This is a genomic window from Bacteroidota bacterium, from assembly GCA_016718825.1.
Lineage (GTDB): Bacteria > Bacteroidota > Bacteroidia > J057 > JADKCL01 > JADKCL01.
On record JADKCL010000037.1, the window covers coordinates 1 to 57,671 of the forward strand.

General features: G+C 49.6%; 52 protein-coding genes and 2 pseudogenes (1 of these 54 running past the window's edge). 21 read left to right on the forward strand and 33 right to left on the reverse strand.

Features of this window, described 5'->3' with window-relative positions; translation table 11 throughout:
- Positions 1 to 19: 19 nt before the first annotated feature.
- The 6 genes and pseudogenes from IPN95_25300 to IPN95_25325 form a co-directional block, all read right to left on the reverse strand.
- Positions 20 to 553, reverse strand: a complete 534-nt coding sequence (locus tag IPN95_25300) for a hypothetical protein (GenBank protein ID MBK9452677.1) — start codon at positions 551 to 553, stop codon at positions 20 to 22.
- A gap of 146 nt (positions 554 to 699) precedes the next feature.
- Positions 700 to 1,810: pseudogene (locus tag IPN95_25305) on the reverse strand (NADH-quinone oxidoreductase subunit D).
- Positions 1,811 to 1,932: 122 nt separating this feature from the next.
- Complete coding sequence (locus IPN95_25310; GenBank protein ID MBK9452678.1) at positions 1,933 to 2,448, reverse strand: NADH-quinone oxidoreductase subunit C; 516 nt, start codon at positions 2,446 to 2,448, stop codon at positions 1,933 to 1,935.
- A 567-nt stretch (positions 2,449 to 3,015) separates the two neighbouring features.
- Entirely contained in the window at positions 3,016 to 3,663 is a 648-nt protein-coding gene (locus IPN95_25315) for a hypothetical protein (GenBank protein ID MBK9452679.1), read from the reverse strand.
- A 48-nt stretch (positions 3,664 to 3,711) separates the two neighbouring features.
- A complete protein-coding gene (locus IPN95_25320) occupies positions 3,712 to 5,313 on the reverse strand; it encodes a family 16 glycosylhydrolase (GenBank protein MBK9452680.1) in 1,602 nt (533 codons plus the stop codon).
- 1 nt (position 5,314) lies between these two features.
- The gene (locus IPN95_25325; GenBank protein MBK9452681.1) at positions 5,315 to 6,805 is read right to left on the reverse strand and encodes a hypothetical protein; all 1,491 of its coding nucleotides are present in this window, start codon (positions 6,803 to 6,805) and stop codon (positions 5,315 to 5,317) included.
- 115 nt (positions 6,806 to 6,920) lie between these two features.
- Here IPN95_25325 and IPN95_25330 point away from each other — a divergent pair, with 115 nt between their 5' ends.
- Positions 6,921 to 7,532, forward strand: a complete 612-nt coding sequence (locus IPN95_25330) for a T9SS type A sorting domain-containing protein (GenBank protein ID MBK9452682.1) — start codon at positions 6,921 to 6,923, stop codon at positions 7,530 to 7,532.
- Between the two features lie 21 nt (positions 7,533 to 7,553).
- On the opposite strand, the gene nuoB is transcribed toward IPN95_25330, so the two are convergent.
- On the reverse strand, positions 7,554 to 8,057 hold the full coding sequence (gene nuoB / locus IPN95_25335; GenBank protein MBK9452683.1) for an NADH-quinone oxidoreductase subunit NuoB: 504 nt from the start codon (positions 8,055 to 8,057) through the stop codon (positions 7,554 to 7,556).
- 181 nt (positions 8,058 to 8,238) lie between these two features.
- On the opposite strand from nuoB, the gene IPN95_25340 reads away from it, so the two are divergent.
- Together IPN95_25340 and IPN95_25345 are read left to right on the forward strand one after the other, a co-directional pair.
- Entirely contained in the window at positions 8,239 to 8,979 is a 741-nt protein-coding gene (locus IPN95_25340; GenBank protein ID MBK9452684.1) for a hypothetical protein, read from the forward strand.
- A gap of 62 nt (positions 8,980 to 9,041) precedes the next feature.
- Entirely contained in the window at positions 9,042 to 9,842 is an 801-nt protein-coding gene (locus IPN95_25345; GenBank protein ID MBK9452685.1) for a hypothetical protein, read from the forward strand.
- A gap of 59 nt (positions 9,843 to 9,901) precedes the next feature.
- Here IPN95_25345 and IPN95_25350 read toward each other — a convergent pair whose 3' ends face one another.
- Positions 9,902 to 10,381, reverse strand: coding sequence for an NADH-quinone oxidoreductase subunit A (locus IPN95_25350; GenBank protein MBK9452686.1), 480 nt, complete (start codon positions 10,379 to 10,381; stop codon positions 9,902 to 9,904).
- Between the two features lie 69 nt (positions 10,382 to 10,450).
- Between IPN95_25350 and IPN95_25355 the strand changes: the two genes are divergently transcribed.
- A complete protein-coding gene (locus tag IPN95_25355) occupies positions 10,451 to 11,839 on the forward strand; it encodes a hypothetical protein (protein MBK9452687.1) in 1,389 nt (462 codons plus the stop codon).
- Between the two features lie 333 nt (positions 11,840 to 12,172).
- Here the strand turns inward: IPN95_25355 and IPN95_25360 are convergent, their stop codons facing one another.
- Entirely contained in the window at positions 12,173 to 13,138 is a 966-nt protein-coding gene (locus tag IPN95_25360) for an SGNH/GDSL hydrolase family protein (protein ID MBK9452688.1), read from the reverse strand.
- 119 nt (positions 13,139 to 13,257) lie between these two features.
- Here IPN95_25360 and IPN95_25365 point away from each other — a divergent pair, with 119 nt between their 5' ends.
- Positions 13,258 to 14,241: a tryptophan 2,3-dioxygenase gene (locus IPN95_25365; GenBank protein MBK9452689.1), complete on the forward strand. Its 984-nt coding sequence runs from the start codon at positions 13,258 to 13,260 to the stop codon at positions 14,239 to 14,241.
- Positions 14,242 to 14,331: 90 nt separating this feature from the next.
- Positions 14,332 to 14,952, forward strand: a complete 621-nt coding sequence (locus tag IPN95_25370; GenBank protein ID MBK9452690.1) for a DUF4294 domain-containing protein — start codon at positions 14,332 to 14,334, stop codon at positions 14,950 to 14,952.
- An 89-nt stretch (positions 14,953 to 15,041) separates the two neighbouring features.
- Here the strand turns inward: IPN95_25370 and IPN95_25375 are convergent, their stop codons facing one another.
- Together IPN95_25375 and IPN95_25380 are read right to left on the reverse strand one after the other, a co-directional pair.
- The gene (locus IPN95_25375; GenBank protein ID MBK9452691.1) at positions 15,042 to 15,752 is read right to left on the reverse strand and encodes a hypothetical protein; all 711 of its coding nucleotides are present in this window, start codon (positions 15,750 to 15,752) and stop codon (positions 15,042 to 15,044) included.
- A 3-nt stretch (positions 15,753 to 15,755) separates the two neighbouring features.
- Positions 15,756 to 16,496 carry a hypothetical protein gene (locus tag IPN95_25380; GenBank protein ID MBK9452692.1) on the reverse strand — a complete coding sequence of 247 codons (741 nt, stop codon included), beginning with the start codon at positions 16,494 to 16,496 and terminating at the stop codon, positions 15,756 to 15,758.
- Positions 16,497 to 16,696: 200 nt separating this feature from the next.
- Between IPN95_25380 and IPN95_25385 the strand changes: the two genes are divergently transcribed.
- Positions 16,697 to 17,902 (forward strand): aspartyl/asparaginyl beta-hydroxylase domain-containing protein, encoded by a 1,206-nt coding sequence (locus tag IPN95_25385; protein MBK9452693.1) that lies wholly within the window; start codon positions 16,697 to 16,699, stop codon positions 17,900 to 17,902.
- Positions 17,903 to 18,005: 103 nt separating this feature from the next.
- On the opposite strand, the gene IPN95_25390 is transcribed toward IPN95_25385, so the two are convergent.
- From IPN95_25390 to IPN95_25400, 3 genes are all read right to left on the reverse strand, one after another.
- On the reverse strand, positions 18,006 to 18,290 hold the full coding sequence (locus tag IPN95_25390; protein MBK9452694.1) for a hypothetical protein: 285 nt from the start codon (positions 18,288 to 18,290) through the stop codon (positions 18,006 to 18,008).
- A 64-nt stretch (positions 18,291 to 18,354) separates the two neighbouring features.
- Positions 18,355 to 19,470 (reverse strand): tRNA 2-thiouridine(34) synthase MnmA, encoded by a 1,116-nt coding sequence (mnmA, locus tag IPN95_25395; GenBank protein ID MBK9452695.1) that lies wholly within the window; start codon positions 19,468 to 19,470, stop codon positions 18,355 to 18,357.
- Between the two features lie 120 nt (positions 19,471 to 19,590).
- Positions 19,591 to 20,499, reverse strand: a complete 909-nt coding sequence (locus IPN95_25400; protein MBK9452696.1) for a helix-turn-helix transcriptional regulator — start codon at positions 20,497 to 20,499, stop codon at positions 19,591 to 19,593.
- A gap of 276 nt (positions 20,500 to 20,775) precedes the next feature.
- On the opposite strand from IPN95_25400, the gene IPN95_25405 reads away from it, so the two are divergent.
- The 3 genes from IPN95_25405 to IPN95_25415 all read left to right on the forward strand — a co-directional run bounded on the left by IPN95_25405 (position 20,776) and on the right by IPN95_25415 (position 27,149).
- Entirely contained in the window at positions 20,776 to 24,360 is a 3,585-nt protein-coding gene (locus tag IPN95_25405; protein MBK9452697.1) for a PKD domain-containing protein, read from the forward strand.
- 445 nt (positions 24,361 to 24,805) lie between these two features.
- Positions 24,806 to 25,945, forward strand: coding sequence for a hypothetical protein (locus tag IPN95_25410; protein ID MBK9452698.1), 1,140 nt, complete (start codon positions 24,806 to 24,808; stop codon positions 25,943 to 25,945).
- A 364-nt stretch (positions 25,946 to 26,309) separates the two neighbouring features.
- Positions 26,310 to 27,149: a T9SS type A sorting domain-containing protein gene (locus IPN95_25415; GenBank protein MBK9452699.1), complete on the forward strand. Its 840-nt coding sequence runs from the start codon at positions 26,310 to 26,312 to the stop codon at positions 27,147 to 27,149.
- A 280-nt stretch (positions 27,150 to 27,429) separates the two neighbouring features.
- On the opposite strand, the gene IPN95_25420 is transcribed toward IPN95_25415, so the two are convergent.
- Both IPN95_25420 and IPN95_25425 read right to left on the reverse strand, forming a co-directional pair.
- Positions 27,430 to 27,876 carry a hypothetical protein gene (locus IPN95_25420; GenBank protein MBK9452700.1) on the reverse strand — a complete coding sequence of 149 codons (447 nt, stop codon included), beginning with the start codon at positions 27,874 to 27,876 and terminating at the stop codon, positions 27,430 to 27,432.
- On the reverse strand, positions 27,869 to 28,627 hold the full coding sequence (locus tag IPN95_25425; protein ID MBK9452701.1) for a hypothetical protein: 759 nt from the start codon (positions 28,625 to 28,627) through the stop codon (positions 27,869 to 27,871). Before IPN95_25425 ends, IPN95_25420 begins: the two co-directional genes overlap by 8 nt.
- 27 nt (positions 28,628 to 28,654) lie before the next feature.
- On the opposite strand from IPN95_25425, the gene IPN95_25430 reads away from it, so the two are divergent.
- The gene (locus IPN95_25430) at positions 28,655 to 28,879 is read left to right on the forward strand and encodes a hypothetical protein (GenBank protein MBK9452702.1); all 225 of its coding nucleotides are present in this window, start codon (positions 28,655 to 28,657) and stop codon (positions 28,877 to 28,879) included.
- Positions 28,880 to 29,144: 265 nt separating this feature from the next.
- Here IPN95_25430 and IPN95_25435 read toward each other — a convergent pair whose 3' ends face one another.
- The 4 genes from IPN95_25435 to IPN95_25450 form a co-directional block, all read right to left on the reverse strand.
- On the reverse strand, positions 29,145 to 29,972 hold the full coding sequence (locus IPN95_25435) for a queuosine precursor transporter (GenBank protein ID MBK9452703.1): 828 nt from the start codon (positions 29,970 to 29,972) through the stop codon (positions 29,145 to 29,147).
- Positions 29,965 to 30,888 carry a ribonuclease Z gene (locus IPN95_25440; protein MBK9452704.1) on the reverse strand — a complete coding sequence of 308 codons (924 nt, stop codon included), beginning with the start codon at positions 30,886 to 30,888 and terminating at the stop codon, positions 29,965 to 29,967. The genes IPN95_25435 and IPN95_25440 overlap by 8 nt, the downstream gene beginning before the upstream one ends.
- Positions 30,889 to 31,083: 195 nt before the next feature.
- Positions 31,084 to 31,485, reverse strand: coding sequence for an STAS domain-containing protein (locus IPN95_25445; GenBank protein MBK9452705.1), 402 nt, complete (start codon positions 31,483 to 31,485; stop codon positions 31,084 to 31,086).
- A gap of 202 nt (positions 31,486 to 31,687) precedes the next feature.
- A complete protein-coding gene (locus tag IPN95_25450) occupies positions 31,688 to 32,656 on the reverse strand; it encodes a phosphoribosylaminoimidazolesuccinocarboxamide synthase (GenBank protein ID MBK9452706.1) in 969 nt (322 codons plus the stop codon).
- A 268-nt stretch (positions 32,657 to 32,924) separates the two neighbouring features.
- Between IPN95_25450 and IPN95_25455 the strand changes: the two genes are divergently transcribed.
- On the forward strand, positions 32,925 to 33,479 hold the full coding sequence (locus IPN95_25455) for an ester cyclase (protein MBK9452707.1): 555 nt from the start codon (positions 32,925 to 32,927) through the stop codon (positions 33,477 to 33,479).
- Positions 33,480 to 33,517: 38 nt separating this feature from the next.
- Here the strand turns inward: IPN95_25455 and IPN95_25460 are convergent, their stop codons facing one another.
- The 6 genes from IPN95_25460 to IPN95_25485 form a co-directional block, all read right to left on the reverse strand.
- Positions 33,518 to 34,279: an RluA family pseudouridine synthase gene (locus tag IPN95_25460; protein ID MBK9452708.1), complete on the reverse strand. Its 762-nt coding sequence runs from the start codon at positions 34,277 to 34,279 to the stop codon at positions 33,518 to 33,520.
- Positions 34,255 to 34,986, reverse strand: a complete 732-nt coding sequence (locus IPN95_25465; GenBank protein ID MBK9452709.1) for a M48 family metallopeptidase — start codon at positions 34,984 to 34,986, stop codon at positions 34,255 to 34,257. Before IPN95_25465 ends, IPN95_25460 begins: the two co-directional genes overlap by 25 nt.
- On the reverse strand, positions 34,983 to 35,975 hold the full coding sequence (locus tag IPN95_25470) for an ATP-binding protein (protein MBK9452710.1): 993 nt from the start codon (positions 35,973 to 35,975) through the stop codon (positions 34,983 to 34,985). Before IPN95_25470 ends, IPN95_25465 begins: the two co-directional genes overlap by 4 nt.
- On the reverse strand, positions 35,947 to 36,642 hold the full coding sequence (locus tag IPN95_25475) for a response regulator transcription factor (GenBank protein MBK9452711.1): 696 nt from the start codon (positions 36,640 to 36,642) through the stop codon (positions 35,947 to 35,949). Before IPN95_25475 ends, IPN95_25470 begins: the two co-directional genes overlap by 29 nt.
- Before the next feature lie 23 nt (positions 36,643 to 36,665).
- On the reverse strand, positions 36,666 to 37,310 hold the full coding sequence (locus IPN95_25480) for a TlpA family protein disulfide reductase (GenBank protein MBK9452712.1): 645 nt from the start codon (positions 37,308 to 37,310) through the stop codon (positions 36,666 to 36,668).
- 958 nt (positions 37,311 to 38,268) lie between these two features.
- Positions 38,269 to 38,616, reverse strand: coding sequence for a 4Fe-4S dicluster domain-containing protein (locus tag IPN95_25485; protein ID MBK9452713.1), 348 nt, complete (start codon positions 38,614 to 38,616; stop codon positions 38,269 to 38,271).
- A gap of 206 nt (positions 38,617 to 38,822) precedes the next feature.
- On the opposite strand from IPN95_25485, the gene IPN95_25490 reads away from it, so the two are divergent.
- The 4 genes from IPN95_25490 (at position 38,823) to IPN95_25505 (ending at position 44,653) form a co-directional block, all read left to right on the forward strand.
- The gene (locus IPN95_25490; GenBank protein MBK9452714.1) at positions 38,823 to 39,800 is read left to right on the forward strand and encodes a hypothetical protein; all 978 of its coding nucleotides are present in this window, start codon (positions 38,823 to 38,825) and stop codon (positions 39,798 to 39,800) included.
- A gap of 766 nt (positions 39,801 to 40,566) precedes the next feature.
- A complete protein-coding gene (locus IPN95_25495) occupies positions 40,567 to 40,983 on the forward strand; it encodes a hypothetical protein (GenBank protein MBK9452715.1) in 417 nt (138 codons plus the stop codon).
- An 18-nt stretch (positions 40,984 to 41,001) separates the two neighbouring features.
- Positions 41,002 to 43,470: a T9SS type A sorting domain-containing protein gene (locus IPN95_25500; GenBank protein MBK9452716.1), complete on the forward strand. Its 2,469-nt coding sequence runs from the start codon at positions 41,002 to 41,004 to the stop codon at positions 43,468 to 43,470.
- A gap of 148 nt (positions 43,471 to 43,618) precedes the next feature.
- Positions 43,619 to 44,653, forward strand: a complete 1,035-nt coding sequence (locus IPN95_25505) for a L,D-transpeptidase (protein MBK9452717.1) — start codon at positions 43,619 to 43,621, stop codon at positions 44,651 to 44,653.
- Positions 44,654 to 44,677: 24 nt separating this feature from the next.
- On the opposite strand, the gene IPN95_25510 is transcribed toward IPN95_25505, so the two are convergent.
- From IPN95_25510 to IPN95_25525, 4 genes and pseudogenes are all read right to left on the reverse strand, one after another.
- Complete coding sequence (locus IPN95_25510) at positions 44,678 to 45,520, reverse strand: carbohydrate-binding family 9-like protein (protein MBK9452718.1); 843 nt, start codon at positions 45,518 to 45,520, stop codon at positions 44,678 to 44,680.
- Positions 45,517 to 46,564, reverse strand: a pseudogene (locus IPN95_25515) (UDP-glucose--hexose-1-phosphate uridylyltransferase). The gene IPN95_25510 and the pseudogene IPN95_25515 overlap by 4 nt, the downstream one beginning before the upstream one ends.
- Complete coding sequence (locus tag IPN95_25520) at positions 46,561 to 47,310, reverse strand: hypothetical protein (protein ID MBK9452719.1); 750 nt, start codon at positions 47,308 to 47,310, stop codon at positions 46,561 to 46,563. The pseudogene IPN95_25515 and the gene IPN95_25520 overlap by 4 nt, the downstream one beginning before the upstream one ends.
- Positions 47,303 to 47,695, reverse strand: a complete 393-nt coding sequence (locus IPN95_25525) for a hypothetical protein (protein ID MBK9452720.1) — start codon at positions 47,693 to 47,695, stop codon at positions 47,303 to 47,305. Before IPN95_25525 ends, IPN95_25520 begins: the two co-directional genes overlap by 8 nt.
- A 102-nt stretch (positions 47,696 to 47,797) precedes the next feature.
- Here IPN95_25525 and IPN95_25530 point away from each other — a divergent pair, with 102 nt between their 5' ends.
- The 3 genes from IPN95_25530 (at position 47,798) to IPN95_25540 (ending at position 50,389) form a co-directional block, all read left to right on the forward strand.
- Positions 47,798 to 48,343, forward strand: coding sequence for a 2OG-Fe(II) oxygenase (locus IPN95_25530; protein ID MBK9452721.1), 546 nt, complete (start codon positions 47,798 to 47,800; stop codon positions 48,341 to 48,343).
- Between the two features lie 8 nt (positions 48,344 to 48,351).
- The gene (locus IPN95_25535; protein ID MBK9452722.1) at positions 48,352 to 49,338 is read left to right on the forward strand and encodes a pyrroloquinoline quinone biosynthesis protein PqqB; all 987 of its coding nucleotides are present in this window, start codon (positions 48,352 to 48,354) and stop codon (positions 49,336 to 49,338) included.
- A gap of 118 nt (positions 49,339 to 49,456) precedes the next feature.
- Positions 49,457 to 50,389, forward strand: coding sequence for an NAD-dependent epimerase/dehydratase family protein (locus tag IPN95_25540; GenBank protein MBK9452723.1), 933 nt, complete (start codon positions 49,457 to 49,459; stop codon positions 50,387 to 50,389).
- A 470-nt stretch (positions 50,390 to 50,859) separates the two neighbouring features.
- On the opposite strand, the gene IPN95_25545 is transcribed toward IPN95_25540, so the two are convergent.
- Positions 50,860 to 51,660, reverse strand: a complete 801-nt coding sequence (locus IPN95_25545) for a hypothetical protein (GenBank protein ID MBK9452724.1) — start codon at positions 51,658 to 51,660, stop codon at positions 50,860 to 50,862.
- 1,415 nt (positions 51,661 to 53,075) lie between these two features.
- Here IPN95_25545 and IPN95_25550 point away from each other — a divergent pair.
- Together IPN95_25550 and IPN95_25555 are read left to right on the forward strand one after the other, a co-directional pair.
- Positions 53,076 to 53,504: a hypothetical protein gene (locus IPN95_25550; GenBank protein ID MBK9452725.1), complete on the forward strand. Its 429-nt coding sequence runs from the start codon at positions 53,076 to 53,078 to the stop codon at positions 53,502 to 53,504.
- Positions 53,505 to 53,597: 93 nt separating this feature from the next.
- On the forward strand, positions 53,598 to 54,659 hold the full coding sequence (locus tag IPN95_25555) for an IS5 family transposase (GenBank protein ID MBK9452726.1): 1,062 nt from the start codon (positions 53,598 to 53,600) through the stop codon (positions 54,657 to 54,659).
- An 813-nt stretch (positions 54,660 to 55,472) separates the two neighbouring features.
- Here the strand turns inward: IPN95_25555 and IPN95_25560 are convergent.
- Complete coding sequence (locus tag IPN95_25560) at positions 55,473 to 56,423, reverse strand: hypothetical protein (GenBank protein ID MBK9452727.1); 951 nt, start codon at positions 56,421 to 56,423, stop codon at positions 55,473 to 55,475.
- A gap of 28 nt (positions 56,424 to 56,451) precedes the next feature.
- Positions 56,452 to 57,671, reverse strand: partial view of an RHS repeat-associated core domain-containing protein gene (locus tag IPN95_25565; GenBank protein MBK9452728.1) — the 3' portion only. Its footprint extends 199 nt past the window's final position; the window shows 1,220 of its 1,419 coding nt (coding positions 200–1,419); its start codon lies off the right edge, out of view — the gene reads right to left on this strand; its stop codon occupies positions 56,452 to 56,454.

Consider the following 57,671-nt stretch of genomic DNA (forward strand, 5'->3'; position numbering starts at 1 on the left):
CACGGTCGTGGAATTCAGGTTACCCAACCCACAGGACAACCCACGAGGCATTGGAAATCGCTGCATTGGTTGCACGGGAATAGCGGTAAATACGTCCATTGAAATAATAAATGACCTCGTTGGCGACGGGATCACAGTCGCCGCAGGATTGGGCATCGGGTTGCGCCATTCCAGTAAAAATACTTGCGCCTGTGTTGGAGCGTGTTATTCCCATCAAGGTTTGCGCGCCACATCCCGCTACCACTGTAGCCATTTCCTTCCAACTGATTGGTGTTGGATTCAACCACATGCCGCGCCAATCAAAGCCCTGTCGTTGTGTAGAGTTGCGTCCCGGTGGCCGAACCGTTTCCAACGGGAAGCCAGGGTTAGCCTCACCCCCGCAGTACCTCGCGCGGATCGGATTGTAGCCTACACCTGAGCAATTAAGCAAATTGGTAGACTGATAATCAAGAATGATCCCGGGAATGGCATTGGGAAGAAGGTTGCATTGACCGAAAACATGCCCGGACAAGAACAAGCACATCAAAACAAGGGTCGCGTAGACTTTCCGCATAAGACTCCGTATTTAGCTTCAAAAGACGGCAGAAGCTAAGCAATTTTCAGGTGATCGGCAAGTTGGCCTACGGATTGGAAAAGCGGCAATCTCCTTGCAAGAAAACTGTCGAAATTCAACCCATTTACCCAACGAACAGACAGACCCTACCGATCCACCTCGCCCAACACGAAGTCGATCGACCCCAAAATAGCGATCAAATCCGCGATCAAAACGCCTCTTGAAATCTCCGGCACCACGCTCAAGTTGCTGAAGCTCGGCCCCTTGGCCTTGCAACGCACAGGAATGTCGCTTTTGCCGTCGGTGATAAAATAGAAGCCCAATTCGCCTTTTGGGGTTTTCTGCACGGGTGTAAAATTCGCCGGCTTTGGGACGTGCCTTGGGCGGGCACATCGCGCGTGGATCAAAATTATCGCCCCTCGGATAGACTTTGGTGAGCTGCTCCAGACATTGCGAAACGATTTTCAAGGATTCGGCGACTTCATCGACACGCACTTGTACGGTCCCAACAGTCGCCAACCTGCCCATTTCGCCTTTTCCGACACAAATCTCAAAATCCAATTCCGGATAGACGGAATAGCCATCCATCCGCCGCAAATCCAGTTTCAGACCTGATCCGCGCAACACAGGCCCAGAACAACCGTAGCTGATCGCGACCTCACGCGGGAGCACGCCGACATTCGCGGTACGTTGCACGAAAATGGGATTTTCCGTGAGCAGACCGTTCAATTCTGCCAATTTCGGCTTGAAATACTGGACAAATTCCGCGCAACGCTCCTCAAATCCGACGGGCAAGTCATAAAACAGGCCGCCAATCCAGATATAATTGTAGAGCATCCTTGCGCCGGAGGCCCATTCGAGCATCTTCAGGATATGGTCTCGGTCACGAAAGCACCACAAAAACGGCGTAACGGCCCCAATATCCAATCCAAACGTGCCAATCGCGACCAAATGGGAGGCAATCCGATTCAATTCCGCCACCAAAACGCGGATGTACTCGACCCTTTTGGGCAGTTTTCCTGCGATGCCCATCATCTGCTCGATCCCCATGACGAAGGCGAGGTTGTTGTTCATCGAGGCGAGGTAATCCAGACGATCGGTGTAGGGAATCGTCTGCGGAAACGGCAGGGATTCGGCATGTTTTTCAAAGCAGCGGTGCAGATAGCCGAGGTGCGGAATGACTTCCAACACGATTTCACCGTCGGTGACGAGCTCCAAGCGCAGGACCCCGTGCGTGCTCGGGTGTTGCGGGCCCATGTTGAGGATCATTTCCTCGCTTGCCAAGTCTTGCAGGCGGGCCTTGCCGGGTGCAGAGCGCCGCAGCAATTCGCGGTAGTCGAGCTCTGTGCGGGCGGCGTTGGGGTGTTGGGTCGTAGCCATCAGTAGGCAGTTTGGATATCGTGGTAGTACTCCGGATTCACATAATCCTTGCGCAGCGGGTGCCCGGTCCAATCCTCAGGCATCAAAATGCGCCGCATGTCGGGATGCCCTTCAAACCAGATTCCGACCAAATCGTAGGCTTCGCGTTCGTGCCAATTCGCTGCAAGCCAAATGCTTGAAACCGATGGAATGACTGGCAATCCGCTAGGATGCGCATCAGGTGCGACTGTGCGGGACACGAAGCACTTGAGCACGATGCGGTGCCCACGAGTGATGCCTGCGAGGTGGTACACGACGCCGATGCGATTGACGGCCGGCCCTTCGTCGACACCGCTGAGACATTCCAAATAATCGACATACCAATCGGGATCGTCACGAAGGAAGCTGCAGACGCCTCTCAGGTGTGCAGGATTAAGTCCAATCCAAGGTTGGGCAACCTCAAAGTTTGAGGATTCGATCGCCTCATTACCGAATTGCTTCTCAATGACTTCCTTTAAAGATTGGGCTGTATCCATGCTTGCTGAAGCCGTAGGACAGATACGGCATTTCCTCCAAATTTTTCTGCAATATCGGTATTTCTCATCAAATGGATAGCCATGCAATAATTGGGCGTACGGATTTGGTATAGCCGTCCTCCTTTGTCGGAGACACGAGGCCCCAACTACCATCATAGTTTCCAGGTACGGATCTAATAACCAATGCCATTGCATGATCTTTGCATCCGGTTCAGGCTGAAGAAGGTGGACAAACCTGATTCCAAAGCGCCTGCCTTGAACACGGAACGCGAAAAGGAAAATGAAGATGGGAACAATGGAAAACGGGGCACAGCACCTCCTAGGCCGTAGCACCTGATGACCAGAGAGGACGATCATGCGCTTCAAACTTCCGGGCAAGCATTCTCTCATGACACCACCAAACACCAATTCCGAATCTTCAGGATCAGCGGTCCAGTCGTTGCACATTGGAGCCCATTGAAAAATTCCTTTCCTCGAAAAAGTTCGCTGTCAAATCCAGCAATTGAAAACTGCTATTCTCGAGATTTTGGATTGGGGTCGCGTTGGATATTTGAGGACGTCCACTGTTTACAAGTTTTTCTTCATGCAAGGAGAGAAAGTGTAAACGACCTCAAAGCTAACCTGATGCACGGATGGATTCAATGGTGTATCAAAATCAGGCCTAAAAATAAGGTTGGGTCCGATAAAGGCAGAAACACGTGGCCCAAGCATCCCACCACCTGGAAGTACAAAGTCATACCCGATGTTCAATTCAGGACCAATATTGCCCCAACGTCGAATTTTGGAAAACTCACGCTGGTAATTCCCTGTGAGGAGGTCACCCTGACCTGAGACAAAGGTGTATATCGAGTAGCTTCCTATAGCGCCCGAGGAGATCAAAACCCCAATCGCTAACCTCAAGTCTAGGCCTTTAAAAGGGTGATAGACAAGACCCGGTGAAACTCTCGTAAAAAAGAGTCCGAGATTCGCATCGATACTTCGAGGATCTTTCACGTTAAAATAATTGTAGCGCATTTGGAAAAATTCAAATCCAATCTCGGTGGATAATGAAACTTTGGGCAAAATTTCGGCGTGCGCACCTAAAGAAAGGTTGGTTGAAATTTGTCGCTTTGCATAATTGGAAGAATATGGTTCAAATCCCATTCTCCCCTGCCACAACCCACCACCAGCAACGAGATACAGTTTTGGAGATTGTGAATATGCTGCTGCGAGCATAAAAAAACTCAATAGAAAAATGAACGACATTTTCATACAAGAATAATTCTAGTGGTTGCAAATCATCTTCATTCGATCTATCACTTTTCCTGATCTCAAAACGGTTATGATATAGGCTCCGCTTTGAAGGTATGCGATCGGAATTGCAAATTCAAAATCAGATGTTGCGATCACATCGCCCACCTTTCGACCCATCATATCCTCAATCATAATACGATCCCCAATGCTGACTCCGGAAATCGTAATCTTATCAAATGCTGGATTAGGAAATAAGGAAAATGATAATAGATTTTGGTCCATTTCAACCATTGAATCATCGATTCTAACAAGAGAGTCGCCAATCAAAAGTAACGTTTCTGGCTCTGGAAGAATTGAAATTGCCTCAAATTCAACTGGGGCCTTATTTACAGCGCAAGGTCGTATCTGACCAATTAGATTTGCGTCCCACTGTACCTCAAAGCCAGGAAGTATGCGAATTTCAGACGATGCAGTAAGAATCAAAAGGTCACCCGGGTTCCAATCTGTAAATGGTGGTGGGCCATATAGAGAAAAGGAACTGGTAGGATCGACCGTAATTTGACCAGCAGTGATCGTTCTGTCTCCATAGCTAGACGAAAAGCTAGCTCCACTAATATCGCCCGAATTATGCAATACCTTAGTCTCTTGGCAATCTATTTCTTCGTAAAGAGCGAAATAATCTAAGTCGAAGTTCCTAGGAAACTCATTACTTGCGGCACCATTTCTTACAGCGGCGTTGATGATCACCCATTCCATGGCATCGGTAAATTGGGGATCATAAAAATAGGTCTCATTCGAAGCAATTTCTTGACAGTTTCTTACACCTCGATAAGCATAACCTAAGCCAGCCCATCTCCTTCGATAGTAATGATAAAGCGTTCTTCGGACCTGTCCATCAACTGAAAATACGATCACAAAATCATCCCAATCAACGCTGTATGTGTGCATTCCGGTCGCCATACTTTGTCCTAGGGTGTAATTTTCCGTATCAATATTTTGCGGGCCATTTCCACAATTGAGCTCAGTATGAACGCTTAAAGAAATTTTTCGATCATGAATTTGGTCGTTTTGACTTCGAAAAAATTCAAAAATGTCGATTTCGTCAGCACAATCGCCAGATAGCCAAAAGGCTGGCCACATATTTTTTCCTGAGGGAATCTGGCACCGGAGTACGTATCTACCCTTATCAAACTTCCAACGGCTAGTCATCGCACCCGACTGGTAAGGCCATATTCTAAGGTTTGTTCGGTTATATTCCAAAGGATAGTTCGGCAACTCCCAAGGGATGGCCATTGCATAAATTGGATCATCTGTAACTTGGATTCTTAATGTTCCATTATTAGCTGGCAAAAATTGAAAGCTATTTTCGGTATTGTATTCGTCGGTAATAGATCCCTTTTCGCCGTGGTGCGTGCCATTCAAAGTTGGATCCCATAACCAATGGTCCAGTGATCCTTGATCAAAATCATCGCGAATTACTTGAACATACTGATCCGGTTCAGGACAGATTCCACCGTAGATTGCAAATAGATTTATCGGAAGAATTCGATTCTGCCATCCATTGGCGTACCCAATAAGGCCATAAAGGTTAAATATGGCAATCAATAAAAGTAAACGATTATGTAGGCTCATATCATTTATTGCAATTAGATTTACCGCTAATTTCCTTTTTCAGATCAATCACATAAAGCGTCAATTCTTCTATTTTCTCCTGTTGCAGCCTAACAAGCTCTCCAACATTAGCATAGTCCTTTTCAACTTCCTCTGCCGACGGCATTCCTGGAAGTCTGTGATTTTCTTGAATATACAATTCGAGGCTGTCCAAATCCATCAACTGGTATTCTTTTTCAAATACATAGTCGGGGAAAGGTGCAACGCGCACGCGCAGTTCCTGCATCCAAGCAACTCCATTACCGTCTACCCTAAAGACCTCGCGAGGTATAGGGTAGTTGGTGGGGTTGGTGTTAACAACCGAAATTGCTCTGGTTTGAGTGTGTTGAACCTCGGCCAAGTAGGCAACTTGGTTCGGGTTCGCAACGGCACTCTTGCTCCTTACTGCAATTCCGGCATTCAGGCCCGTCTCCACCATAACCTGCGCATTGATCGGATTACTTGACTGACCGACCTTGACGGTGCCCGCACCCGTCACCACAAAATTCTCTGGATCGGCTGTGCCTGGATTGTTGTCGTTGTATACCACGGAGATTGCCCTGGTGTCAAGTCGCGGTACCTCCGCGAGGTAGGCTATCTTCCCGGCGTTGGGATTGGTGCTTTTGACCCTGCAGCCGATGTCTAAGCCACTCTCGACATAGAGCTGGGCCGTGAGGTTGTAGGCACCCGAGGGCCCTGAGATATTGGTAACGCCATTGCCCAAGACCCTGAAAGTCTCAGCACCGTTATGCTCTACGGTAAATGCCTTGGTCAAGGGATGGCTGACAATGTCGCGGAAGGCGATGCCATTGGCGGTTGCTTGAAGGTGCCTGACTTCGAGCGCAGTTTCGCTTGAATTTGCTGTGATGGCCAGCCTGCTGTTGGACCCGAGTGCCGTATTAATGCCGTTGAAACCCGAAAAATAGCTGTTGCCATACACTGAAAATTTTGCACCAATCGGAAGGTTGGTGTTGAAATATCCGATTCCCACTTGACCCGTTTGAGAATTGATAAGTGTATTTTCCGGAACTGCAGGACTGAGATTGATATATAGTGGGCCATTTGTAGCAAAAAATTGATTGTATGGCATATTTGCGTTTGAATGCATAATGTAAATCGAGCTATCCCCGACTTTGATACCAGAATCAACCTCGAGATAATGCAAATGGCCAGTTGAGGATTCCATTGGCTCGACTTTACCATCTTGGCTGATTCCTAGGAGACGCTTTGGGCTCCCTGCTACTGATAAATTTCGAATTCGAAAATCACTTAGCAAATCCACGTCACCAATAACACTCAAATTTCCATCGAGCTTGGAGTCTCCAACGACATGAAGTCGTGCAGAAGGCAACGTTGTTCCTATACCGACATCTCCTGTTTGCGGGAATGTATTCGTAGATTGCCCTAAAACATTGGCACTAATTGCCAACATACTCACGAGCACAAATAATAGACTCTTCCAGGTTTTGTACATACAGATTCAAAATAAAAGGTAAAAACTAGTTGAATTGGTTGATGAGGGGAAAGGTTTTTTGGCTTCTTTGAACCCTCGGTTTATATATCACGAATTTAGCATATCCTTTTTCGAAATGCAAAATTATTTTTCTTACAATACATTTTTCTGGGGCGACATTTGGATCAATGCCGGCGCTTGCGGAATTCTGCCCTTTGAGTTGACAGACTTCAAGGCAAGCCCAACCCAAACGGGGGACGTTGCATTGACTTGGCAGACGAATGGTGAGGTGAACAACGCCATGTTCATTGCAGAGCGCTCGAGCGACAGCGAAAACTGGTCGGAAGTCGCCGCACTTGAAGGCGCAGGCACCACCGCGGAGCAAAAGTCCTACCAAACACTGGATCGTTCGCCATCTGAAGGCATCAACTATTATCGTCTGCGCACGATCGATGAGCAGGGAGAATCGCAGTATTCGCAGATTGTCGCCATCAACCTGAACCAAGGCAAGGAAAAGATCGTCGTCTATCCGAATCCTGCGGGTGATTGGCTGCACTTCAACTTTGGCAGCCTTACCGGCGACATGGAGATCAGCTTCGTGAACGAACTGGGCCAAGTGCTGAAAAAAGTCGATGCAACCGAGGCCTTGTCGGCCGTCGAGGTGACGGATTTGCCTGCGGGAATCTATCTGATGCGCGTGTTGCTCCCTGACGGAACGACTTCGAATCAGACTATCATCAAAAAGTAATCGCGGAGCTTTGAATTCGTTTCAGGCGCGGTCAAATTTCCCTTTGACGCCCAGGCTTTCCTGCCGGATTTTCTCCTGAAGTTTCATGATGCCTCCGATCAGCGCTTCGGGGCGCGGTGGGCAACCCGGAACGTAGACATCCACGGGAATCACACGGTCCACGCCTTTGACGACATGGTAGCCATGCTCCCAGTAGGGTCCGCCACAGTTGGAGCAGCTGCCCATCGAAATCACGTAGCGGGGCTCCGCCATTTGTTCATAGAGGCGTCGCACGCGGTCGGCCATTTTGAATGTCACCGTCCCTGAAACGATCATCACGTCACTTTGTCTTGGGGAAGGCCGTGGAAAAACGCCCATTCGATCCAAATCATAGTGACTTGCACTTGCAGCCATCATTTCGATCGCGCAGCAAGCGAGGCCAAAGCCCATCGGCCACAAGGAGTTGAGTCGCGCCCAATTGATGAGATCGTCCAGCTTTGTGACGACCACACTTGCTTCCCCCGTTTTGATGTCTGATAGCCCCATGATGTGCGCAAGTTTCAAAAAAAACTCCCTTCGAATGGGAATAATTGAAGAAAAATCTTTCCGCTAGCCTGTCCCCTATTGATGGGATTGCGTTCCTTTGTGAAAGTTAAACCGCAAATTTCGAAAACGTATGAAAAAGCACCAATCTACATTATCCTTGTTTCTCTTAGTGGTTTTCACAGTGGCAGTTAATTTCGCTATTGCCCAGAAACCCATTGCTGCACCCAAAAAGGAATTTTCCTATGAAATGGTGTCTTCAGAAGGCACGAATGCAGCAGCTGTCGTTTGGGACAGCAAACATGGTGTTTATATCACGGTCATTGCAGGAAATGCTGACTTCCCGCGGGAGGTGTTTGACGGCAACGGTGCCGACATCACCCAAACCACCGCAGACTTTGATTGGAGGGGAATGTGGTACAATCCAGCGACCGGCAAGTGCGAAGGCAACGGCGCAGGTGAAGCAGGATGGGCCACATTTGGCTTGGATGGCAGCAATAACCCCGGCGAGGTAACCGTTTTCAAGGAAGGTCAATTCCAACCTGATTTCCAATCCGTTGGGGCTTATGATTTCCAAAAGAAGCAGGTGATATTTTTGGACTTTACCGTAGACGGTTTGGCGATGTACTCCGTAAAAAATCCGAACAAGGTCAAGCGCCTCAACATTTCGTGGGACGATGTAGATTTGGGCAATATCAACAGCACCTCTGTCGGATTCACCGGAAAAAAGGGCTACGAATACGTGATGTTGGATTTTAGCAATGGCAAACTCGAATTTTTTGACCGGGCTGGTAACCACACTGCAAGCGCTCAACTCCCGGATGATGCACCGCTCAATGACAGCTTTGCATTTTCAGTCACCAACGATCGTGCCTTTTTGTATGACAAGGAAGCGCGCGTTTGGTCAGCCTATCCGCTGTTCTAAGTGCGAAATAGCCTTCGCTGAACCAGACTTCCGGTTCCGACTTGATTGATATCCCGCAAAAAATGAAAATCAAAAACTCACTCGGCATGGTTCGTGCCGTTGCCTTTACCGTGGCTGTCTGCTTTTGTTTGAACTTTCGCGTTACTGCGCAGGCGCCGTTACAGCAGGGCGAATTGGTTCTCTCCTATGAATTTCAGGCCAAAGAAGGCACAAATGCCTCCGCGGTTGCGTTTATTCCTGGACCCAATGTCTATATCACGGTAATCGCTGGCAATCCGTCATTCCCTATGGAGGTTTTTGACCCACAAGGGAAAACCCTGGCCTCGATGGAGGTCGGCATCGACATCCGCGGAATATGGTACAATCCTGAAACCAAGATGTTGGAAGGCAATGGACCGGGAGAATCGGGCTGGTATTCCAGGGCATTGAATGCGCAAGGAATCCCGACTGGCGAATGGACATCGATCAAGGCCGGCCAATTGCAGCCGGAGGAACAATCCGTGCTGTCTTACATCACGCCCAAGAAAAAGCTCGTGACCTTTTACAAGGGCTCATTTTCATTCTGGGGCCGCAAAAAGCCGAAGGAAAAAGTTCGTTATCAGCACGGCACACCGGGCAATACCAATTGGTTTATCGATCCGACGACGGCAGCTTACACAGGAAATGACGCTTACCCCGTCGCCGTCTTGGAATTGAATGCCGGCATGGTCCTCTACTTTGACCTCAAAGGCAAGTACCTCGGTGCAACAACGATTGACAATGTAGATCCGCAGATCACAGGCTTCCGATTTGCATTTGCCAATAGGCGGGCATTTATCTATGACAAAGAGGGCCGGACTTGGAGAGCCTACAAAGTTTTTTAAGTGAAAAGTGAAAAGCTATAAGTGAAAAGTTGGGCACGAAAACTGTTCACTTTTCACTTTTATTTTCCGGCGTTGAATTGCTCGTAAAGTTCGTTGGGGACTTTGGCAGGGCTTGAGGGGACTTGTGGGCGCGGCTTGATCCAGTCGAGGTCACCTTTGACCCAGACGTAGGCGAGGCCCAAGAGCAAGATTCCAGCGAAAAGAAACACTTCGATCAGCGCCAACCAACCCCATCCCGGGGCTTGGGCGATCAAGGATTTGTCGGCAAACACGGTCGCCCAAGGGTAGAGGAAAACGATTTCTACATCAAAAATCAAAAAGATCAGCGCAGCCACATAAAAGCGGTTGTTGAGTTGGATGCGGGCATTGCCAACGGGATCTTCGCCGCATTCGTAGGTACTGAGCTTTTCTGGATTGGGCCTGTTGGGACTCAGGAATTTATTGAGCATCAATCCGCCGACGACAAAAACGATTCCGCCCAAAATGTAGAGCAAGGCAACACCATATTCGCCAGAAACCTGTCCAAGGGTCGGATCCATGCCGCAAAAATAAGCAGTTCGGCGGATCACATCCCAGGTTTTTCTTAACTTCATTCGCTGGCGGATCAAATGGCTTTTGGCTTTGGGGTCGCGCAGGCAATTGGGATGGAAGAGGCAAAGCCGATATCAATATTGGAGCTGCTGCGCATGCGGCAAACTTGGCTTTTGGTGGGGCTGATCTTTCTCGGGCGAATGGCCTATTTCCTCTATTGGGGGACATTGCTGGAGATCGACAGCCTCGGTTACTTGAAATTGCAGACGGCATTGTACCATCCGCCGTTGTACAGTGCCTTCAATGGGCTGGCGATCCAAATCGGCCGGTCAGTCGATGCAATCGTGGTCGCTCAAAGCCTCCTTTACAGCCTAAGCGCATCATTGTTGGTCAGAAAGTGGATCACGACAAGCAGATTCCAGCTATTGATCGCGATTTTGCTGGCTTTGGAACCCTGCTCGGGAAAACTGGCGTGCACGGTGATGGCCGAAACGGTTTTTCTGAGCCTGCTGATGCTCGCTTGGTTCGCATTGCCGACGTTGAAGTCAGAAAACTGGAAAAGATTTTCCCTCGCTGCGATCTGCATCGGATTTGCGCTGGGACTGGCCTACCAAACGCGGTACGCAGCTCCGGTCTTTGTCGTGGCAGTGATCATTTGGATGCTGACGCAACGCTTGCCTTGGCGACGCCTCGCCTTGGGAACGGGCATCATCCTTTTGGCCTTTCAGTTCGCCCTCCTACCCCTCCGAATGTACTACCAAGTCCGCTTCGGCACATTGCAAACGAATGCCTTCAGCAGCCTGAGTCTCTGGAATACAAGCGCTTATCTCTATCCAGATTCACGGATCGCTGCGGCGCCCAAAACGGCGTTTGAGCGATATCTGATTTGTTTTCCCGCTGCTGACTATGCCCTTTACCACACTTGGCATACCAATCAGATGTTTCACGACAGCCTTGCCTTTCAGCGGTTTGTGAAGGAAAACCATCTCAATACCGCAGAAATTCAAGCGGCAGCGACCTCGGCAGGCGCCACAGCGCGCAAATTGTTGTGGGCATCGCCGATACGCCATTTGCGGGAGTTCGTTTGGCCCAATGTCCAACGGCCGTTTTCAGGCGAAGACATGATCCATTCCAACCTCTTGCCCGACCACATCGAAGCTCCGTTGTATTTCCACCATCGACATTTGCATTTCTACTGGTCGGATTCTTGGTGGGCCATTTTTGGTTTGTTGCTCGCGTCCACGGGCCTGCAACTGCGGTACCGTAGGCGTATGCCTGCCTACGCTGGGCTATTGCTCCTGTCCTGTTGGCTCTATTTGGCGGGTATTGCAGGGCTTGCGGTGATCTTTTTGCGTTTTGTTTATCTCCTCGCTCCCATCGTTGTGCTTGCCTTGGGGATCCAATTAGAGGCACTTTGGCAACGAAAAGCGGATGGATCGAAGGTAGTTGAGAAACTTACTCCGTAAGCAAACCATTCTGATTCAGAAACACCTCAATCGCATCAGCAGCAAGCGAATGTGCAAATTTACTCGGATGGGAATCACTTGAATTGACGGTCAATTCCGAAGCGGAAAATGGCTTGAAAACGGGGGAAAGATCGAGGCAGGGTACATTTCTGCCTTGCCAAAAACGTCGCATTGGTTGAAGAGCAAATTCGCTTCCATCCACAAGATTCATGATAGGAAACAGCACCACGGCAAATTTGGAGCCGTTTCCAGTACAATTTGATTGCAAATTCTCCAAACTACGGGCGTAGCGTTCCATCACCAATTCGTCTGAAAATGAACGCTGTAAGAAGTTCAGATAGTTTTCACCGGCTTGGGAATCGGAAACAAGTTGGATAAGAAATTAAAAACGTAGGATCCATGGAACAAGGAAATCGGGAATGGAGCCTTCCTTCCTGCATTTCCTGTTTTGAGTCCAACGCTCTCTGCAGCATCTTGAATATCATTCACATACCAACAAAGCACGGTAAGTTTGGGCTTAGGGACATGCCAATCGATTTGATCCGATTGCATTTCGGTATTGGAGCCATTTTGGCCATGGTTGTGCACTTGCCAATGCGAACCAAGGCGCACCTGGATCAGATCAGAAAACCGATCCGAGGGATTCTTGATCCCATGCCCTGCTAAAAAGCTATCGCCGATAAAGAGCAATTGTGATCGGGAAACGTCAGGTTTGCTCAATTCGGCAGTTTCCCGAAAACCATCCTCTGTCAGTTGCCAATGCCTTGCAAACCAGATTTTCGAGGCTAGCGTAGTGTCGTTGATGCTGGATTTTCCGACAAACATAAAAATCCCTTCCAAAACCAATAAAACCGACAAGATCGCCCAGCCAACCGTCGCCAACGGCCGCAAACGCATCCTCCAAGTAGCACCCGACTGCTTGACGAAGCCCAGAAAAAATGCCTTCGACGTCAGGAAAAGGATCATCAAAGGAAAAATAATCCTCAACCATTGAAGTTTACCCGCATAGATGGGATTGAATATCAGCATCAACAAGGCCATCGCAAATCCAGAAATCGCGAGAAAAGATGCCGAATTTTTGAACAAATCCCCGAAGGACCGCTTTCCCAGCAAAAGCGCCACGGCCGCATACAAGAGCCAAGCATCCAAAATGCAATAGGCGGCCAACAGGTTAGATTGAAAATTCATCAAGTAATTCCCTCGCAATCCCACGTACATCCCCCAAAAATCCATGGTCCAAGGATTGATGAGCAGAACAATCGCGCCGATCCAGAAGACTTGATTTTCACGCTTGAGCATGTTCAAATATCTACATTCAGCAAGGAAATCCAATCCTTTCACAGGAGCTTTGCAGTCTGTATTCCATGGAAAATCGCTAATTTGCTGGCCGATTCAGGTTTATCCCACGACGTATCACAATGGAAATCACGCCAGAAATCCGCGAACGCCTCCAATTGATCGGAGACAAGTACAATGCCCTCGGGCAAGACATGCTCTCCTACCTCGACGGATTGTTGTATTCCAATCTCCTGACCTACTGGGACTACATCCACCTCGACACCCTTCTCAGCCTCCAAAATCCACGTACTGATTTTGAAGATGAGAAGATATTTGTGATCTACCATCAGATTACAGAGCTGTATTTCAACCTGATACGCCATGAAATGCGGCAATTGCGCGAGAAATCCGGTCAAGATTTGAGTATTTGGCTCAAGCACATGCGCCGGATGCTCAATTACTTCAAGAACCTCTGTCAGAGCTTTGACGTGATGGTCGAAGGCATGGATCCGCAGCAATTCCTCAAATTCAGGATGTCGCTCCTGCCTGCAAGCGGCTTCCAATCTGCGCAATACCGCATGATCGAACTGGAATCGACGACGGCCTACAATCTGATGGAGCCCGGCGAACGCAGCAAGGTGACCCAAGATGTTCCCGTAGCCGAGGCGTATGCGTCATTGTATTGGAAATTTGGCAACCTCGAATTGAAGACCGGAAAAAAGACCCTGACACTGCAAATGTTTGAGGCCAAATATGACCAAGACTTGCAGGAATTGGCAGCTGAAATGGCCAAAGGCAGCATTTGCGCGATGTACAGAGCCTTGCCCACCGAGTTGCAGGCCAATGAGGAGTTGCGGGGCGTCCTTCGCGAATTTGACCTTTACGCCAATGTATTCTGGGCATTGAGCCACTACAAGTCTGCTGTGCGTTACCTGCAAGGCGACCCTGAAATGATCGCAGCGACCGGTGGAACCAATTGGCAAAAATACCTGCCTCCCCGATTTCAAAAGGTCGTTTACTTCCCTGAACTCTGGACCGAAGAGGAGCGCGCCGAATGGGGCAAAGCTTGGGTATTGAGCCTCTTCAAAGAAAAAGTCGAAGGCCACTGGGGCAAAGTGAAGTAGAAAGGCTAAATTTGTGAAGCCTGCAAGGACTTGGAGCGGGTACCAGAATTGGAATGGTATTTGCAATCTGAGCCTGTAAGCACAAAAGCAATGAAAAAAGCGATCTTCAGTCTGATCATTTTGTTGGGGCTTTCCAGCCTCGCAGCCGAGGCGCAGGTCGGCATTCGCGTAGCCGTCGATGACGAAGGCGTGCCCATCTACGAAATGCAGGAAGTCAAGATTCGCGCCCTGGGCAGCAGCAAACGCGACCAACGCCGCTTTGCCAAGGCCGAGCAAAAATTCAACAAGCTGCGTTACAACGTGATCAAGGTGTTGCCTTATGCCAACGAATGCGCCCGCAACATCAAAATTATCAACGCAGAAATGGCACGCATTCCAACGGAGGAAGGCAAAGATGCCTACCTCAGCTCACGGGAACACTTCCTTTTTGGTCGCTATGAAGGTGAAATCCGGAATCTGACCATTTCCCAAGGCAAGGTTTTGGTAAGCCTCATCGACCGGCAATCAGGTAGCACTACCTACAGCCTCATCAATGACTACAAAAGCAAAACCTCCGCATTTTTCTGGGGAGGCATTGGCAAGATCTTTGGGTACGATCTCAAAAAGGAATACGACGCCGAAGAAGAATTTGCCATCGAGATGATTGTACGTTCGATTGAAAACGGCACCAATCCGACTTACTACGACTATTTGGAGGCGAGAAATCGCTGATAATGAATTAGAAATGAGAAATTAGAAATGACTGGGGCGATCCCATTTCTCATTTTTCATTTCTAATTTTTCATTTCTCATTCCCCGCTTTAATTGCTCTCACAATTGTTCTGAACGCCTTGGTTCATGTTCTGAACTGCGAGCGTGAACAGCTTGGCAAGAAATCTACCAGTGCGTGAGGATTGCATGTGGAACTCGAAGGCAATGTCTTTGACGGCGGTTTTGCGGTCATCGATGCAGCTTTCAAAGACGAATCTACGCGCGCCGGTGCGCGCATCAAACAATTCCATACGAATACGGGCTGTCTTCACGACCACCTGCTCCGTGATAATGCGGTTGCTCCGCGAATAAACCGAAGAGGTTTTGTAGGATCCCAAAATGAATGGATTGAGCACCATGATATAGTCTGTTCCTGAAAAAATATCGCCCAAGGGCTCCAAGGAATGGTCATCGGAATTGTAAGCGCCGATGAAGCTGGACGCCAATTCGGGAAATTCGTTGAGGAAATATGTGCTGTCGGCTGCGCTCGGCTTTTTCAGTTGTTGGGCAAACAGCGTTCCCAATGCCACAAGCGTTTGAAGCTTAATGTCTTCTATTTCAGCATTCTCCCCTTGATCAGACTTGATGAACTGCGATAGCGGAATGCGGTAATTGTCATCAAAAGTGAAGTGCTTTTTGGAAAAATAAACGGCAACACGCTTTCCCTTAAGTGGAAAGGCTTCTCCTGCCTGCGCATATATGGGCGTCCATGGACCCAAGACAAAAGCCCAAACCAAGGACAACACGATCAAAATCCGCATGGATCAGTAATTGTGGGTAACGAGTTCTTCGTAGTAAATCCTACTATTTTCGTCGATCTGCACATTTCCGCTGATGACTTGCTCCTCGTAGTACTTGTAGTAGCCTACGATCTTCCCGATTTTGGGAGCATAGATTTCGTAGGCATGTTCAATCAAGAAAAATGGCGGCGGCGGATTCCCTGGGATTTTTTCCACGGGCATGCGGAAAGGAACTTGCAATACATAGACACAGTGCTCATACGTGACACCACGCACGACGACGGTTGTATCGACATTCACATAGCGATAGGTCTGAACATCAAGGTTGTTGTAAAGATTCCCATTCCAAGTTGCGCCTTCGTAAGGTGGCCAACGGAGCACGATTTTCCGCGTATTGCCTTCGATCCGTTCAGCAAATTCAGTGCCTAGGTACTGCGTCCAAAGCTCATCAAAATCCCAACTATAAATCGGCGCATCAACCGTGCCAAGCGTATCAGGTGAAGTGTGCAGCCAAAGCACAGAAACCTCACGGTCAAGCAGATCAGTCTCGGTTCCGTCGGTGAGTTCACGTTTGTAATAAGTGCGTGCATCTTCCAAAGTCGTCGATGCATAAGACGTATCGATCACATGGTAAATGCGAAATTTGCCGTCTTGGATTGGGAAAACTTCCTTGGCAGTGGCGGGCACAGGATCGTAATCGCGTCTGCAGGCAGTCGAAGCCAAGCCGATCAGCAGCAAGAAACCAACCAATTTGAGATGCTTCATCATCACCTTAAAACTACGAAAATTCCCCGTTCAAAAAAGTGTCGAAATTGATCCCCTTCCAAGCAAACCATCTCCGTAAGCAATTTTGTCATTTCACTGTCCATTCATTAGCTTCAACGTGCGAAGTGCGGCTTTGGTATTCAATGCCGAATTTCGTCCTATTTCGCCCAAAGACGTCAAAAACACTTCAATTTGGCCTCATGACTGCACAAAATGCTATAGTAACACCTTACTTGAAACTCCCCTTGCCGGTCCAATTGTCGGACCTGCTGCTTGACCTGTCTCATTGTCTCGATGCAACTTGGAGGCCTCACTTCAACCAAAGAGACTATGTGGGCGGATGGGATTCGATCGCCTTACGTTCGCAGGACGGGCAAACCGACACGGTATTTGCGCATCCGGACAGCGTCTATCAGGATACGCCCCTTTTGCAAGAATGCCCCCATTTTCGTGCATTGCTCGACAGCCTCCCCTGCGACAAAGAAAGTGTTCGGCTCCTGCGGCAAGCCCCCGGCGGCGAAATCAAAACACATCGTGACCAAGGATTGCACTATTCCGACGGCGTTTTCAGGCTGCATATCCCTTTGATTACCCATGACCAAGTCGATTTTATCATTGCCGGGACGCGCATCCCGATGCAACCTGGCGAATGCTGGTTTGGCGATTTTTCGCAGCCGCACAGCGTCCACAACCGCGGAGCCTCCGAGCGCATCCACCTCGTGATCGATTGCATCCGCAATACCTGGACCGATGAATGGTTTGCGCAGGCTGGCCTACCCAAAGCCGATTTTGAGGCTCCCCAAATGGATGAAGCCACCCGAAAGCAGGTTTTGGAGAACCTCAGGATGCAAAACAATCCTGCCTTGGCAGGCATCATTGCAGATTTGGAAGCCGAGTCGGCGGCCGCGGTTGGTGAAACCCGACTTTGGACAATGTTGAATTTTCTTGACACCATCGGCATCAAATGGACATTCGGGAAGGTGCCTTCCACGACCTTTCTTCCCGGATTGGAGGTCATTGCGGGTACCATCGTAATTGATCGGTCGCAATTGAAATATCCTGGCGACATTTTGCACGAGGCTGGCCATATCGCCTTGCTGCCTTCAGAAAAGCGGGAAATGTTTTCAGGGAATGTTGCCGAGACACTGCCCGAGCACGGCGGTGACGAAGTCGGCGTCATTCTTTGGAGCTATGCCGCTTGCCTGCATTTGGGCTTACCTGTGGAATATGTGATCCATGACGCCGGGTACCATGACGGTGCGGATTGGCTCCGACAGCAATTTGCGGAAGGGACTTTCATCGGCTTGCCGCTGCTGGTATGGATGGGTCTTTGTGAAGATCCGGCGAAGGAGAAACTGAACGGAGGAAATGGGTTTCCGGAGATGTTGCGGTGGGTGAGAACCTAGAATTGCCTTTCGTAGGCCCGTAATTTGGCACGAATGGTTTGTTTGAAGACCGTACCACCCACCAAATAACAATCTTTGAAGTCGGGGATTCCGATCAGGGTCTTCAGTAGTGATAAAGTGCCGGGAAGGACTGCTGTTCTTTGTAACATCTGAAATTTTCGATTGGTGTATCCAAAACGACACTCAAGTAAGCCAAGGTTTTAGGCTCGAGCGACCGAATCTGGATTGCCTCTGCCCGCAAACGATCCTCTCCGTAGTAGCGCAAAATTTCGAGCCAATCCTCGCGACGACCACGTTCTACAACGCGGGCAATGATTTGTTTGGCATTTGCCTCGAAATCCAGCTTCGATTCATCCGTATCCCAAAAGAGGTTTTTGCTGAATTTCATACTTCAAATATGACAAAAACAATTCCCCTTTACAATCCCAAACGGGCACAAAACCCTGGGTAAATCAATTAAAAATCCCTGAGTTCCCACCCACACTCTTGATCCATCCGCCGCCAAGCACGTCGTCACCTTCGTAAAACACCGCGCTTTGCCCGGGGGTGATCGCCTTCACCGGATTGGGGAAGGTCACCTCGACAAGTCCATCCGCAAGCGGATGAAGTACACTCGGCGCACCGGCATCTTTGTAGCGAATCTTGGTCACGGCCGGCATTTCGTCGGGAAGAGTAGCGTATTTGCCCAGGTTCACGCCCCTTACCTGCATGCGGTGTTGCAGCAATTCCTCCTCCTTGCCGATCATGACCGTATTGGTTTCCGGATCGATAAAGGTCACATAATAAGGTTCGCCCATGGCGATGATTCCTTTGCGCTGCCCGATCGTGTAGTAGGGATAACCCTTGTGCTGCCCAACCACTTTCCCATCCGAAAGGATGAAATTGCCGCCCGCGACGCGTTCCTCCAAGCCTTCGACATTGCGGTTGAGGAAGCCGTGGTAGTCGTTGTCGGGAATGAAACAGATTTCGTAGCTCTCGCTTTTGTTCACGAGATGGTGAAAACCCATCCCCGAAGCCATTTTCTTGATTTCGGTTTTGTGGTACTTGCCCATCGGGAAGATGGTACGTGCAAGCGATTCCTGCTTCAAGCCCCACAAAACGTAACTCTGATCCTTGTTTTGGTCCTTTCCTTTCGAAATGATGTAACGGTCGTTTTCGTTGCGCACTTGGGCATAATGCCCGGTGGCAATGAATTCGCAGTCGAGTTTGTCGGCCCGGCGGAGCAAAGCATCCCATTTGATATGCGTATTGCAAAGCACGCAGGGATTGGGCGTGCGACCCGCGATGTATTCGTCGACGAAGTTCTCGATCACAAAGTCACCAAACTCGTCCCGGATGTCGATGATGTAATGCGGAAAGCCCAATTCGACGGCGACGATGCGTGCATCGTTGATGGAATCAAGGCTGCAACAGCCGGTTTCCTTGGTTTGTCCGCCCGCATTGGCATAGTCCCAAGTCTTCATGGTGAGGCCAATCACCTCATAACCTTGCTCATGCAGCATCACAGCTGTCACCGAACTGTCGATTCCGCCGCTCATTGCCACCAATACGCGCCCTTTTTTACTCATTTGGCAAAATTAGTGAAAAGTGAACAGGGGAAAGCGATAAGTGAAAAGTGAATAGCGAAAAGTGAACAGTGAATCACGATTGGTGCAAGGTGATTCGTTGTTGGCGTTAGATTTTGTAGATCACTTTTCAGTTCGGAAGGCTGTCGGCAGCGTACCGTACATCTTTTTGAATGCCTTGTTGAAGGCCCGGCGATCGGTGAATCCAGTCTCCAAGGCGATTTCTGTGAGACTGTGTCGATCTTTCAGCAGCAAATGGGCAGTGTGCTGCAGGCGCTTTTGCAAAACATAATGGTAGGGAGAACAATGGTAAATCTCCTTGAAGCAGCGCAAAAAGTGGTATTTACTCGTCATTGCGACTTCGGCGAGCGTGTCCAAGTTCAGTTCTTGAAGATAATGTTCATCAATATGGCATTTGGCAAGGCTGATGCGCCGGTAGAGCTCTTCCCTTGTAGACGGTTTTTCATTTTTGAGGCTGTCGATCATCAACTTGGTCTGGAATTCGCTGTGAACGAGATGCTCAGCCATGGTGATGAAAAATTCGTCAAAGTTTACGCGCTTCCGTTTTTCGCTGTCTCTCAGGATGGGCGTCATCGCTTGGAGGAAGTTGCCGAGTGTCGACTCTGTCAGCCCGAAGACCTTTTCTGTAAAAACCGGCGTTGTGGAATTCACATTTCCTGCTTCATCCAACATGCGTCGGTGGCCTGCCCTGGCAAAATGGTTGACCTCCTGAACAGAAGCAGGATCGATGTAAAAACACATTCCTTCGACTGCTTCATTTGCCTGCACGCGGCATTGAAAGCGTTGATGATGGTTCACCACCAAAAAACGCCCCGGCACGATTTGGTGGTTCCTTTCGCCGATTTTGTACCTTTCACCGGTTCCGGCAATGACCATTTTCACCGAAAGTCCGGAGTCTTCCTCATCCTTTGCAAATGAAGTAACAAAGGAGTGAAAAATTTGATTTCTGAAATTCAGCCGGAGATGCTGCAAGGAGCCATCAACAGTGCGGATAGGTATTGGTGTACTCACGGGCGACAGATTTAGGCTTTACCTTACGTGACGAAGGCAGATTGGGTTGCGTGGTTTTGTCTACATTGTCAGACGTTTCCATGGAGACCACTGAAAATCTATTGACAATCGCGGCGCGTATGCGTATTTTCGACTCTGGGTCAGATCAATCATTCGGTAGGAGTTATGGGAAGCAGCAATAGGGCAATATTGGCATTTGGTCTTTCATTGTTGATATGTTTGGGAATAGGAATTGCAGGTTGGGATAGGCTGGATGCGCCCAATCTTGATTCTGAAATGCACGCTTCCAAGGCAGGCAAAAAGGCCCCTTCAGGTCCAGTCAAAAGCAATTCGGCAAAAATCCCCCTCAAGGATCGGATCGACCTGGCCATGGCACAGGAGGTCATGATGACCAAAGACCCGGCAACGGGCGAAGTTCCCCGTGAAAGGTTGCTGTCTGCAAGAGCTTATGCCGATCAAATGCGTGCAGCAGGCAAAGTGAATGCCGCTTTGTCCGTGAATTGGGACGAACGTGGTCCAAGTAATGTTTCCGGCCGAACGCGGGCGATCATGATCGATCCCAACGACGGCACTGGAAATACAATTTTTGCCGGCGGCGTCGGTGGCGGATTGTTTAAAACTACAAATATCACTGCAGCAAATCCTAATTGGGCTCCAATCAATGACTTGATGGGGAATTTGGCCATCACGACCTTGGCTTTTGACCCCAGCAATACGCAAACCATGTATGCCGGCACAGGCGAAGGTTACTTCAACGCCGACGCCATCAGGGGATTGGGAATTTTCAAAAGCGTCAATGGAGGGGCCACTTGGACACAACTTGCCTCGACCAACAATGCAACCTTTAGATTTGTCCAGAAAATTGCTGTCACCAATACGGGGGTGATTCTGGCTTGCACGCAGGCAGGAGGCGTCCAACGGTCTACCAATGGAGGCACAACTTGGACCAAGGTCCTCGGCTCTGGTCTCGGCATCACGGGTGCCGGCAGCAACATTGCTTGGGATGCGGAAATTGCGGCAAATGGGGATATTTATGCATCCTTGGATGGATCAGTACACAAGAGCACCAATGCTGGGGCGACCTTTGGAGCAGCGCAGACGCTTCCACTTGCTGCATCACGCATCGAACTTGCCTGCGCTCCGAGCGATGCCAACTACGTTTACTGCATCATTGAAAATGCAAACATCGCCGCCGGAATCTGCCGCACCATCGATGGCGGCGCTAGCTGGGTAAACAGAACCAAGCCTGCCGACGCAGATCCTGGGATCGGAGCCACCGATTTTTCCAGAGGGCAGGCATGGTATGACTTGAGCATCGCCGTCGATCCCAACAACCGCGACCGCATGTTTGTAGGCGGCGTGGACCTTTTTGTAACAGGAGATGGCGCAGGAACCTGGACGCAGGTGGCGCATTGGTACGGTGGATTCGGATTCCAGTATGTGCATGCAGATCAACACATTGTAATCTTCCAGCCTGGGAGTTCGTCCATCTGCTATTTTGGAAACGATGGCGGGGTTTACCGCAGTGCCAATGCCAACGTTGGCTCACCCGCAATTGCTTTCAAGGGGAACAACTACAATGTCACGCAGTTTTACGCCTGCGCCATGCATCCGACGGCACTCACCGATTACTTCCTCGCTGGTGCGCAAGACAATGGCTCGCAGCAGTTCTCCAATGGCGGAATCAATGCTACGATTGAAGTCACCGGCGGTGACGGCGCATTCTGCCACATCGACCAAGACCAGCCGCAGTTTCAGTTTACTGCATACGTACAAAATGATTTCTTCCGCTCGGCTGATGGAGGAAATACTTGGACCAACGTCTCCACCACTGGCGGATTGTTTATCAGCCCGACGGACTATGACAACGTTGGAAATCGGCTTTATGGGCATCGCGGCTCCAACAACTATTTGCGCTGGGACAATCCACAGTCTGGAAATACTTTTGCAACGGTGGCTGTTGCTGGCTTTGGGGGTCAGGTCGCTTGCGTGACGGTTTCGCCCAACACTGCCAATCGGGTATTTTTCGGCATCAACAATGGAGATGTTTTCCGGGTTGACAACGCCCACACAGGTGCTCCAACGGCAACCAATATCTCAACAGGCTTGCCGACGGGTTATCCTTCTTGTGTCGAGGTAGAAATCGGCAATGACAATCATTTACTGGTCTGCTATTCCAATTATGGCCTCAATTCTATTTGGGAATCGGTCAATGGCGGCACCACTTGGACGAGCGTAGAGGGCAACATGCCCGATATGCCCGTACGGTGGCTCCTCCTGAATCCTGGCGACAATACCCAAGCACTTGCTGCCACCGAACTCGGCGTCTGGTACACTGATTTGCTGGCCGGAGGCGCTACCGTTTGGACTCCCGGCAACACTGGCCTCGCCAATACACGCGTAGACATGCTGCAAATGCGCACGAGCGACAATCTTGTTGCCGCTGCAACCCATGGACGGGGATTGTTTACCAGCGACGTATTTACCGTTCCGACTGCTTTGTTTTCTGCGGCACCGACGATTACCTACGTTGGCAAGACGGTACAATTTACAGACAACTCCTACCGGCCGACATCCTGGGTTTGGAACTTTGGCGACGGTTCGCCGACATCCAGCCTTCAGAATCCGACACATATATATAGTGCACCCGGGAAATACGATATCACCCTCACGATCAACCTGGGAGCCTCCACCTTGACCAAGGTTGGTTTCATTCACATTCTACCAGACCGCGGCACACCTTATGCGATTACCGATGGCGGCAATTTTGAAGTCAATATCCTTGATTTTGGCCCCAACAATGTTTCGGGAACCGACTTTGAAAGGGGGAGCTCAGCAGTGGCAGGTAAAAATGGGACGGTCTCTCCCTCCAATGCCTGGGTGACCGGCATTACAGGCAACTACAATGACAATTGTATTGCCCAACTCTGGACACCGAGCTTTAACATGACCGCCGTCGGCACTTACACCTTGGGATTCAGCTCAAGGTTTATCACCGAGACGGGATACGATGGTTTCCGCGTCGAATATTCCTTAGACAAGGGAACAAGCTGGCTGCCTGTAGGGACAACAACCGCCGCAGGATGGTACAACGACAACAATTCTTCTGGCACCACCGTTTTTCCGGCCAATGAAGCCTTCTTTTCAGGCTCAGTTGGGGCTGCGTACGTGAATTATACACGTGATATTTCTTTCCTCGCAGGCAATGCGGAGGTAGCCTTCAGATTCAATTTTGGTTCTGACGTCTCAGTGTTTGCCGCAGGGGTCGCGATTGACAACTTTTTCATCACTGGGCCATCCAACCCTGCGAGTGGTTTGCCTGTCAATGCCTCCCCGCTCACAGGGGCATGGCTTGAGAACGATGTGAGACTGGATTGGATGACCTACGGAGAAACCAACAACCGCGGATTCACGATCATGCGTTCCGAGGATGGGATGCGTTTTGAAGATGTGGGATTCGTCAGCGGTGCAGGAAATGCCTCTCAAACCATCGAATACAGCTGGGTCGATGCCGAGGCTAGTTTGGATCGCTACTTTTACCGCTATCGTCAAACGGATTTTGACGGAACCTCCCGTTTTTCCAACACCGTTGAACTGAATCGCACGGTACTTCAGGATGCAGTAGATGTCTATCCAAATCCATTTGTTAACCAGATCCACATCCAACTGCGTAGCGCACCAAGTACTGGAACGGAGGTTTCGCTATGGAGCATCGAAGGGAAAAAACTTGACACTTTTGTTCCGAATTGGACCGAAGATGGGCTTGCAAGCCTCGTTGTCCCCACTGATCTCCCTAGCGGCACCTATTTGCTTCGGTTGCGCTCCGGAAGTCAAACCCGGACCTTCCGGTTGATTCATTGAACCTTTGTGTCACCAACAGGAAGCTCCCGAAAGGACCTTGCGCAGGATTAAAGACCAAAGCTGCAGTTGTACGGGTCGCAAAGTGGACTTAGGAAATCCTGATCATCGAGCCACCTGAGCGATTACAAAAGGTAAATCTTACCACTGGCTCGGCACCTTCGGTCTGCACCTTTGATGTGGGAGGCGGGTGCAAAACCACCTTTCGAAGCCAAATCGACTTGTAGGAATTTTACACAAATCGCAAACTTTTTACAACATCCTCACGTTATGAAAATGCTTTCCAGGGACAGAATCCGATTCTATTTCGCCTAAACCACAGATTTTCCTCGAATTATGCCTGTTTCGAAAAAATAATTCTTACACTACATTTGCATATCCAAAAGAAGAAATGTATATTTGAGCGTGTAATATTTTATCAAGTCAACAATTATATCATTCGGTGCATATGAAAGCTTTTTTGAAATTTTCATTGGTGTTGGCAACCTGCGGCGTGATGCTGACTGGTTGTTCGCCTGAGGGGGTCGGACCCACTGATAATCCAAATTCACCATCTCTCGCAGGTGCCGCAGGTGATCCGCACCCGGTTTTGGATACCATTTGCCAGAAGGCGGATACGATGTTCTTGGTGCGCGAGGACAATGGATCCGCATTCATTGACAAGTGCTACGGACCGGGTGGTCCACGTGCTTGCAATTCTACCGAATCCGCAATGCGTTGGGGATATTTGGAAATGCTTGAAGGCTATTTGGATGGGGTCGGCTATATCGACTGTAACTTCACAATGGCTCCAGGTTGGTTCTGCGATCGGAACAACTGGGAGTTCGGCATTGCTTCACAATTTCAGTTTGATCAAAACGGAATCCCCCTCGTTACCAACGACTGGAGCTCCAATATTGTTGCACCTGCTGCCAACCGCTGGCAACTGAGGGTGGAGACAACTGTGCTTCCTGACCCATGCTACAGTGTAGCATTGCGTGTGGGGGCAATCAAGTTGAATCTGTTTGGTGCAGCTGTAGCAGGTTCAGCCACTACTTTGTGGGGAAAGAACCGCAACTGGAACGTTACAGGAAATCCTGCCAGTTCGATCTCGCCATGGCTGCAAAATTTCTGTCCTTTGCGTTGCTTGGATACTCCCCCACCACCGCCAGTTGAAACCTCTTGCGTGCCATTGTTCGGTGGCGCAATCGGATACAACAGCTGCGCAACGATTTCCGCTAACACCACTGGCCTCACTGGAACATTGACCTACCTTTGGTCGACAGGTGCCACCACGCCTTCCATCAGCGTATGCCCAACTGCTACGACCACCTACTCGGTGACCATCAGCAGCAATGGCAACCCTGTATTGGTCAACGAAATTACCGTCAACTATGCCAGTGCCGCTTGCGGAAATGGTAACGGTGCGCCAAAAGTTTGGGTATGCCACGTTCCACCAGGAAACCCTGCAAACGTTCAGGAAATCTGCATCTCTGTGAATGCACTTCCAGCACACGTTGCAAGGTTCCGTGCTCCAGGCAGCAACCCTAACCAAGGTCATGACTCCGGCTGCGAAATCGGTCGCTGCGGAGCAAATCCTTGCCTCTGAAACTAGAAACGACAAGAAAAAGGAGGGCAGAAATGTCCTCCTTTTTTATTGTAATCATGGCATTCATCAGCTTGCCTTCTTCCAAAAATCATCTATTTCACCGACTTTTGGTTTGTGAATCCAAGAGAAGGTTTGTAAATTAGAGCAGGTGTTTGAAGACTCAATTTGGATTTGCATGAAATCATTGTACCGCCTCTATTTTTTCTTGGTTTTGTCCCTTTCGGTGACCGTGAGTCAGGCACAGCCTTCTTTGGGGCTGTCCAATTTGGCTGGATTCCCGGATGTCATCACGCAAGGTACGCAGTACAACGTGAGCGGGTGGATTGTCAATCGCGGAAACGTTGCATTTTCGGGCAGCATCGACATGAAGATGCTGGTCAATGGGACTGACCTTCTGAGTGTCACCAACAACTTCATCATCCAAACACAATTGCTCCCAGGAGACAGCGTGCTTTGGACAGAAAACAACTATACTTTCCCTCCCGGACAGTTTCGGTTAGGTAACAATGACGTGATCATTTGGTCCACGGCTCCTTCTAACTCTTCTGCGGAATCAGATTCGCTTGGGAAGCCAGTTTATTTCACCAATTCAGCTGCTTTCAGGCTAGAGAATGTGGGTTTTGAAGTTTTTGGCGAGTATGCAGATCTTGAAGAAAATTACACCTTCCTTCCAACAGTCACCAATGAAGGAAACAAAGAAGCAAATGAAGGAGTAGACCTCTTTGTGCAAATGAATTGGTTTGCACCGGTATTGCTAAGGCACTATGACGTGGAAATCGACATCAATGAAACTGTGGAATTTGTAATCGAAGACTTCAATGTCCTGGAAACCTTCAGAATCGGGCATGGAGACCTTGACCGTAATGAGCCACTAATCCTAGAATTCTTTGCATTGGAACATGATATCCAGATGGACCCAATCAATGAAAGGGCTGTCCCAGTTTCCAAAGTCACCGGACTTCAAAGTTTGTCTTCGGAGGAACTGATCGTTTATCCTAATCCAAGCAACGGCGATTTCAAAGTTGTAGTGCCCAATGGATTACAGGCAATTGGTTTCGATGTCTTCGATCTCCAAGGCAAGCTTGTTCATTCTCAAGATGCAACAGATATTGTCGCGTTCAGTTCTATTCCAGCAGGCACCTACCTGTTGGAAGTAAGAATGATCGGTGCAGAAAATTTGCGCCACCTCATCGTGCGCGAATAAATTCGCCTTTCTCATAAAATAGAGGATTGGCATGTTCTGAAGAATGGCAGAATCCTCTCAGAATTGGTAGCCTAAGTTTGGCAGTTGCAGCCGTGCGCGGTAGCATTGGCCTGAACGCAGTGGGAAAAACATTGGCAAATGGAGACGCAACAGGCGACTTGGAACTGCGAAAGGGATGACCAATGATGAGTTCATTTGATCCGCCCTCACGACCGCATTTGCTTCGTCTCATCAAAAAATCATTGACAAACCATGTCAATCATTTTTCATTTATAACGGACTATTTCTTGTTAATTCTCTCCAACTGAAGTTGGTAATAGGCGGTACCCTTGGCTTTTGCCTCGGCATAGACATCAAAGTTGATGATTGAATTGCCACCAAGTTCATCATCCTTGCAAACCGCTTCAAGTTCATTGAGCATCTTTTTGAGGTTGGGAAGCTTCCCCTTCTCAAGTGCAGCATTGATCTTGACCAAGATTTCTAGAAAAAGCGATACATGTTGGTACTTTTCGGTTTTCAGGAGTCTCCGGTAGTTCTTCTTGAACTCACTGTATTGGTCCGGAATAAAAAAGTAGTTACCACATTCCATCCTTAGAATCAGCTCAAAAACCTCACAATACATCTTCACTTCATCAGTCTGATTCTTGTATCCTTCTGATTTTTGTGCCTCTTGGATTGACTGCAGGGCCTTGGAATATTCACTTGAAATGAAGTGTTGATCAGCCAAGCTCCGTAAAAGGAAAAAGCCTAATCTGGCTTTGATCGCAGATCCTTGTATTGAGCGCTTCATGAATGAGTTCGCCAGAACGCTTCGTATTACCAAGGAATTTATAAACGTTGATACTTGAGTTTATAAAATAGAACAGATAAGCAAAATAATTTTGCTTATGATGCAAACTCAGCTCCTTTTCGAAAATTTCCAGATTTGCTTCTGCCTCAAGGAATTTTCGCGTTTTGATCAAGGCATTCACGAGCCAATGGCGCATCATCAGGCGCTCCGAATGGTTGTGGGAAGTGAATAGGTTCCCTGATTCGAAAGTTTGAATTGTGGTTTTGACGTATTCAACAAGTTGCCCGTATGCTTCCTTTTGAACCAACAAAGCCCCTACCACCCTAAATACCTGAATCTTACCTTCCGCAGAATGAAAAATCTCAGCAGAGGCTTCAACATTCTTCAATGTCTTCTCTAAAAGATCAATCACCGAAGACTTTTCTCTGGAGAAGTTGGACTTCTTCAGCTGCTGCGTGATGATGGCGATCGCCTCCGTGTTGCGGCGTTGAATTTTGACTTTTTCAAGATTGGCCTTGCGGCGCTCCAGCACCTCCTCGATATCTATCTCGATGTCTTTGACAGCTAGTTGGGTGTATTCCTCATAGATCACCTCGAGGATGTTGAACTGATCGAGCTCTTTTGCTTTCTTTTCCGCTTTTTTCAAGAAATAAAGCGCCAATCCGTAGCCACCGCGCTCGCGAAACATGATCGCAAGCTGAATGTCGTAGTAGGCATGAATCGAGTCTTTGTATTTGAAATGGTAGAATGTGAGGCTCTTTTCAATGTTTTCCAGCAACTTGTTACGCAGCCGGTAATAACGATTGCGCGTCTGTGCATCATTGGTTTGATACAAAGACTTCACGATCTCCTGCTCCTCATCGATGAACTTTTCGGAACGAATCGTATCAAAAAGGATGATCAGCTTCTTTTCGTCCTCAGATTTGAAGCGATTGGATAGAATTTTGAACCGGCGAACCTCATCGCTGGTTAGGCTGAATATGACTTTCTCTAGAACGTCCAAAGCTGATTCGATTCAAATTCACAATACAGCATCTAAAAGAAGACTTTAGAAACTGAAAATCTCGCGTAGTACGGGTATGAAAGCGAAAAACCAATTACAGCTCACAATTTAGCATTTTAGGCGACAGGAATGTTGCATTTTCTTATTGAGAATCGAGTTTTTTCCAACATTTTGTGTTGATACATGAATTTTGTCAGGCCAACTACTGTTCGTCAGGTGCCATTACGGCCCGCCTTCGCATTTCACGCGCCAACTCGATTCCCAGGAAGCGCTCAATCAGTCCATGAATCAGGTAAAGAAAGGGTGTCAGCACCAAGGCGACCAAAAATTTGAAGAGGTAATTGACGACTCCGATCCCAATGACCATGTCCAATGGCATTTTCCCACTAACATAAAATGCAATGAAGAGTACCACAAAGCTGTCTACAAACTGCGAAACCAAGGTACTCCCAGTCGCACGCAGCCAGATTTTCCCATCGCCCGTGATCGATTTGATGCGTTTGAAGAGATAGGCATCGAGCAGCTGCCCAACCAAAAAGGCGACCAACGAGCCGGCAATGATCCAGAGTCCTTGACCAAAAACTACGTAAAATGCGTAGTCAAAATCACTGACCTTCTGCAAAACAGCCTCTCTTTCCGCAGGACTTGCATTCAAAGGCACATGTGAAGTCGGCCAAAACCCAGAAGGGACCAACTGTATGCCCATAAAAAACATCAAAAAGCCATAGGTAATCAGCGCCGCCGCAAGCAAGGAAAGAATCCTGACCCCGCGTACGCCATAGTAGTCGTTGATGATGTCGGTCATGACAAAGATGACCGGCCAAAGCAAAACCCCGGCAGTCAGGTCAAAGCTGCGGTCCGCACCAAAAATGTGCAGGTTCAATTGCGGCAAACCAAAGGTCTGCTCGAGTGAGAAAATCTTGACGCCGATAAATTCGGCGATGAGCGCATTGGCCACAAAAAATCCGGCAAGAATGATAAAAAGGACATGTTCCTTTCTGAAAAGCGGGGCTGGGTCGACCTTATTCATCTTTTCTTAAGTCAAAGGTGAGACCCTCCAAGGCCAGATCAGTGTCGGGAAAGATTGCCCTTGCCTCCTCGAGGAGCGGTGCCAAATCGCGGTAGCGGGCGCTGAAATGCCCGATGATCAAGCGTTGCACCGATGCCTTTGTCGCCACAGTGCCGGCGTCGCGCGCAGTGCTGTGATGCGTCTCATGTGCGCGGTCGCGCATGTCGTGGGTGAAAGTTGCCTCATGGTAAAGCAACGTGACGTCTTTGATATAATCGATGAGTGCGTCATCGGGCATCGTGTCGCTGCAATAGGCATAGGAACAGGGCAGTTCCCGTTCAAAAAGCAGGTCATTGGCCAAGATCACACGCCCGTCGGTCAAGATGACGTCACGCTCCTGTTTGAGGAGGTGAAAGTATTCTTTTGGAATCTCCAAGGCCTTGGCCTTGAAGAAGTTAAATTTCCTGCGTTTGTTCTTCTCCCGAAAAATAAAGCCTCGACAGAAGCTCCGGTGATGCAACGGTATCGAAATCACCTCCAAACGATCCGATGAAAAAAGCACTTCGCCCGGTTCAAAATCCTCCAAGGCATGAAATTCAATCTCGTACTTGAGGACAGTATCCGAGAAATGAAAGATCATTCGGAGAATTTCCATCAGCCCACGCGGAGCAAATACCGGCAAAGGCTTGGTTCTTTCGTAGATGCTCAAGGAAGAAAGCAAGCCCGGAGCACCCAAAACGTGGTCGCCATGCAAATGCGAAATGAACAACGCATCAATCCGCGAATACTTGAAATGGTATTTCTGAAGTTGCATTTGCGTGCCTTCGCCGCAGTCAATCAAGAAATACCTGTCATTGAAGGTAACGACCTGGGAAGACGTAAATCTTCCATACGCCGGTGTGGCGGAGCTATTTCCCAATATGCGCACAGAAAACATGCTACCTATGCCTCCTTGATTGTTCCTTTCCCGCTCGGCAACCGCGAGCATGGCACATCCCGAGTCAACGCATGCCTATAACGCAAAAGTTCACCTTGGATGAAGCAAAATAGGGATTCGGCGGGAAAGTCAAGCGACAATTATCAGGATCAAAAGCATGATCCATACGCCGCCCGGCTTTCGGCAAAAAACGGCTCAGATGTCGTCTTCGCCGTCTTCGTCGGTATCGTCGTCGTCGATCGTGGATTCAATTTCATGCATGAACACCGCCTCAATGGCTTCTTGCTGCGTAGGCAAAATCGTGAAGACCCGGTCCAAGTGCGTGATTTCGATGAGTTTACGCACGTGCGGCGTAATTCCGAAAACGACAAAAAGTCCTTGAGCACTCGTGCACAGCGAGTTCGCGCGCAACAAGGCACTCAAGCCTGAGCTGTCTGCAAACTGAACTTCGCTCAAGTCCAAAATGATGTTGCGCTGCCCCTGCGTGTTGTACATGATCATGGCGCTCTTGAGCTCAGGAGCGATGGTGCTGTTCAACTTGTCTTCCTGCAAATGCAAGATCACATAGTTGTCGTGGAGTACTGTCGAATATTTCATTGCAAAAACATCAGCTAATAGTTGGGCAATTTATGAAAAAAGTTGGCAAGTGAAGGCGCAAGCTTGCGTCGCGAATTAGAAATTAGAAATGAAAAATGAGGGATGAAGCTTCAGCTTGAAACATCGGGCTCAAAAGTACTCGAAGCGTGCCACTGCGAAATGGAAGACCGAAGCGACATATTTCTAATTTCTAATTCCTCATTCAATCCTCGTCGGTCATGCCCAAGCGCTCAAGCTCAGCCGTGACATTGGCTTGGATACGGTCAGCGATGCTGTCGGTATCAGCCTTTTCAAACTTTCTGCCGGTGATCGTTTCATAGACATGGATATAACGCTCACTGATCTCGGCGACGAATTCATCGGGCATAAATGGCACCGCTTGGCCGTCAAGGCCTTGGAATCCATTTTCGATCAACCATTTACGTACAAATTCCTTGCTGAGTTGACGCTGTTCCTCTCCCCGGGCTTGCCGCTCCTCAAAACCTTCGAGGTAGAAGTAGCGTGAGCTGTCAGGCGTATGGATTTCATCAATCAAGGTGACTTTTTCGCCTTCGTGGAGTCCGAATTCGTATTTCGTATCCGCCAAAATCAGGCCTTTCTCACGGGCCATTTCCTGTCCACGTTGAAAGAGTGCCAAGGCATAATGCCGCATTTCGCCCCAAGTGTCTGCATCGACGAGCCCGGATTTCAGGATGTCCTTCTCCGAAATGTCCTCGTCATGGCCAATGTGGGACTTGGTGGTCGGGGTGATGATGGGCTCAGGGAATGGATCGTTTTCACGAAGGCCTTCCGGCAATTTGACGCCGCAAAGCTCGCGGCCGCCGGCAGCATACGTGCGCCAAGCATGCCCGCAGAGGTACCCGCGCACGACCATTTCCACTGGAATCGGCTGACAACGCAGACCGATCGTCACATTGGGATCGGGTGTCGAAACCAAGTGGTTGGGGGCGATGTCTTGGGTAGCCTCGAGGAAATAGGCCGCAGTTTGGTTCAATACCTGTCCTTTGTAGGGAATTCCCTTGGGCAGGATCACATCAAATGCCGAAATGCGGTCCGAAGCAACCAAGACCATCAATTCGGTGCCTACCATGTAGTTGTCGCGCACCTTTCCTGCATACTTTTCAAAAGGGACAGGAAAATGCAAATGTGTTTCGAGCAGCGCCTTTGCCATGCTTTTTTCAATTTCAATTTGGGTCGGCAAGTTCGGGAAAAAGCCCACATCGGGAAAATAATTCGATCCACATCTTGGCTGATAGCAAGGCAAAGGCATCGAATCCCACGATTTTGAGCTGCTAATGGTTCCCTTGAATTTCGGCAAAACGCAGGCCGTCACTTACGATCGAAGATTTGTGGAATTTCAAGGAATTCCCTTATTTCGAGTTGATGGCCTCACTTTCAGAGGAATCGATTCATTTTTCATCCAACTTAATTCGAATCCCATGATCAAAATGCGATTGAAGCAACTGTTTGCCGTTTGTGGTGTAATCCTTTTCCTTGCTGGTTGTGCAACGGACCCTAAAGAATCCAAAGAATTCAAGGACCTCCGTGCCGAGTTGGACAAATACCTCGCGGAGGATAGCCTCGAAAATGCCAATATCGCGTTGTATAAAAAGCTGGCGGAGATCAATGACACCACCGAACTACCACAACTGGATGCCCTGATCGCAAGTGACGTCAATTTTCATGACATGCCCGAAGGCATGCCCAATGGCCTCGCGGGATTCAAACAATTGCTCCATGGTTATTTCACCGCCATTCCGCAGATGCAAATGGACATCAAGCACATTCTCGCGAAGGGTGATATCGTGATTGCGCACATGGGCTTGAAGGGCGTCAATTCGGGGCCCAATGGACCTGCGCCTGCCACCGGAAAAAGCATCGACGTCGAAGGCTATGATTGTGTGCGCATTGAAAACGGCAAGGTCGTTGAGTATTGGTCATTGGCCAACGAGATGAAAATGATGACCCAACTCGGGTTGATGCCTGAGATGTAAAATGCGCCTTGGAATAAGCTTACCGACCCTATCGGAGGCTATTTCTCCGCGTCGTACCGCCTCAGAATCTTGAGTGCCGCTTCAAATTTCTTCGGAAGCGGGGCGACGATCACATACTCCTTTTCTAATAATGTGAATTGCAACCCACGTGCATGCAGCATGATGCCATCGTTCACGGTCGGTTCCTCTTCTTTGCGGTTGAATTTCCAGCGACGCTTGAGCTCGCTGAGCAGGATGTTTTTGCCGCCATACAGTTCGTCCCCAATCAGCGGACAACCCAAAGAGGCCATGTGAATGCGGATTTGGTGCATTCTACCGGTCAATGGAAAACAATCGACGAGGGTATAGTCTTTGAACTTCTCCGCTGTGCTGATGACCGTTGCGCTTTCCTTGCCGTTGACATGGTCTACCCGCGCTTTTCCCTTTCCGCTGAGCCCAATCGGCAATTCGATGAGTTGCTCGTCAAAATCGTGGTGCCCGCCTACCAAGGCGAGATAATGCTTGACGACCTCGCGGTGTTCAAACAGAATCGCCATTTCGCGGTAGATCTCCGGATTTTTGGCGAAGAGCAGCACCCCTGTGGTTTCCTTGTCGATGCGGTGGCAAAGTTGCAGCTCGGGCAAATAGCGCCTTCCGAGCCCCAGCATGTTGATCTCCGATTCGCGGTCGCTCAAACTGCTGATTCCGTGTGGCTTGTTCACAGCGATGATATGCTCGTCTTCAAGCAAAATGATATCCTCAAATCGAATGAACTCGCGCTTCTTTACGAAGGGCTTCAGTTCAAAATCCCAACCATCCATTGTTCTTCTTTCAATTGTGCTTTCGCGCGTTTGTAATCGGGAAAATATTTGCCCACCCAATTCCAGAATCGTGGGCTATGGTTCATTTCGTGGAGATGCATCAACTCGTGAACGATCACGTAGTCAATCAAACCTTCGCTGAGCAAGACAAGTTGCCAATTGAGGTTGATGTTGCGCAGCGTACTGCAACTTCCCCATTTGGATTTCAGCTCCTTGACATGCAAATGGTTAAAGCTCAAACCCGTCACTTTTGCCCAATGTTCCACCCGGTGCGCAAGATACATTTCGGAAAACTTGCGAATGGCAAAGTACAGAACCTTGCGGCGATGCCGCGTCAGGTATTTTTCAGGTGCAAAGACCTCAAAGGGACCGGAGCGGTCAAATTGGAAATAGGTGCGGTGCGAGGGATGCCAAACGACAGGATGCGGTTTACCAAAAAGCGGAACTTGCCGCTCGATATCCATCAGCAAATCCCTTTTGCGATCGGCCTCTGACCGACGCGACCTGTAACCCCGCAGAATCCAAGTGACCTTGCTGTGGAGAAACTGAAGGTCAAAATCACCCAATTTCCCATTGCTCGTTTCGATTTGGAGGCGATTGTCTTCCAGAAAACTCAGGCGCACCCGATTGGGCCGTCCCTTGACAATGCTCATCGGAATCGCCTCAGTGGCAATGCGGAGCGTGTTATCATCTTCGTGGATCGTCAATTGGCCTTTGCGAGTGTGAAGTTGAAAGTAGCGCCATTGCCAGGTGTGCTTTCCACCCAGATACGTTCTTTGTGGGCCTCGATGAAGTGTTTGCAAATGGCCAAACCCAGACCCGTTCCCCCGCGGTTCCGCGAACGACTCTTGTCGATGCGGTAAAATCGCTCAAACAACCGACTGATATGCTGTTGTTCTATGCCCGGCCCGTCGTCCTTGACCTTCACGAGCACTTTGGACTCCGATGTAAGCTCCAGGCTCAAGGTAATGTTCCCTTTGGAACTTCCGTACTTCACGGCATTGTCGATCAAGTTGCGCAAAACTTGCTCGATGCGCTGCTTGTCTGCCATGACCATCGCACGTTCAAGGCCGTTGGCCGAAATGGAATAGTGGATGTCCCTTCCCTTGCGTGTAAACTTATAACTGAGGCTGTCCAGCAGATCCACGATCAGCTCATAGATGCTGAATTTTTCATGGTTCATACTCAGCTGACCCGATTCGATATGGCTGATGACCAAGATGTCGGATACGAGGTTACTCAAGCGCTCCGCATGTTTTCCAGCTTTTTGCAGGAATTTCCGGTTGACTTTCGGATCCTCCAAGGCGCCGTCGAGCAGGGTTTCGATGAATCCCTCAATCGCAAAAATGGGCGTCTTGAGTTCATGGGAAACGTCGCCCAAAAATTCGCGGCGAAACGCCTCCATTTCTTTCAGACGGGTGATTTCCTCTTGAATTTCCTTGCTGCGTTCGGCATCAAGCTGCTTGAGACGGCGGTAAAGGAAGAACTGCAAGACTGCGGTGAGCGCGAGGAAGCTCAACACAAACATCGCCAACGTCTCGACAAAAAGATTGCCGCGTTCCAAACCGTCCACCACGCGCACAATCACAAAGGTGACCGAGATCGCCAAAGCAGTCAGCAAACCAACGAGAACAGAAGGCGGGTACTTTTGGTCCTGCCAACCGATATCAGGCCTTAGTGGTGAATTTGTAGCCAACGCCTTGAATTGTTTTGATCCACTTTTTTCCAATTTTTTCGCGCAGCTTGCGCACATGCACATCAATCGTGCGGTCCACGACTTGCACATCTGATCCCCAGACTTGCTCCAATAAAATGTCGCGCGTGAACACCTTGCCAGGTTGTGACGCGAGGAACAACAAGAGCTCAAACTCCTTCTTGGGCAGGCTCAAGGGTTTACCTTTGCGGTAGACCAGGTATTCGTCACGGTTGATTTCCAACTCCCCCACTTTCAGGGTATTGCTTTGCTCGACAGGTGCAGGCCCCGATTGCCGCCCCCTCCGAATGATCGCTTGCAGTCTTGCCAAGAGCAACCTTGGCTTGATCGGCTTGGTGACGTAGTCGTCAGCGCCTGCTTCCAAGCCAGCGATTTCGCTGTATTCCTCGGAGCGTGCCGTAAGGAAAATAATATGCGGCCTGTCTCCGCCCGGCATGGCACGCAATCGACGGCAGGTCTCCACACCATCCATGCGGGGCATCATGATGTCCAGCAAGATCATGTCGGGCTCCTCCTTGCGTGCGATTTCCAAGGCTTCTTCGCCATTCGAAGCGCGAAGCACCTTAAAATCAGCCTTCTCCAAATTGTATTGAAGCAACTCGAGGATATCTTCCTCGTCATCTACCAGCAGTATCTTGATTTTTGGCATACGTTGCTTCGCTCGGGACTTTCTTAGCTTCCGAAAATTTCTTTGAGTTTTTCTTCCAGGGCAGGACCTCTCAAGTTACGGGCAATGATCTTGCCTTCCTTGTCTACGAGCACCGTCGCAGGAATCGAATTTACGCCATAAGCCTTGGCCGGTTGACTTCCCCAGCCGCCCAAGTCACTGATATGCGCCCAAATCAGGCCGTCTTGCTTGATCGCATCAAGCCATTTTCCCTTTTCTTGATCCAGACTCACACCCAAAATTTCAAATCCTTTGGGATGATACTTCTTATAGGCTAGCAAGACGTTGGGATTTTCCATTCTGCAAGGGCGGCACCAGCTTGCCCAGAAGTCAATCATGACGATTTTTCCACGAAAATCGCTCAATTTCATCGTCTTGCCATCGGGTGTTGCTGCAGAGATGTCAGGTGCCATGCCGCCTTCGGCCGTGGCTTCTATCTGGGCGATCGAATTGTTGAGCGAGGCGATGAAGCCGGGATCGCTGGAAGGGTACGTGCTGATAAACAATTTCCCGTATTCAAGAAGAAGATCGCTTTTCGCTTGTTCGAAGCCGGAAACAAATCCGCGGAGCAAACTTTCATGGGCGACTGAACCCGCATTTGCCTTGGCTAACACAGGATCGATCGAACTTTTGACCACGTCTTTGGGCATTCCTTGACCGACAAGCGTACCGCTAAAGGCGCGAGCCTTGTCAAACAATTGGGGCATGCCAGCAATTTCAGCATCGTTGAAATCCAAACCGGCGAAAAATGATTGACGGAAGTACTCAAGTTCGTTGGGGTACTGACTGTGGCTTGGATCAGATATATAAGGCTGGAAATGATATATCTTGGCGATTTTACCAAGGTATCCGCCAGCTTTGATCAACGAATCCATGTAGGTCCCATGAAACTTGTTAAGGTTCGTGATGTCTCCTTGGATCCGTTGGACTTGCATCGGATCCGTTTGGGAAAATATCTGCAGATTCTGGAAGAGACCATTGAGCTGCTGATTGTGGTTGTTCATGCGCTCCTGCAGGTGCACAAAGCCGTCGTTCATGATGGCGCCTTCAAATTTGAATTGCTGCGGGGTATTGCAATTACCCTCCATGGTGATTTCACCACCATCGCCCAAGACGACATTGGTTGCACGGTTGGGGGCTTCGCCAATCATGTAAAACCCGGGATGCGCCAGCTTTTTGGACAAGCTGAATGTGACATCGCTGCCATCCTTCTCAAGTTTTGCAGCTGCAACCTGATTCACCCTTGTTCCATTGACCTCAAACAATCGAATTGAATCCCCGGAGCATTGGGAGAGTTTGCCGTTGATCAACGTTTCACCATCCGCTGCGCCACCTCCACTTTTGCAGCCCACAAGCATTGCTAGCGAAAGAAATACAAAAAGAACCGACGGAAGGGGATTGAACTTCTTGAATTGTGCTGATTTCATCGTTTTTGAAAAATACTTCGAGGATTACGGCGATTGCCTTCAACAAAGGCCAAATATAAGCCGAGTTATGCAATTCTTAAAACCTGCGCAGCGTGACAAGGAAAGCCAATCACGGTTGCGCGAATGCAAAAAACCCGTGCAATGCAGCGGGTTTTGCAGATTTCTATGGATTGGATGTCGCTCAGACGTGCATCCAATTTTTCTTCTCCAGCAATTCTTCCTTGCTTTCAGGATAATCGGGATCAGGGACGCAGCAGTCTACCGGACAAACCGCGGCGCACTGCGGCTCCTCGTGAAATCCAGTACATTCCGTGCATTTATCAGGAACGATGTAGTAGATTTCGTCAGAAACAGGTTTCTGAATGGCATTGGCCGATTGTGAGCTACCATCGCCAAAGGCGATATCGCCGCTGAGCCCCGTACCATCTGAAAAACGCCATTCGACGCCAGGCTCATAGATTGCAGTATTGGGGCATTCTGGTTCGCAGGCGCCGCAGTTAATGCATTCTTCGGTGATCATCAGTGCCATAGTGCTCTTCTTCTTTTGTCAATCCTTTATTTAAAATTCGCAGACCACGGAAAAACCCTCTCCTACTGCGATTGTTTCCAATTTGATGCAAAAGTAAGGATATTTTTTATTTGGAATCATTCTAAATAAGGAAAGGATATACGGCGACGAAAACCGTCCGTGCCACTTGTCGTCCGAATTTGGCTTCCATACGCTAATTTTGGACCATGATTGCCGAGGATTTAAAAGGTTGGGGCCAATTGCTGGCAACGATGCGCGACGACGAAAGCTTGCTTGCGCGTGCAGCCAACATGAATGAATGGTTTACCCCGGATTCCATTCAATTGGCGATTGAAGCGATGCTACCCTGGTTTGAGGGCAACTTGTTGACAGACCTTCGAAACAAGTACCCCACGGTTCGCAAGGCGCGGCGAATCGGTTTGATTTTGGCGGGAAACCTTCCTTTCGTGGGTTTGCACGATGTATTAATGGTGCTCCTGAGCGGCCATATCGCCGTCGTCAAGCCTAGCCACAAGGATGCGGTACTCCTTCTTCGCCTCCTGGAACGCTCGTCGCCCGAAATCCAGCGGCGCGTGAGCATTGTAGACCGCATTTTGCCCAACGAGGTCGACTTTCTGATCGCAACGGGAAGCAATACCACGGCGAGGCAGATCGAGGCTTCGTTTGCAGGAATACCACAATTGATTCGCAAAAGCCGCTTTTCGGTGGCTGTACTTGATGGAAACGAGTCAGAAAGCGCATTGACAGGGTTGGCGGATGATGTTTTGATGTATCATGGCTTGGGTTGCAGGAGTGTCGCCTCCATCCTGATTCCCAATGGCTACGATATGCAGCCGCTGAATGCAATCCTAGATCGTCATTTGCCACATGCCTTGGCTCCTGCTTGGCATGATGTGGTGCGCTTCGAACGTGCAAAATGGATGATGACCGGCGCGCGTATCGAGCCTTGCCAGCGCATTTTGGTCCTGCACGGGCAAACGCTGCGCCCGGGAGGCATCGGCGTCCTGCGTATTGTGACCTATTCCAGCGATGCCGAATGCGCATTTTTGCTGGCAGGGGCGGAATCAGAATTGCAGTGTACTGTTGGCGCACATTACATTCCGCTGGGACAGGTTCAGCGTCCTCGATTGGATGATTTTGCAGACGGCATTGATACCCTGCAAAGCTTGACGGGACTTGCCTGAAGAATCATTAAAATTCCCGACCTGCACCAATTCGCCACCAATCTGCTTCTTGCAAAAGCCCGGTATTCGGCTTTTGTCTAGATTGACCGTGTAGGAAGCGGCACTGCATATCCTTTTCTGATTATCACGAATTCTTACATCAAACATTTCGTGGATTTTTGAGCGTTTTTTTCGGCCAAGCAAGCTTGATGGCCAAAGACTGCCCGCTAAAAGGCCTCCCAGATCATCAATTGGCCATATCCAGAGAAAGTCGATCGTTGAATTGGACATGAATTTTTTTTGAAAAAATGTCTTGCGTTTTCAATTTGTTACATCGATATTTACGAATAGGATACTAGGAATGAGGTTTTTAAAGAATCAATTCGACTCAGAATTTTTGAAATTAAAAATTGCCCGAACCCAATGATCAACTGAAACGGGATCAGCGCAAGAAGATTAAAAAGAAGTTAAGGATCGTGGCTGAATATGGTTCAGCTTGGAGGTTGCGTCATCGCGATCAATGTGCATTACTGTGCGTTGCGCTGAGCCGTTTCCTTTGAGCGTGAACTTTCTGGCCAATGAAGCAAGTAGTGCGGTCGTCTATCATCGGATTTCGGTTCGAGGTGTGACTATTTGCTTGAATTCGACGCGTTCTTTGGGCGTATTGGAGCTACAGAACAAGTGCTAATACATTGATAATAAGTGTATAAAATGCTTGATATGGATCAAAAAACGCTCGAAAAAATCAATCTATTCACAATTCTAAAATTTTAAATTGAAAAGAAACATGAATCAATTGTTGAAAATGTTGGCAATGGGAATGCTGCTTGGGCTGCTTTCCATTAGCTACGCGAATGCACAATCGCTCACGCCCGCGGAACCGATCCGCAGCGGATCGCTTGCCGATCCGAGCGTGGAAGCCGCAGGCTATGACGCCCACAAGGCGCAGTTTGTCGCTGAAAACCCTCAGTTGTACAACGAAATGGTTGGCAATCAGCAAGTAAAAACGCTCCCAGCGAGCAATCCATGGGGTTCCGATGAAAACAAGGAGCGCTGGGTTGCCGAGCATCCAAGCGAATATGCCGCGTTGCAGCAAAACGCTGTCGACAATCGCACACGCGTCACCCGTGCTGAGTTCAATGCCCTGCCTGTTGACAAGCAGCAGGCCATGCAAAACGATGCCAATTTCATCATCATCGACTAATCCAGAGAAGATACCACTATGAAAAAGTTCTTACAACTCTTGTTGGCGCTTGCCTTCCTCGCTACATCGGGGACAGTGGCAAATGCCCAGTGTACCAATACGTCACAATACGGTTCTGCAACCGTCAATACAAGCGGCGTTATCGTTACGATTTCTTCTTGCTCCTATGCCGGCGAATTTTCTCCGATTTTTGGCGCAGTCGCTGGACAGGTTTTGAAGTTTACTTCTACCGTTCCAAACGGCACGATCACCATCCGCAGTGGGTCATCTGCCGGCCCGGTTGTCGGGTTTGGCACATCGCCGCTTACGGTGAGCAACACCTTTAACGGCACATTGTACGCACACTGGAACACTCCGGGATGCGGGTCGCTCAACAGCTGTTTTGTTACCACAGTTCAGTGCGTCTCCTGTACACCACCTCCTGCTGCTGTCAACGACTTTTGCAGCGGCGCGATCTCCATCGCTTGCGGTGCAAGCGTGTCTGGAAACACCTCCGCCGGCACGCCTGACAACGGCACAGCAGCCACTTGCGTTACCTCAACCGGTACCGGTGGTGGCCTCTGGTACAAAGTGATCGGCAATGGCGGATTCATCAACGCCAACACGTGTACCGGTACAAGCTACGACTCCAAGTTGAGCGTGTACACCGGCACCTGCAGCGGCCTTGTCTGCGTCACTGGCAACGACGACAACTGCGGACTTCAGTCACGCGTGTCTTGGTGCTCGGTCCAGGGCCAAGCCTATTACATCCTCGTGCATGGCTTCGGCGCAGCGCAAGGTGCATTCACACTGAGCATCGATTGTACCCCTCCAGCCGTGACCATCAATTCCGTTGCTCCTCGCTGCACTGGCGGTGCCAACGTAACTTTGAGTGCCAACTTCCCTGGCGGTACATTCAGCGGCCCTGGTGTTACCGGTAATACCTTCAGCCCTACGGCTGCTGGTGTAGGTACGCACACGATCACTTATACCGTTTGTAGCGTTGTGGCTACCACGACCATCACGGTGCTCGCTGCTCCTTCCAATGATGCTTGCGCCAATGCAGCTCCACTCGCATGCAATTCTTCTGTCAGCGGTAGCACCACCTGTGCCACCGTCGATGGCGGCCTTTCCTTCTGTGGCACCACCGGCGGCACTGCCCCGGGCGTTTGGTATCAGTTCACTGGCAATGGCGGATTTGCTTCCTTGAGTACCTGCAATGCTGCAACCAATTATGACACCAAATTGCACGTGTTCACGGGCAGCTGCGGTGCTTTGACCTGCGTAGGTGGCAATGACGACTACTTCTCAACCGGCAAAACATGTTCGTTTAGCGGCTTGCGTTCGTTGGTGGAATTCTGCACCACCCCGGGTACCACTTATTATGTTTTGGTACACGGTTTCAGCTCCGGCGCTGGCAACTACCAATTGGACTTGAACTGTACCGCACCTTTGACGGTGGATGCAGGTGCTTGCCAGACGCGTTTTGTGGGCTATAGCGGCCCAGGCGCTCCTGATGACACCCTTTACATCTGCCCAACGGTCACCGGTGGTAGCGGTCAGATCACCACGACGATCAGCCCTGCTGCAGCTTATACCTGCCAAAATGGTTGCTTCGCTGTGGCTCCAAATGCCACCACGACCTACACCATCACCTCGACTGACGGCAACGGTTGCTCCGCAAGCAGCTCCGTGACCGTCAACTATCTGGATGTTGTGGCAGCTTGCGGTTCCAATGGCCAACCAAAAGTGCAGATTTGCCACGTGCCTCCGGGCAACCCAGGCAATGCCAACACGCTCTGCGTGAGCCCCAATGCTGTGCCTGCCCACTTGGGAGCCGGTATCGGTCATGGTGGAGATTACCTCGGCCCATGCGGCAATCCTTGCCGCCGCACCAATCCTGCTTGCGCTCCTGAAACTTGTGGTGGTACCTATACCGTCACGATCTCTGGCACAGGCTACTTGGATGAGACCAGCTGGAGCTTTGGCGGCACAACCGGTGGCCCATACAGCTTCGGTTCCACCAATTCGGTGACCGTCGTTGTTCCGAACGGAACTTCAACCTTCACCCTTGAAACACAAGGAAGCTTCAACGACAACCGTGCAACCTATACCATCTCCTGCAATGGAGGTGTGGTGACCTCTGGTTCGTTGAATGGTGGACTCTCGACAACGATCACCGGCATCTGCTGTGGCGGTATTGTCGCTCCTAAAATGGGCGATCAACCACAAGCAGCCATGAGCACTGGCGGTATTATGGCCTATCCAAATCCTTTCAATGAGACAACCACCTTCCGCTTCCGTTCCAGCAAGAACGGCGTGGCTTCGGTGACCATCTTCACATTGACGGGCAAGGAAGTCGCGAGCGTCTTCAACGGCGCTGTCGAGGCTGAAGGCGTGTATGAAGTACCGTTCAATGCCCAAGGCTTGAGCAGCGGCGTGTACCTCTACCGTTATGTCAATGCCGAAGGTCAAATTTCCATGGGCAAAGTGAATTTGGTGAAATAATCCAATTCGGTGACCTTAAAAGAAAACCCCATGCTGCTTCGGTGGCATGGGGTTTTTCTTTTCTATCCAAGGAAGGCGCTATCTTAAATTGAAACACTGATCAATATCCTTTCCGCTTCATTGGGTTTTCTACCGTAAATTTGCACCAATGAAAAAAGTCCATTTTGCCCTGTTTTTAACGATTTTCGGAGTTTTGACCTTGTGGATGTCAAGCTGCGAAAAAGACAAGGCATCCAACCGCAATTCCAAAGCTGATTCCCTCCCAAACCCCGAATTAGTAGCACTGAAAACGGATACGCCGCTGTTTGCGATTGTCGTGAACCGTGACATTCGCATGAAGCATTATTTTCCGTTCATGGACAGCGTTGTCTTGGCTTACGATTCCTTGGTCGGGTATGCCTTGACGGAACATCTGTTGGTGCGTTACAATCCTTGGATCATCGACACCCTGCAGAGCTACGATTATGACCTGCGCATGCCCAAAGGCCAATTCATCAAGGACCAAAAGGAAGAGGTGATGCTGCGCAAAGGTGATACGCTTTTTGTGCCCAATGACAGCGCAGCGGCTGAATTGTTACGGCTATTTGCCCAAACCACCATTGACGTCAACATTCCTGAATTTAAAATGCGAATCATGGAAGGTGACACGGCCAAATATGTATTCCCGGTGCGTGTGGGCAGGGACGAAGAGAAATTTCTGGGAATGGCGGGCCGTGTGGCAAGCTTGCGTACGCCGATTGGCGAAGGAACAATCGTGCGCATTGAGAAAAACCCCTTGTACATGAATCCCGTCGATGGTCAACGGTATTATGCCACCCACCGCGACGACGGCAAACTCACGCAATTGCCGCAAATTCCATTTCTGGAGCCCGAAATCAATGGTCAGCGGCCCGGCTCGCTGATTCACCCGACCACCAATCCGCATTCGCTCGGCAAAGCCTATTCCAATGGTTGTGTTGGCACCTCCGAACATGCAGCGTGGATCGTCTATTACCATGCGCCCGTCGGCACCAAGGTCCGCTTCCGCTATGACCTCAAGGTGATGGACGAAAAAGGCGATACGTTGGAATTGAAGAATGTGTACAAGCTTAAATTCCCGCTCAAGAAGTCGCAAGCCTTTCAACCTTTGCTTTGCCGAATGGATACATTGCAAGACGGCAGCGTCGTCCACGTCTGCAAATAGCGGAAATCATTCGTTGACAATTGTCTAGCTTTCCCGGAATTCCACCTTGGTCCAGCATTCCGGCAAATGCGTGTCGTAAATCCCGTGTTTGTTCATCGCCCACGCCGGATGCGGATGGACCTCGATCCCTGAAGGGGTCATTTTCTGGAATCTGCCCATAAAAATCCGCCATTCGTCGCCGTTTTGGGGTGGAAGGGAGCGCCCGTTGGCGAGGTGGGAAAGACCCGTCCAAGGAATTGCCACTTCCAAGCTCCATCCTTTGTCCACGTGGGTGGGATCGTTGATTTTGCCATCCACTTTCACCGCCGTCTGTAAGCCCGGCAAGTCCCAATTGGGAAAGGCCCAACGCAATCCCCTCGGATGCCTTCCATACCAAAACGAACTGCCCACACGGTCATAATCGCCGCCAAAAGTCAGGGCTTGGGGCTGAAACACGTCAAATTCGGGAATGTCCCAGCGGCTGCCGCGCTGATAGGCGTCCTTCCAGATGAAAAAGACTTCGTAAATGGTATTGAGCGCATTCACCTCCAACTCATAATAGCTGTCGCCGCCATCGATCAGGATTTCCAAGTCGCTTTCGAGGAAAATGATCGAATCGCGTTCCGTTTGATGGGCGGTGACGAAGGGATCTTCGGCCCAAAAGGCAAAATAAAGATGGGTTTCGTCCCACAAGGCCGCCACGCGCGTGTCGTACAATCCCGGAAGCCCTGTCACCATGTCCACCAATCGCGGCGACCAATTGGCTGATTGCCAGACGGGTTTGGAGATGTCGCCATCAATTTGAATCGGACCCGCGATTTGTTTGCAAACATAATGTGCTGCGGCCGAAGGGTCTCCGGTAAAGGCTGAGTTCGAATTTGGATTCATTGCTGCGAAGATGGGGTTTCTGAAACGTTGCGCAATTGTGCTGCCGCTTGCTCGGGCGTAATGTCACGCTGCGGTTCGGCCAACATTTCGTAGCCGACCATAAATTTCTTGACCGTGGCAGACCGCAACAGCGGCGGATAAAAGTGCATGTGCAGCGTCCATTCGGGGTGGGCGAGGCCGTCGGTCGGCGCTTGGTGAATGCCCGCTGAGTAAGGGAAACTGCATTGAAACAGGTTGTCGTAGCGGCAAGTGATCCTTCGAATGACATCTGCAAAGGCAGTTCGTTCCACATCGGTCAGCGCCAAAAGGTCCTGGACATTGCGCTTCGGCAAAATCAACGTCTCAAAAGGCCATGCTGCCCAAAACGGCACGACGACCGCAAAATGGTCGTTTTCCAAAACCACTCTTTCCTGATGACGCAATTCGGCAGCGAGGTAATCGGCCAACAAGGTGCGTCCATGCTGCGTGAAGTGGGCCTGCTGCTGCGCCTGCTCGCGCGCCGGCAACTCGGGGACATGCGCTTGCGCCCATACCTGCCCGTGCGGATGCGGGTTGCTGCAACCCATGGCCTGACCCTTGTTTTCGAAGATTTGCACGTGCTGAATATCCTCCCGCTGCCCCAATTCGGCAAACAAGTCGCACCAACAATCGACCACTTTCCGGATTCCAGCAACATCCATTTGCGCCAAGGTCAAGTCGTGCCGCGGCGAGAAACAGATCACTTTGCAAATACCCGATTCGAATTCGCGCACAAACAAAGGGTCTTCATTTTCAGGGATTTGTGGATTCTCTGCAGGATTCTCCAACAATGCTGGGAAGTCATTCGCAAAGACAAAAACATCCTCGTATTGTGGATTTTCCACGCCTGCTGCGCGTTGATTTCCCGGACAGAGGTAGCAATGTGGGTCATGCAAAGGCAGTTTTTCGCTTCTGACAACCTCTTGCTGACCCTGCCAAGGCCGTTGCGCGTTGCGGGGAAACGAGAATCCATTCGCCGGAAAGCAGGTTTTTGCGGCGATGGGGGAGATGATGGGATGAGTTCATTGCTTGAGAATGCTTCCGCCGTCGCTGATTTTCACGGGATAAAAATGCGGGGTGATGCCAAAATTGCGTTCGTAGCCATTTTTGAGATGCGCTTCGAATGCAGTTAAGTAGTTGTGGTTCACCAGATTCAACGTACATCCGCCGAATCCGCCCCCCATCAACCTTGCACCTGCAACGTACTCCAGGGAACCCGTGAGGTCCACCAAAAAGTCCAATTCGGCGCAACTGACGGCATAATCATGTTGTAAACCTGCATGCGTGGCATACAGACATTCCCCGACGGCCTTGATTTCGCCTTTTTGCAAAGCCTCCGCCACAAACCCAACGCGGGCATTTTCCTCCATCACGTATTTGCAGCGCAGCGCCACCTCGGGCGACATTTCCCAGCCTACTGTTTTGAGCATGTTCAGGTCGGCATCGCGCAGGCTTTGCACCTGCGGAAATTGGCGTTGGATCAGCCGAAGTCCTTCTGCACACTCCGCACGGCGCTGATTGTAAGCGGATTCGGCCAAGGAATGTTTGACGCGGCTGTCGCACAAAACGAGGGAGTATTCGCCCAGATCGGCAGGAACATATTCGAAGGAAAGATCACGGCAATCCAGTTTCAAAAAATGGCCTGCCCGCCCAAACAGCGAGGCATATTGGTCCATCAACCCGCAATTGACGCCTGCGTATTCATGCTCGGCCTGCTGCGCAATCCTTGCAATCTCTGCGCGCTCCAAACCCAGCCCATGCAATTCATTCAAGGCCAGTCCGATCCCAACGCATAAGCGCCGCCGAGGAGGACAATCCGGCCCCAACGGGAATATCCCCGCCAAAGGCAATCTGCGTCGGCGGAATATTCCTTGGCCCCAAACCCACGATCATGCCGAGGACATACTTTGCCCACGACGGCACAGGTCCGTTTCCGCCATTAAAGTTGATGAGAAACTGCTCGTTCAGATCCGCCGCAAAAACCTCGGTAGAAATCAGTCCCGGCCCAACTTCAATGGTCATCGCCAAATCGATCGCCGCCGGAAAAACAAAACCTTCGTTGTAATCGGTATGCTCCCCGATCAGGTTGATGCGCCCCGGCGACCTGACAACCACCGCAGGGCGGGCGAAAAAATGGGATTCGAAGGCGGATTTCATATTCGAAGCGGAAGTTAGGGATTTTTGGCAACCGTTCGCATTCCAAGCAGCCACCAATAGGAGCAATCCAAATCGGATTATATTTGGTCAAAATTGCCAGCCATGGAAGTCGTGCAGCATTCTCCCTCGATTTGGACCATCGCCAATTTCCTCACCGAACGTGAATGCGATGACCTTCTCCTCTTCAGCGAACGGATGGGCTTTGAAGAGGCGACCGTAAGCCTGCGTTCGGGTGCCAAAATGATGAAGGGCCTCCGCAACAATGAGCGGCTTCTGTATGAAGATGCTGCCTTGGCAACAAAATACTGGGAAAAACTCGCTCCATTTTGTCCGAAAGAAATCGACGGTGCCATCGCCGTGGGGCTCAATGAACAGTTCAGGTTTTACAAATACGATCCCGGGCAGCGATTCAAACGCCATATCGACGGCCGTTTCAGGCGGAATGAATTCGAAGAAAGCCGCATCACGTTCATGGTTTACCTCAACAGCGACTGCGAAGGCGGCGAAACGGCCTTTGACGACCTGACGATTGTGCCGCAAGTCGGAATGGCGCTTTGTTTTATCCATGAGTTGAAGCACGAAGGTCGTCCGGTGACCGCAGGCACGAAGTACGTGTTGCGGTCAGATGTGATGTACCGCATTAGGTAATCAAATAGATGAAAGTCGTCCAGATATGGAAATTTGCAAACAAGGCTGATGTTTTTCCTGATGCTGTGTTTTCTGGCAAGCTGCCGTCCACCGCAGAACGAATCCACGTCTTTGCCGATTCCTGGCCAAGATTGATTCTCCCTCCTGTCGTCTTGGGAACGGTGCAAGATGCGGGTTCACCACAAATCGGCTGTGCCAAGGAATGTTGCAAGCGACTGTTCACACATCCTGACGCCAATCGCAAAATCGTATCCTTGGGACTCATCGATCCGGTTGCTGAGAAGAAGTGGCTTTTTGAGGCGACGCCAGATATTGCAGCACAGATGCGCTTCTTGCATGCTTGTACCGGGTTTTCACGGGAGATTCCTGATGGGATATTTTTGACGCATGCACACATCGGGCACTATGCGGGCCTCATGCAGTTAGGGCGCGAAGCGATGAATGCCGACAAAATTCCTGTTTTCGCGATGCCTCGGATGTCGGACTTCCTGAAAAACAACGGGCCATGGAGCCAACTCGTTCGCTTGCAAAACATTGAATTGAAGGAGCTTCAAGACCGGCAAGCAATTGCCGTTAGTGAAAACCTATCGGTTTCGCCGATCCTTGTTCCACACCGCGACGAATATTCGGAAACGGTTGGTTTTCAGGTGGCAGGACCAAACAAAAAGGCCCTCTTTATCCCCGATATCGACAAATGGGATAAATGGGAAACGAACATCGAGCAGGCGATTGCCGAGGTAGATTATGCCTTGCTCGATGGGACGTTCGTGGATGGCGCCGAATTGCCGGGAAGAAATATTGCGGAAATTCCGCACCCGTTTGTCAGTGAGAGTTTGCAAAGGTTTGCGACGCTGCCGTTGGCGGAGCGTAACAAGATTTATTTCATCCATTTCAATCACACCAATCCGTTGTTGATCGAGGGGAGCGAAGCTGAAAAGCGTGTGATCGAAGCGGGATTTCATGTTGCGCGAATAGGAATGGTGCTACCGCTTTAACTCGATCCCGTTTCTATTCCGGGAATTCCATTGGGATGGGTCCAGTTCAACGCAGGACAAAACAAAAGTCATTGGGATTGGTTACCACCCTAGAATCCCAAAAATCAACTTCAAGAATATGCATACCATCCTCGGCGCCGGCGGCGCAATCGGCGTTGAATTGGCCAAATCACTCAAGGATTTCACCTCCGACATCCGTTTGGTGAGCCGCAATCCCAAAAAGATCAATGCCAGCGACACCCTTCTTCCTGCGAATCTGCTGACGAAAGAGGGCATCTCCAAAGCGGTCGCCGGCAGCGAAGTCTGCTACCTCACCATCGGCCTGGATTACAAAACCAAGCTTTGGCAGGAAACTTGGCCGACCCTCATGGAAAATGTCGTCGCTGCCTGCATCGAACACAAAAGTAAGCTTGTCTTCTTTGACAATGTCTATGCGATCGGTGGCGACAACGTCAAGCATATCACGGAAACTTCGCCCATCAGCCCCTGCAGCAAAAAGGGCGAAGTCAGGACCAAAGTGGACCGCATTGTCCTCGACAACATCGAAAAAGGAAAACTCGAAGCGATCATCGCCCGCGCCCCCGACTTTTTCGGCCCGATCAAGGACAAAAGCATGTTGATGAACTTGGTCTACGACAACCTCGCCAAAGGCAAAAAAGCGCAATGGCTTTGCAACGCCGATGCCGTTCATACCACAGGCTTCACGCCGGATTTGGGCCGGGGTACCGCGATGCTCGGAACGACGCCCGATGCCTTCAACCAAATTTGGAACCTGCCCGTCGATCCGGCCCGCATTACCACCCGCGAATTTGTCAAGCTCTTCGTAGCGGAAATGGGGGGCTCCGACAAAGTGAGTGTACTCCCGAGCTGGGCCGTGAAAATGCTGGGAATTTTTGTCCCCATCCTCGGCGAAATCTATGAGATGCGGTACCAATTTGACCGCGACTACTACTTTGATTCCGGCAAATTTTGCAAGCGCTTCAACTACACGCCGACGAGCAATGCCGAGGCAGTGAAGCTGACGGTGGCGGCTTTGAAGGCGGGTGGATGAGGGAATCTTCCTATCGAATTTGGGTACACTAATTCAAATAGGTCAGCCGATCAAAGATCTGCCGGGATGATCGAATGAAAGGTGATCAAACCTATCCAATGGAACATTTCAGCCGATCAAAGATCTGCCATGAAGATCGAATGAAAGGTGATCAAACCCATCCAATGGATGAAGTCAGCCGATCAAAGATCTGCCGTGATGAAGTGATGCACAATGATCAACGAGAGCCAATCCTGAAAATTCTGTGAATCCTGTAAATTAGCTTCGCTGATCTAAAGATTCTGATCCAGACAGCACACCCAGAATTCAACCCAAGATACAATTCCGGAAATTCTGCGAATCCTGTAAATTCTGATTCCGACCCTGCTCACACGCACACCCCACACTCACTCTGGACACAAAAGTCCCTCCACCTTGCAGTAACGGGACCCAGCCGCCAGCCAAGCGGCAAAAAACCAATCCTTCAGCGTTTAAAACAAACGCTCAATTCGCATGGCATTGCCCGAACCCATCAGCGTATTGGTACCGCCGATTTGTCGGTAAAACTCAATGCCGAGCCCGACGACCAGGCTCACGTCCACAGGCACGACCGGCGAGTTCGCGATCGTCGCAGTCAGCTGAATGCTCGTCGGAACCAGCAGGCCACGCAGCGGCAATACCGCCGTTTGGTCCGATGCCTTCAAGCCATTCAGCGCGGCATTGACGGGTTGATAAGGAATCGTGCCGCCCACAAACTGGTAGTCCGCAAGAAGGCCGGCAACAAGGTAGACGCGAAAATGCGTTGCGCCTTGCGGCTTCGCCAAGTCAAGACGCGTGTCAAACACAGGCACATCCAGCTGTACCATATTGCGGTCCACATTCGGCAGCAGATCATAGTCTGCCTTGAACCTTCCCGCAAACGGCTCTTCCCGGTTCAGGTCGAAATCGTAGGCCATAGCTGCATTCGCTGCAATTTCGACCGAACGTTCCCCACCGATGCCACTGCTTTGAGACACAATCCTGCGCATCAACCCTTGCATACGCGAAGTCAAATACCGCTCACCAAATCCCGTCGATTGGTTTCCAAGGCACTTGCGCAATGCACTCGCGGCCAAAGCTGCGCCAGTGAATTCCGACATGTTTTCACGCGTCGGGGCAAAAGCCTCCTCCGTCATGATTCGATCCTTGGTCACAACATCCGACAAATGGGCGCGGCCCTTGCCTCCATCGATGACCATGCGGACGTTACCGTACTGTCCGCTCAAATGAACAACACCGAATTGCTTTCCCATGTCATTTTTGTTTATGGGTAAAGTAATACACCAATACGCACACGTCAATTCCGCTCGAATCACACAAGGCGATTGGCAAAAAACTTGGTTTTTTATGCCCCACATCACGCCGACGTGGAGCGGCTAACGGCTGTTACAAGAGGAAGTGCAAAGTTTACAGCCAGCAATGATTTACATGTTTTACTCCTTTCCTAATTAAACCATAATATATTTAATTTCTCTTCGTGCCTTCGTGTCTTAGTGGCTAAAATTACTTGGTGTCTTTGTGCCTTGGTGGCCAGAATTAACAACAGCAACAGTTTATTTCTTCAAATTCATTCTTTGCAAATCTATACGCCAAGAATTCAATTATGGTACATCAAAACGAAAATATTTTTTATTTTTTTTCACCCCAATTTTCCCGCAATGACATACCTCTCCTGATCGGCTTATTCCGCTGTATATCAACCCATTTTGACCATAATAAATATTCTCCTTTGCACCGCAAGACGGCGCAATGATTGTGGTCAAAGCATTACCTTTTGATAGGTCATTTTGCAAATGGGCAAACCAGGTTTGGCCCGTCACTCTGGATGCACAACACCCGAAGCGGAAGAACGCACCACCCTCATTATTTCGGGTGGCAGCCAGTTGTTAGCAAGAGTATTACAGCATGATGTTTCCGGACCCGCCTGGCAGACTCCGGGCAACATGTTTCAATAATACAACATCCCAAAACCCCGCGCAGCAAGAATGTACGAACGGGCGCTCTGGAAGGACGAAGTGGCACATCTATTTATCCAACGGGCAGTTTGGAAGGACGAAGTGGTCGTATTCTGGACGAACGGTACATATTCCGGCCGAATGGGCACTGTGGCACTGCCACAGCCCTGTTCTCTCACACTAGTCTCACACTTCAACTCACACCCTTGCCCTTTGCCGTTTTCCTTGCCCTATGCCCAAACCCACACCGTTCTCGACAACGGTACCTACGAATCCGTCTTGCCCCCTTCCCAGCCTCACCCACTGAACCACACCATTTCCGAACGGCCCTGCTGCACCGAACCGCACATTACCCGTCGCCCAGAATGGGCCGACTGTTGGTAGCCCGAGGCGGCAGCCTCGGGTGTAGTAACGCCCCCAAAGTTTGCGGCCCGCCCTGGCGGGCCGCTTACAAAAAAATCTGACCCTTGGATTGCTACCTATCCCAAAGTTGAAGCGCAAGTTTCCGAACGGGAGCTGGACAACCTCACACTACGTTCTCGCCCTTGCCATGACGCACAACCAACCCTCTTCCAAACGCGCACTCAAACTCACACTGAATGCACGCCCTTGCCCAGAACTCGCACCGTTTCTGGACGAAGTGGTCGTATTCTGGATGAACGGGCACCGTGGCACTGCCAAAGCCCTGTTCACTCACACTCGAACTCACACGCTTGCTCGAATCCCACACCGTTTTTTTCGCACCCTTGCTCGATTCCCACACCGTTTCTCACACCCTTGCCCTTGCCCGCACCTTCTGGGGCTGCTACACGCGTTTAGACAGTAGCCTTAGCGACTTCTTTGCGTACCGTCACAGCTTTGAGGCGACCAACATGACCGATCTGACCAATGAGCTGACGATACGGGTGACGCTGCTGTACGTGTGGCGGGCAGAGATGCCTACGGTCGAGTCCAAGAAGTTTCCGAGACACGGGAACAAAGCCATGTTCCGCACGGAAGCCGAGACCCAGCACCGCAGCCTCGAACGGACAAAACTCTATCTGAAACTCAGCAAACTCCGCTTCAATGCGCGACTCGACCAGGTCACTTGTGGTTCGGAGCGCAACCTGGAAAAACGCCAGCTGGCCGCACTGACGAACTGAGATTGTTGCACCGTACTGACCACAATCCACAAACAGTTGTAGATATCGCACATTGACTGGGAGGGATCTGATTTTGAACTTCATGGCATCATCATGAAGAAAAACACAGGAAATATGAGCTTCGCAGAATTGGCTTTAAGCAAGCGCAAGATCAATACACGCTTTTTCGATGCCGTCAATGCTATGATCGACTGGGGGCGTATCGAAAGGGTCATTGATCAATTTGACACACGTGGGAAACGCTTAGATGGCAATCCCTGCTACGCTGGCCTCGTGCTTTTCAAAATGAGTTTACTTGGAATTTGGTATGGTCTGAGTGACAGGGAATTGGAGGACCACGTGAATGATTCGATTTCCTTTACACGGTTCTGCGGCCTATCCCTGGAGGATTCCATACCGGACCACAGCATCGTGTCCCGGTTCCGAACCATGCTGTCCACCCAGGAAGTATGGCATACCCTTTTGGACGAAGTGAACCGTCAATTGCAAGAAAAAGGGCTGTTGGTTCGTACCGGGACGATCGTGGACGCTTCCATCACAGAGAGCCCGCTGAAGCCAAAGGGCAAGGCGCAATACGAAGTTGTTGCTGATAATGAGACGGTTGAGTCAGATAACGGGTCACAAGACGGGGCCAAGCTGCAGAAGATGGTCAAGCCGGGTGTGGACATTGAGGCGGCGTGGACAAAAAAGGCCGGCAAGCTATATTACGGCTACAAAAAGCACCACGCTACTGATATGAACGGCATCGTGCTTGCAGTAGAAACAACAGCAGCCAACACCCATGACGGTCAAGTCCTGGAGTTGCTGATCGAGCGCGCTGAGCCTGCCCCCAAGACTTCGCTTTATGCTGACAAGGGATATTGCTCGGAGGCCAATTCCAAGTACTTGCGAAGCAAGCAGTTATACAACGGGATAATGAAAAAAGCGAGTCGAAACCATGAGTTGAGCACATACCACAAGAAGAAAAACAGGCTTATCAGCTCCGTTCGATGGGTTGTCGAGCGAACGTTTGGAGGGCAAAAACGATGGTTCGGCACAGGCAAAGCACGATACCGAGGCCTGGAAAGAACAAACGGTCAACACATTCTAGAAGCGATTTGTTACAACCTGAGACGGGCACCGAGGCTATTGACGGAGCTTAACCTAACATGCTGAATTAGTACCGAAAACCGGAATACGAACAAGTTCTCGAGCAAAAATCGATACCCGAGCCACCTCCCGAGCCCGGATTTGGAAAATAAACAGACTTCCCAAAGGCAAAAAACACCTCAGAATATTTGATGGAGGAAGTGGGGATTTTGGCTTGGGGTTGTGCAACAGTCTCGAACTGTTCCTTCATCGACCGCGCAGAAAACACCCTCATCTCGGTGGCATCCGATGGTCGGAATAATCAATAAGTTCCATTTGCGGATCATTGACGCCCTCGGATTGGCACCATTGGACCAATCAGACTGCGCTGCTCCAACTGCTGGAAGACCGGTACGCCAAGCGGTCAACCATCATCGCCTCCCCATCTCCCCTTGTCCAACTGGCACGAGTACCTCGCAGATCCAATGCTCGGAGAAACCAACATGGATCGCAACTTGTCCGCCAGACGAGGATCACCACCTCCCAAAGGATCGAACCCAAAGGACCCTCATTAAGGAACAAGAAATCAAAAGACACCCTGTAGCTTTGTCATGTTCCTTGAAACACTACCAAAAGTGGTACAGGTTGCGCCGGAATGAGTGGTACAGGTTGGCCGGAATAATCACCAAACTCGTACCGACGGATTGCGGAATCAAGATGGGGTTTGGCGTATGGTTATGTTTTCTTGGGTACTCTATTTTAAAAATCCCCATATCCACAGGGGGTGTAATCACAAATTGCGGAGGCGGGGAGTATAATGGAAGTTGTCTGTTTAGAATCTGAAGCATTTATCGTCTTGTGGAAGAGAAGGGCCAATATCCCATTACGGAGCCTAATTGTTCAGTTACTTCCATCGTTTTGCTGTGCTGACCAATAATAAAGGGTATCTTGACTATACCATGCAAAACCATTCTCCAATATTTTTATGGAATGAAAAGGAGAAAAGTGATTATGAATAGTTAGGGCAGATTCCAATTGATCTTCACCCCGCAAATTATAAATAGTTGTGCTTTTCTCTGTCCTAGAATAGGATATCATAAAAATTGAAGAATCAATAACAACAACCTTATTCTCCTTCCCCAATAGGTTTTCATTATTTGTTAGAATGCATTCATCCTCATGCATAAGTCGTACTAGTTTACTTGTTTGATTGAATAGTAGATTGTTCTTAGATTTTGAATAATAAATCCCCTCATAGAATATTTCGGTATCAGAATTGATCAAATAGTAATACGGCTGTCTAGTTTGCAAAATAATTGATGAAGAATCCAGATGTACTCGATCAATATAGGTTCCAATTGGATTATTGAATGAATATTCCCTTTTATCACTAAACTCTAAACTTAAGTTGTATTTATTCAAAACGATTTTGGGTTGTTTTCTTTCCGAGTAAGAATCAATAAAGGCCACAATTAGATTCTTATTCAAGAAATTAAGAAGAACAGTCTTGTTGGTATTAACAAAATATTCAGAATCGATTAATTTCTTTTTTTCTAGATTTAGGTCGATTAAATCTATTTTCAAAATAAAGGAGTCTCTATAAAGGAATAAATCATTCGTTGAAACTGAAATATCAAAGTTTGAGGGAGTTGGAACCCAAAATTGGCTGCCAATCGGCGCATAATGAAAGTAGTCTCTGGTAAAACCGAACTTTGCTAGAGATCCCATTGGAACACGTTTCAATTTCAATTCAGCTCTTGAATCCTTGTTCTTTTCCGAATTCAATTGACATGCTCCAAACGACATTTGAACAATCATAATTGAAATTAATACCATTTTTAGCCCTTTCATAGCTTCAATTCAAAATCAAACAAATTCTTTATCTTTCAGGATCATTCTCTACTTCCTGAAAAGGATTCTTAACGGTTTTACTTTGATGGTCAGTACAGTTCGTCTCATCCAATGGTGTAGTTACCTTTCTTGGTGCTGGTTGCAAACCTCTCAATACATTCCACTCATAGATATCCCCATAATCATGTTGGTACTCACCCTGCTGGGGAGGACACGCTGGCTGATTCCCCTGAACGCCTACGAGCCAATCTCCTCCTTCGGTGTTCTCTTGGGAGCCAACTAATACAATGACGGAATGCGTGTATACTCCATCCTCGTCATTATCTACAAGTATTAAATTACCTTTGGTCGCATTATTTCTATCAATTATCGTCGCATTGCGTCGAAGAGCATTCGCATTAACTGAATTAAATACATCGTTAAAAAACTGATCCTTCGCATTCGGATCACAAATATCATACTTTGAATCGCTAGAACTTATAATTCGCCCTGTTGCAGTCACAAGGCTAATTTCCAATCCTTGGCTATATGCATATTCTAGTATTGTCGAAACAGCGAAATCTGCACAATCAAAATGTGTGTTTTCATCATGGTACCTCTGAACAAGACCATCGATACTCTTTTTGTACCCTTGAATATCAGATGAATTCCATGTCCTTGTCTTGTTCCATGCCTCTAATCCATCTAGATCAATTGCCTGAACTGGGGTATTGGATGCATATTGATAGGTGGTTAACTCAGGATAATCTGGCGCCAATGGATCTACACTCAAAAACCTCCCCAACCTAGGATCATGAACCCTGAACCCATAGTCGAGCATCGCCCCGATTCCATTCCACTCATTGTCCTTCTCCTTCCCATTGTACCCATAACGATACTCCTCGCTAACATATCCCCGCTGAGGCATCTCCATCCCAAAAGGATAGTAGTCCTGCATCCGTACCACATCCCCTTCGTAGTACTCAACAATCCAGTCAGGGGAGCCCGTCTCAATGCCCAACTTCAAGTCCGAGACCACGGCCACGATGTCGCCAAGATGATTCTTCAACTCATACCGCTTCCCCCCGCGCGACAACAGGTAGCTCCCGACTCCAGGAACAGGCAAGGGCAAAGGCTCCACCGCAGGGTCAGACTGCCCGACCACACCACCGCCATGATACACAGGCCCGCCACCCACGACAACTGGGTCCAGAGAAAATCCCCTCCGCAAAACAGACGTCAAAGAACCCCTCACCTCCAAAGAGTCGA

Excerpts from the sequence above, each read along its gene's own strand:
- IPN95_25300 (MBK9452677.1), bottom strand. The coding sequence starts at position 553 with ATGCGGAAAGTCTACGCGACCCTTGTTTTGATGTGCTTGTTCTTGTCC.
- IPN95_25310 (MBK9452678.1), bottom strand. The coding sequence starts at position 2,448 with ATGGATACAGCCCAATCTTTAAAGGAAGTCATTGAGAAGCAATTCGGT.
- IPN95_25315 (MBK9452679.1), bottom strand. The coding sequence starts at position 3,663 with ATGCTCGCAGCAGCATATTCACAATCTCCAAAACTGTATCTCGTTGCT.
- IPN95_25320 (MBK9452680.1), bottom strand. The coding sequence starts at position 5,313 with ATGAGCCTACATAATCGTTTACTTTTATTGATTGCCATATTTAACCTT.
- IPN95_25325 (MBK9452681.1), bottom strand. The coding sequence starts at position 6,805 with ATGTACAAAACCTGGAAGAGTCTATTATTTGTGCTCGTGAGTATGTTG.
- IPN95_25330 (MBK9452682.1), top strand. The coding sequence starts at position 6,921 with ATGCAAAATTATTTTTCTTACAATACATTTTTCTGGGGCGACATTTGG.
- nuoB (MBK9452683.1), bottom strand. The coding sequence starts at position 8,057 with ATGGGGCTATCAGACATCAAAACGGGGGAAGCAAGTGTGGTCGTCACA.
- IPN95_25345 (MBK9452685.1), top strand. The coding sequence starts at position 9,042 with ATGAAAATCAAAAACTCACTCGGCATGGTTCGTGCCGTTGCCTTTACC.
- IPN95_25350 (MBK9452686.1), bottom strand. The coding sequence starts at position 10,381 with ATGGATCCGACCCTTGGACAGGTTTCTGGCGAATATGGTGTTGCCTTG.
- IPN95_25355 (MBK9452687.1), top strand. The coding sequence starts at position 10,451 with ATGGCTTTTGGCTTTGGGGTCGCGCAGGCAATTGGGATGGAAGAGGCA.
- IPN95_25360 (MBK9452688.1), bottom strand. The coding sequence starts at position 13,138 with ATGCTCAAGCGTGAAAATCAAGTCTTCTGGATCGGCGCGATTGTTCTG.
- IPN95_25365 (MBK9452689.1), top strand. The coding sequence starts at position 13,258 with ATGGAAATCACGCCAGAAATCCGCGAACGCCTCCAATTGATCGGAGAC.
- IPN95_25370 (MBK9452690.1), top strand. The coding sequence starts at position 14,332 with ATGAAAAAAGCGATCTTCAGTCTGATCATTTTGTTGGGGCTTTCCAGC.
- IPN95_25375 (MBK9452691.1), bottom strand. The coding sequence starts at position 15,752 with ATGCGGATTTTGATCGTGTTGTCCTTGGTTTGGGCTTTTGTCTTGGGT.
- IPN95_25380 (MBK9452692.1), bottom strand. The coding sequence starts at position 16,496 with ATGAAGCATCTCAAATTGGTTGGTTTCTTGCTGCTGATCGGCTTGGCT.
- IPN95_25385 (MBK9452693.1), top strand. The coding sequence starts at position 16,697 with ATGACTGCACAAAATGCTATAGTAACACCTTACTTGAAACTCCCCTTG.
- IPN95_25390 (MBK9452694.1), bottom strand. The coding sequence starts at position 18,290 with ATGAAATTCAGCAAAAACCTCTTTTGGGATACGGATGAATCGAAGCTG.
- mnmA (MBK9452695.1), bottom strand. The coding sequence starts at position 19,470 with ATGAGTAAAAAAGGGCGCGTATTGGTGGCAATGAGCGGCGGAATCGAC.
- IPN95_25405 (MBK9452697.1), top strand. The coding sequence starts at position 20,776 with ATGCACGCTTCCAAGGCAGGCAAAAAGGCCCCTTCAGGTCCAGTCAAA.
- IPN95_25410 (MBK9452698.1), top strand. The coding sequence starts at position 24,806 with ATGAAAGCTTTTTTGAAATTTTCATTGGTGTTGGCAACCTGCGGCGTG.
- IPN95_25415 (MBK9452699.1), top strand. The coding sequence starts at position 26,310 with ATGAAGATGCTGGTCAATGGGACTGACCTTCTGAGTGTCACCAACAAC.
- IPN95_25425 (MBK9452701.1), bottom strand. The coding sequence starts at position 28,627 with ATGTTTCGCGAGCGCGGTGGCTACGGATTGGCGCTTTATTTCTTGAAA.
- IPN95_25430 (MBK9452702.1), top strand. The coding sequence starts at position 28,655 with ATGAATCGAGTCTTTGTATTTGAAATGGTAGAATGTGAGGCTCTTTTC.
- IPN95_25435 (MBK9452703.1), bottom strand. The coding sequence starts at position 29,972 with ATGAATAAGGTCGACCCAGCCCCGCTTTTCAGAAAGGAACATGTCCTT.
- IPN95_25440 (MBK9452704.1), bottom strand. The coding sequence starts at position 30,888 with ATGTTTTCTGTGCGCATATTGGGAAATAGCTCCGCCACACCGGCGTAT.
- IPN95_25445 (MBK9452705.1), bottom strand. The coding sequence starts at position 31,485 with ATGAAATATTCGACAGTACTCCACGACAACTATGTGATCTTGCATTTG.
- IPN95_25450 (MBK9452706.1), bottom strand. The coding sequence starts at position 32,656 with ATGGCAAAGGCGCTGCTCGAAACACATTTGCATTTTCCTGTCCCTTTT.
- IPN95_25455 (MBK9452707.1), top strand. The coding sequence starts at position 32,925 with ATGATCAAAATGCGATTGAAGCAACTGTTTGCCGTTTGTGGTGTAATC.
- IPN95_25460 (MBK9452708.1), bottom strand. The coding sequence starts at position 34,279 with ATGGATGGTTGGGATTTTGAACTGAAGCCCTTCGTAAAGAAGCGCGAG.
- IPN95_25475 (MBK9452711.1), bottom strand. The coding sequence starts at position 36,642 with ATGCCAAAAATCAAGATACTGCTGGTAGATGACGAGGAAGATATCCTC.
- IPN95_25480 (MBK9452712.1), bottom strand. The coding sequence starts at position 37,310 with ATGCCCAAAGACGTGGTCAAAAGTTCGATCGATCCTGTGTTAGCCAAG.
- IPN95_25485 (MBK9452713.1), bottom strand. The coding sequence starts at position 38,616 with ATGGCACTGATGATCACCGAAGAATGCATTAACTGCGGCGCCTGCGAA.
- IPN95_25490 (MBK9452714.1), top strand. The coding sequence starts at position 38,823 with ATGATTGCCGAGGATTTAAAAGGTTGGGGCCAATTGCTGGCAACGATG.
- IPN95_25495 (MBK9452715.1), top strand. The coding sequence starts at position 40,567 with ATGAATCAATTGTTGAAAATGTTGGCAATGGGAATGCTGCTTGGGCTG.
- IPN95_25500 (MBK9452716.1), top strand. The coding sequence starts at position 41,002 with ATGAAAAAGTTCTTACAACTCTTGTTGGCGCTTGCCTTCCTCGCTACA.
- IPN95_25505 (MBK9452717.1), top strand. The coding sequence starts at position 43,619 with ATGAAAAAAGTCCATTTTGCCCTGTTTTTAACGATTTTCGGAGTTTTG.
- IPN95_25510 (MBK9452718.1), bottom strand. The coding sequence starts at position 45,520 with ATGAATCCAAATTCGAACTCAGCCTTTACCGGAGACCCTTCGGCCGCA.
- IPN95_25525 (MBK9452720.1), bottom strand. The coding sequence starts at position 47,695 with ATGAAATCCGCCTTCGAATCCCATTTTTTCGCCCGCCCTGCGGTGGTT.
- IPN95_25530 (MBK9452721.1), top strand. The coding sequence starts at position 47,798 with ATGGAAGTCGTGCAGCATTCTCCCTCGATTTGGACCATCGCCAATTTC.
- IPN95_25535 (MBK9452722.1), top strand. The coding sequence starts at position 48,352 with ATGAAAGTCGTCCAGATATGGAAATTTGCAAACAAGGCTGATGTTTTT.
- IPN95_25540 (MBK9452723.1), top strand. The coding sequence starts at position 49,457 with ATGCATACCATCCTCGGCGCCGGCGGCGCAATCGGCGTTGAATTGGCC.
- IPN95_25545 (MBK9452724.1), bottom strand. The coding sequence starts at position 51,660 with ATGGGAAAGCAATTCGGTGTTGTTCATTTGAGCGGACAGTACGGTAAC.
- IPN95_25555 (MBK9452726.1), top strand. The coding sequence starts at position 53,598 with ATGAAGAAAAACACAGGAAATATGAGCTTCGCAGAATTGGCTTTAAGC.
- IPN95_25560 (MBK9452727.1), bottom strand. The coding sequence starts at position 56,423 with ATGAAAGGGCTAAAAATGGTATTAATTTCAATTATGATTGTTCAAATG.